This window comes from Curvibacter sp. GW821-FHT01G03, from assembly GCF_059422285.1.
Genome location: NZ_JBWKWP010000019.1, coordinates 56795 through 114465 on the forward strand (window position 1 = coordinate 56795; position 57671 = coordinate 114465).

49 protein-coding genes, 1 tRNA gene and 1 pseudogene (2 of these 51 running past the window's edge) are annotated in these 57671 nt (G+C 64.2%); 23 read left to right on the plus strand and 28 right to left on the minus strand.

Annotated elements, in window-relative coordinates:
* Nucleotides 1-2006 carry the 3' portion of a putative bifunctional diguanylate cyclase/phosphodiesterase gene (locus AC07VS_RS23570; RefSeq protein ID WP_492345418.1) on the plus strand. Its footprint begins 178 nt before the window's first position, so the window shows 2006 of its 2184 coding nt (coding positions 179-2184); the start codon falls outside the window, past its left edge; the stop codon is at nt 2004-2006.
* A 410-nt stretch (nt 2007-2416) separates the two neighbouring features.
* A complete protein-coding gene (gene katG, locus AC07VS_RS23575; RefSeq protein ID WP_494752175.1) occupies nt 2417-4591 on the plus strand; it encodes a catalase/peroxidase HPI in 2175 nt (724 codons plus the stop codon).
* 98 nt (nt 4592-4689) lie between these two features.
* On the opposite strand, the gene ilvD is transcribed toward katG, so the two are convergent.
* A complete protein-coding gene (ilvD, locus tag AC07VS_RS23580) occupies nt 4690-6549 on the minus strand; it encodes a dihydroxy-acid dehydratase (protein WP_492345420.1) in 1860 nt (619 codons plus the stop codon).
* Nucleotides 6550-6995: 446 nt separating this feature from the next.
* Between ilvD and AC07VS_RS23585 the strand changes: the two genes are divergently transcribed.
* Complete coding sequence (locus AC07VS_RS23585; RefSeq protein WP_494752176.1) at nt 6996-8582, plus strand: EAL domain-containing protein; 1587 nt, start codon at nt 6996-6998, stop codon at nt 8580-8582.
* A gap of 116 nt (nt 8583-8698) precedes the next feature.
* Here AC07VS_RS23585 and AC07VS_RS23590 read toward each other — a convergent pair.
* From AC07VS_RS23590 to AC07VS_RS23625, 8 genes are all read right to left on the minus strand, one after another.
* Nucleotides 8699-8788 (minus strand) — tRNA-Ser (locus tag AC07VS_RS23590).
* 246 nt (nt 8789-9034) lie between these two features.
* On the minus strand, nt 9035-11566 hold the full coding sequence (locus AC07VS_RS23595) for an IPT/TIG domain-containing protein (protein WP_494752177.1): 2532 nt from the start codon (nt 11564-11566) through the stop codon (nt 9035-9037).
* Nucleotides 11567-12082: 516 nt separating this feature from the next.
* The gene (locus tag AC07VS_RS23600; protein ID WP_494752178.1) at nt 12083-12895 is read right to left on the minus strand and encodes a sterol desaturase family protein; all 813 of its coding nucleotides are present in this window, start codon (nt 12893-12895) and stop codon (nt 12083-12085) included.
* 49 nt (nt 12896-12944) lie between these two features.
* Entirely contained in the window at nt 12945-13448 is a 504-nt protein-coding gene (locus AC07VS_RS23605; protein WP_494752179.1) for a hypothetical protein, read from the minus strand.
* Between the two features lie 211 nt (nt 13449-13659).
* Nucleotides 13660-13962, minus strand: coding sequence for a cupin domain-containing protein (locus AC07VS_RS23610; RefSeq protein ID WP_494752180.1), 303 nt, complete (start codon nt 13960-13962; stop codon nt 13660-13662).
* Nucleotides 13963-14356: 394 nt separating this feature from the next.
* On the minus strand, nt 14357-14545 hold the full coding sequence (locus AC07VS_RS23615) for a hypothetical protein (RefSeq protein WP_494752181.1): 189 nt from the start codon (nt 14543-14545) through the stop codon (nt 14357-14359).
* The gene (locus AC07VS_RS23620) at nt 14538-14819 is read right to left on the minus strand and encodes a hypothetical protein (RefSeq protein WP_494752182.1); all 282 of its coding nucleotides are present in this window, start codon (nt 14817-14819) and stop codon (nt 14538-14540) included. The genes AC07VS_RS23615 and AC07VS_RS23620 overlap by 8 nt, the downstream gene beginning before the upstream one ends.
* Nucleotides 14820-14827: 8 nt before the next feature.
* Nucleotides 14828-15163, minus strand: a complete 336-nt coding sequence (locus AC07VS_RS23625) for a hypothetical protein (RefSeq protein WP_494752183.1) — start codon at nt 15161-15163, stop codon at nt 14828-14830.
* A gap of 204 nt (nt 15164-15367) precedes the next feature.
* Here AC07VS_RS23625 and AC07VS_RS23630 point away from each other — a divergent pair.
* Nucleotides 15368-15568, plus strand: a pseudogene (locus AC07VS_RS23630) (MFS transporter); the annotation flags it as partial.
* 35 nt (nt 15569-15603) lie between these two features.
* Here the strand turns inward: AC07VS_RS23630 and AC07VS_RS23635 are convergent.
* Nucleotides 15604-15873, minus strand: coding sequence for a DUF2164 domain-containing protein (locus AC07VS_RS23635; RefSeq protein WP_494752184.1), 270 nt, complete (start codon nt 15871-15873; stop codon nt 15604-15606).
* Nucleotides 15874-16100: 227 nt separating this feature from the next.
* Between AC07VS_RS23635 and AC07VS_RS23640 the strand changes: the two genes are divergently transcribed.
* Both AC07VS_RS23640 and AC07VS_RS23645 read left to right on the plus strand, forming a co-directional pair.
* The gene (locus AC07VS_RS23640; RefSeq protein ID WP_494752185.1) at nt 16101-16676 is read left to right on the plus strand and encodes a hypothetical protein; all 576 of its coding nucleotides are present in this window, start codon (nt 16101-16103) and stop codon (nt 16674-16676) included.
* 9 nt (nt 16677-16685) lie between these two features.
* Nucleotides 16686-16895, plus strand: coding sequence for a hypothetical protein (locus tag AC07VS_RS23645; protein WP_494752186.1), 210 nt, complete (start codon nt 16686-16688; stop codon nt 16893-16895).
* A 58-nt stretch (nt 16896-16953) separates the two neighbouring features.
* On the opposite strand, the gene AC07VS_RS23650 is transcribed toward AC07VS_RS23645, so the two are convergent.
* On the minus strand, nt 16954-17850 hold the full coding sequence (locus AC07VS_RS23650; protein ID WP_494752187.1) for a LysR family transcriptional regulator: 897 nt from the start codon (nt 17848-17850) through the stop codon (nt 16954-16956).
* 114 nt (nt 17851-17964) lie between these two features.
* Between AC07VS_RS23650 and AC07VS_RS23655 the strand changes: the two genes are divergently transcribed.
* A complete protein-coding gene (locus AC07VS_RS23655; protein ID WP_494752188.1) occupies nt 17965-19164 on the plus strand; it encodes a serine hydrolase domain-containing protein in 1200 nt (399 codons plus the stop codon).
* A 44-nt stretch (nt 19165-19208) separates the two neighbouring features.
* On the opposite strand, the gene AC07VS_RS23660 is transcribed toward AC07VS_RS23655, so the two are convergent.
* Both AC07VS_RS23660 and AC07VS_RS23665 read right to left on the minus strand, forming a co-directional pair.
* A complete protein-coding gene (locus AC07VS_RS23660; protein ID WP_492345428.1) occupies nt 19209-19511 on the minus strand; it encodes a cupin domain-containing protein in 303 nt (100 codons plus the stop codon).
* Nucleotides 19512-19634: 123 nt separating this feature from the next.
* Nucleotides 19635-20390, minus strand: coding sequence for a carbonic anhydrase (locus tag AC07VS_RS23665; protein WP_492345429.1), 756 nt, complete (start codon nt 20388-20390; stop codon nt 19635-19637).
* 234 nt (nt 20391-20624) lie between these two features.
* On the opposite strand from AC07VS_RS23665, the gene AC07VS_RS23670 reads away from it, so the two are divergent.
* The 3 genes from AC07VS_RS23670 to AC07VS_RS23680 all read left to right on the plus strand — a co-directional run bounded on the left by AC07VS_RS23670 (nt 20625) and on the right by AC07VS_RS23680 (nt 23068).
* Entirely contained in the window at nt 20625-21179 is a 555-nt protein-coding gene (locus AC07VS_RS23670) for a BON domain-containing protein (protein WP_494752189.1), read from the plus strand.
* Between the two features lie 243 nt (nt 21180-21422).
* Nucleotides 21423-22544 (plus strand): MGDG synthase family glycosyltransferase, encoded by a 1122-nt coding sequence (locus AC07VS_RS23675; RefSeq protein WP_494752190.1) that lies wholly within the window; start codon nt 21423-21425, stop codon nt 22542-22544.
* Nucleotides 22541-23068, plus strand: a complete 528-nt coding sequence (locus AC07VS_RS23680) for a hypothetical protein (protein WP_494752191.1) — start codon at nt 22541-22543, stop codon at nt 23066-23068. The genes AC07VS_RS23675 and AC07VS_RS23680 overlap by 4 nt, the downstream gene beginning before the upstream one ends.
* Before the next feature lie 137 nt (nt 23069-23205).
* On the opposite strand, the gene AC07VS_RS23685 is transcribed toward AC07VS_RS23680, so the two are convergent.
* Both AC07VS_RS23685 and AC07VS_RS23690 read right to left on the minus strand, forming a co-directional pair.
* On the minus strand, nt 23206-24117 hold the full coding sequence (locus AC07VS_RS23685; protein WP_019576615.1) for an SPFH domain-containing protein: 912 nt from the start codon (nt 24115-24117) through the stop codon (nt 23206-23208).
* Between the two features lie 52 nt (nt 24118-24169).
* On the minus strand, nt 24170-24595 hold the full coding sequence (locus AC07VS_RS23690) for an NfeD family protein (protein WP_494656056.1): 426 nt from the start codon (nt 24593-24595) through the stop codon (nt 24170-24172).
* Nucleotides 24596-24756: 161 nt separating this feature from the next.
* Between AC07VS_RS23690 and AC07VS_RS23695 the strand changes: the two genes are divergently transcribed.
* Nucleotides 24757-27027 (plus strand): Orn/Lys/Arg family decarboxylase, encoded by a 2271-nt coding sequence (locus AC07VS_RS23695; RefSeq protein WP_492345434.1) that lies wholly within the window; start codon nt 24757-24759, stop codon nt 27025-27027.
* 96 nt (nt 27028-27123) lie between these two features.
* Here the strand turns inward: AC07VS_RS23695 and AC07VS_RS23700 are convergent, their stop codons facing one another.
* Nucleotides 27124-28056 (minus strand): DNA ligase, encoded by a 933-nt coding sequence (locus AC07VS_RS23700; protein ID WP_494752192.1) that lies wholly within the window; start codon nt 28054-28056, stop codon nt 27124-27126.
* A gap of 124 nt (nt 28057-28180) precedes the next feature.
* Entirely contained in the window at nt 28181-28984 is an 804-nt protein-coding gene (gene fabI / locus AC07VS_RS23705; protein WP_494752193.1) for an enoyl-ACP reductase FabI, read from the minus strand.
* Between the two features lie 149 nt (nt 28985-29133).
* On the opposite strand from fabI, the gene AC07VS_RS23710 reads away from it, so the two are divergent.
* Entirely contained in the window at nt 29134-29460 is a 327-nt protein-coding gene (locus AC07VS_RS23710) for a DUF6916 family protein (protein ID WP_494656058.1), read from the plus strand.
* The gene (locus AC07VS_RS23715) at nt 29457-29981 is read left to right on the plus strand and encodes a GNAT family N-acetyltransferase (protein WP_494656059.1); all 525 of its coding nucleotides are present in this window, start codon (nt 29457-29459) and stop codon (nt 29979-29981) included. The genes AC07VS_RS23710 and AC07VS_RS23715 overlap by 4 nt, the downstream gene beginning before the upstream one ends.
* Here the strand turns inward: AC07VS_RS23715 and AC07VS_RS23720 are convergent.
* Nucleotides 29968-30375, minus strand: coding sequence for a DUF6916 family protein (locus AC07VS_RS23720; RefSeq protein ID WP_494656060.1), 408 nt, complete (start codon nt 30373-30375; stop codon nt 29968-29970). The two genes, AC07VS_RS23715 and AC07VS_RS23720, sit on opposite strands and share 14 nt — an antisense overlap.
* Before the next feature lie 155 nt (nt 30376-30530).
* Here AC07VS_RS23720 and AC07VS_RS23725 point away from each other — a divergent pair, with 155 nt between their 5' ends.
* The 9 genes from AC07VS_RS23725 to AC07VS_RS23765 all read left to right on the plus strand — a co-directional run bounded on the left by AC07VS_RS23725 (nt 30531) and on the right by AC07VS_RS23765 (nt 43720).
* Complete coding sequence (locus AC07VS_RS23725) at nt 30531-31049, plus strand: phage tail protein (protein ID WP_494656061.1); 519 nt, start codon at nt 30531-30533, stop codon at nt 31047-31049.
* Between the two features lie 25 nt (nt 31050-31074).
* Nucleotides 31075-31569: a phage tail protein gene (locus tag AC07VS_RS23730; protein WP_494656062.1), complete on the plus strand. Its 495-nt coding sequence runs from the start codon at nt 31075-31077 to the stop codon at nt 31567-31569.
* 12 nt (nt 31570-31581) lie between these two features.
* A complete protein-coding gene (locus AC07VS_RS23735) occupies nt 31582-32094 on the plus strand; it encodes a phage tail protein (protein WP_494752194.1) in 513 nt (170 codons plus the stop codon).
* Nucleotides 32095-32119: 25 nt separating this feature from the next.
* Nucleotides 32120-37501, plus strand: coding sequence for a beta strand repeat-containing protein (locus AC07VS_RS23740; protein WP_494752195.1), 5382 nt, complete (start codon nt 32120-32122; stop codon nt 37499-37501).
* A gap of 87 nt (nt 37502-37588) precedes the next feature.
* The gene (locus tag AC07VS_RS23745) at nt 37589-39415 is read left to right on the plus strand and encodes an extracellular solute-binding protein (protein ID WP_494752196.1); all 1827 of its coding nucleotides are present in this window, start codon (nt 37589-37591) and stop codon (nt 39413-39415) included.
* 48 nt (nt 39416-39463) lie between these two features.
* Nucleotides 39464-40489, plus strand: a complete 1026-nt coding sequence (locus AC07VS_RS23750; RefSeq protein WP_494752197.1) for a microcin C ABC transporter permease YejB — start codon at nt 39464-39466, stop codon at nt 40487-40489.
* A gap of 34 nt (nt 40490-40523) precedes the next feature.
* Nucleotides 40524-41561: an ABC transporter permease gene (locus AC07VS_RS23755; protein ID WP_494752198.1), complete on the plus strand. Its 1038-nt coding sequence runs from the start codon at nt 40524-40526 to the stop codon at nt 41559-41561.
* A complete protein-coding gene (locus tag AC07VS_RS23760) occupies nt 41558-43204 on the plus strand; it encodes an ABC transporter ATP-binding protein (protein ID WP_494752199.1) in 1647 nt (548 codons plus the stop codon). Before AC07VS_RS23755 ends, AC07VS_RS23760 begins: the two co-directional genes overlap by 4 nt.
* 123 nt (nt 43205-43327) lie before the next feature.
* Nucleotides 43328-43720, plus strand: a complete 393-nt coding sequence (locus AC07VS_RS23765; RefSeq protein ID WP_492345441.1) for a VOC family protein — start codon at nt 43328-43330, stop codon at nt 43718-43720.
* Nucleotides 43721-43744: 24 nt separating this feature from the next.
* Here AC07VS_RS23765 and AC07VS_RS23770 read toward each other — a convergent pair whose 3' ends face one another.
* Together AC07VS_RS23770 and AC07VS_RS23775 are read right to left on the minus strand one after the other, a co-directional pair.
* A complete protein-coding gene (locus AC07VS_RS23770; RefSeq protein ID WP_492345442.1) occupies nt 43745-44233 on the minus strand; it encodes a hypothetical protein in 489 nt (162 codons plus the stop codon).
* 50 nt (nt 44234-44283) lie between these two features.
* Nucleotides 44284-46326, minus strand: a complete 2043-nt coding sequence (locus AC07VS_RS23775) for an ABC-F family ATP-binding cassette domain-containing protein (RefSeq protein ID WP_494752200.1) — start codon at nt 46324-46326, stop codon at nt 44284-44286.
* Between the two features lie 220 nt (nt 46327-46546).
* Between AC07VS_RS23775 and AC07VS_RS23780 the strand changes: the two genes are divergently transcribed.
* Nucleotides 46547-47152, plus strand: coding sequence for a peptidoglycan recognition protein family protein (locus AC07VS_RS23780; protein WP_494752201.1), 606 nt, complete (start codon nt 46547-46549; stop codon nt 47150-47152).
* A 494-nt stretch (nt 47153-47646) separates the two neighbouring features.
* Here the strand turns inward: AC07VS_RS23780 and prmB are convergent, their stop codons facing one another.
* The 8 genes from prmB to AC07VS_RS23820 all read right to left on the minus strand — a co-directional run.
* On the minus strand, nt 47647-48555 hold the full coding sequence (gene prmB / locus AC07VS_RS23785) for a 50S ribosomal protein L3 N(5)-glutamine methyltransferase (protein WP_492345445.1): 909 nt from the start codon (nt 48553-48555) through the stop codon (nt 47647-47649).
* Nucleotides 48552-49724: a succinyl-diaminopimelate desuccinylase gene (gene dapE / locus AC07VS_RS23790; RefSeq protein WP_494656072.1), complete on the minus strand. Its 1173-nt coding sequence runs from the start codon at nt 49722-49724 to the stop codon at nt 48552-48554. The genes prmB and dapE overlap by 4 nt, the downstream gene beginning before the upstream one ends.
* Entirely contained in the window at nt 49724-50881 is a 1158-nt protein-coding gene (locus AC07VS_RS23795) for a PilT/PilU family type 4a pilus ATPase (protein ID WP_494752210.1), read from the minus strand. Before AC07VS_RS23795 ends, dapE begins: the two co-directional genes overlap by 1 nt.
* 62 nt (nt 50882-50943) lie before the next feature.
* Nucleotides 50944-52149 (minus strand): succinyldiaminopimelate transaminase, encoded by a 1206-nt coding sequence (gene dapC / locus AC07VS_RS23800; RefSeq protein WP_494752202.1) that lies wholly within the window; start codon nt 52147-52149, stop codon nt 50944-50946.
* 94 nt (nt 52150-52243) lie between these two features.
* Nucleotides 52244-54445 (minus strand): diguanylate cyclase domain-containing protein, encoded by a 2202-nt coding sequence (locus tag AC07VS_RS23805; protein ID WP_494752203.1) that lies wholly within the window; start codon nt 54443-54445, stop codon nt 52244-52246.
* Nucleotides 54446-54549: 104 nt separating this feature from the next.
* Nucleotides 54550-55434, minus strand: coding sequence for a 3-hydroxyisobutyrate dehydrogenase (mmsB, locus tag AC07VS_RS23810; RefSeq protein WP_492345449.1), 885 nt, complete (start codon nt 55432-55434; stop codon nt 54550-54552).
* A gap of 52 nt (nt 55435-55486) precedes the next feature.
* Nucleotides 55487-56647, minus strand: a complete 1161-nt coding sequence (locus AC07VS_RS23815; protein WP_492345450.1) for an acyl-CoA dehydrogenase family protein — start codon at nt 56645-56647, stop codon at nt 55487-55489.
* 101 nt (nt 56648-56748) lie between these two features.
* On the minus strand, nt 56749-57671 hold the 3' portion of the coding sequence (locus AC07VS_RS23820; RefSeq protein ID WP_494752204.1) for a CoA-acylating methylmalonate-semialdehyde dehydrogenase. 577 nt of this gene lie beyond the right edge of the window; only the last 923 of its 1500 coding nucleotides appear in the window; its start codon lies off the right edge, out of view; it ends in the stop codon at nt 56749-56751.

Below are 57671 nucleotides of genomic sequence, written 5' to 3' on the forward strand. Positions count from 1 at the left end.
CCATGCCGCACAACCTGGCGCTGCGCCTGCGCCACGTGATCGACACCTACCGCAGCCTGGAGCAGACCATGGCGCTGCTGTTGGGCGAGCGCCAGCGCCAGTGGAGCCGCAACGCCGAGCATGCCAAGACCACCTTGCTGGAGTTCAATCAGACGGTGACCGATCTGGCCTCGACGCTGATCGAGAAAGACCTTTTCGAGCGCCAGAGCCGGGTGCTGGAGCGCATCATCCTCTCGCACGAGCATGTGGCCCAGTGGAAGGCGTTTGTGCAGGAGATCCTGGCCGATTTCCATGCCATCTTCCCGTTCAACTTCTTCTACATCGCATTTGCCGAGGAGCACGGCCTGTCGCTGTTCCTGTACTACCTGGGTGACTACCCGGAAGACATGAAGAAGAGCGCGCGCGAGATGCTGTCGCGCCAGATGTTGACCGGGCTGAACCTGCCGGCCGACACCCTGCTGGAGATCGACGAGTTCGAGATTCCCGTGCCCGAGCAAAATGCGGCAGCGGATGACATCCGCATGATCACCGTGACCGTGCCCGAGCACACCCCGCGGCTGGCCGGCCTGCTGGGCGTGGCCTACGTGGGCAGCAACGAGCTGACGTCGCAGGAAGAGAGCGTGGTGCGCTCCATCCTGTCGGTGATGGTGATGGTGGTGGGCTCCAGCAAACTGTTGTCGCGCACTCTGTCCGAGCTGGAGTATTACGCCATGCACGACCCGCTGACGGGCTTGTACAACCGGCGCCAGTTCAGCAACGTGCTGGAGTACGAATTTGGCCGTTCGGAGCGTCACGGGCACGAGTTTTCGCTGCTCATGCTGGACCTGGACGATTTCAAGGACATCAACGACTCCTATGGTCATCAGGTGGGTGACGAGGCCTTGCGCGGTGTGGCCGAAATCCTGCGCACCCAGATCCGCAAGGGGGATGTGGCAGCGCGCATCGGTGGCGACGAGTTCACCGTGCTGTTGATGGAGACGGGCCGCAGCGGGGCCAGCACCGTGGCCAACCTGCTGGGGCAGGCTTTGCGCGAACGCAGCTTCACCGCGCCCGATGGCAAGCACTTTCACCTGACCGTGTCGATTGGCATCGCGGTGTACCCAGGCGACGCCGGCAATGAGGCCGATATCCTGGCCGGTGCCGATCAGGCCATGTACCGGGCCAAGGAGATGGGCAAGGACGGCGCCTGCACGCTGGAATCGCTCAAGGGCAAGGCCCACGCGGGCCGGCAGACCCGTGACTACGCCGAGCGCCTGCGCGTGGCGTTGCATCAGGAGCGCATCGTGCCGTACTTCCACAGCATCGTGGACTGCCACAGCGGCGAGCTCTTTGCCTGCGAGACCCTGGCCCGGATGGTCGAGCCCAATGGCGACATCGTGGTGGCCGGGCAGTTCATCGAGACCATCGAGAAATACGGCATGGGCCGCGAGCTGGACCGCATCGTGATCCGAAAAGCCCTGGAGGCCCAACGCCAGCGCATGCTCAGCGGCGCGCCCGACATCAAGGTGTTCCTGAACCTGTCGGCACAGGAAATCCAGGGGCGCGGCGTGCTGGCCTATGCGGAAGACCTGTGCAATGCGCTGGGCATCCCGCCCCAGTGCATCGTGTTTGAGATCCTGGAGCGCGATGCGATTGGTGACATGACCAATATGCGCACCTTTCTCACCCAGTTGCGCAGCCGGGGCTTTGCCTTTGCGCTGGACGATTTTGGCAGCGGCTACAACTCGTTCCATTACCTGCGCGAGTTGAAGTTCGAGTACGTGAAGATCGATGGCGCCTTTGTGCGCAACATCCTCAACTCGAAGATCGACTATGCCCTGGTCCATAACCTGTCGCGTCTGTGCCAGGACATCGGCATCCTGACCGTGGCCGAGTTTGTCGAGAGCGACGACATCCTGCAGGCGCTGCGTGAGATGGGCATCAATTACGCCCAGGGCTACCGCATCAGCCTGCCCACCCGGGACATGCCGCTGACGGCCTCTCCGCGTCTCAGCAGCGAGGCCTGAGGCACCCTGGCCCGGGTCGAAGGCCGGCGAGCGAGCGCGGCTGGCGCGCGTTCGCCTGCCAAGGGCGAGGTGAGGGCAAGGGCTCCTTTCGTCGGATGGTGCGACCGTGTGCTTCGCAAAGCGCACACACCTGCGCCATCGCGAGGCACGATAGACACCGAGCGGTCGGTGCCAATGACTGAATGGCGCACAAAACTATCAAAAATCAAAGTCGTTCGTATTTTTCTATTGTGATGATAATGATTTTAGAGTGATATTTTTGTGGTTTTAAGCGGCTTGGGCTTCAGAATGGAGACCGCTGGATAGTGATCAACAAGACGCAGCTTGGCCCCGCCTCCATTGGCATGCCAGGGCCATCGCATCGAGTCAGGTCGATCCGGACCGTCATCTTTTCTACAAAGGAACTCGCAATGGAAAACAGCAACGCCAATGCCGTCGGCAAATGCCCGGTCATGCACGGTGGAATGACCTCGGTCAGCAAGACCAATGTCGATTGGTGGCCCAAGGCCCTGAATCTGGACATCCTGCACCAGCACGACAGCAAGACCCAGCCCTTGGGCGACGGCTTCAGCTACCGTGAGGCAGTGAGCAAGCTGGATGTCGAAGCCCTCAAGCGCGACCTGAAGGCCTTGATGACCGACAGCCAGCCCTGGTGGCCGGCCGACTGGGGCCACTATGGCGGCCTGATGATCCGCATGGCCTGGCACTCGGCCGGCACCTACCGCATTGCCGACGGCCGTGGCGGTGCAGGCACGGGCAACCAGCGCTTCGCTCCCTTGAACTCCTGGCCTGACAACGGCAACCTCGACAAGGCCCGCCGCTTGTTGTGGCCGATCAAACGCAAGTATGGCAATCAGCTGAGCTGGGCCGACCTGATGATCCTGGCTGGCAACATGGCCTACGAATCGATGGGCCTCAAGACCTTTGGCTTTGCCTTCGGCCGTGAAGACATCTGGGCACCCGAGAAGGACATCTACTGGGGTTCCGAAAAGGAATGGCTGGCCCCGAGCGGCGGCCCCAACAGCCGTTATTCCGGCGAGCGCGATCTGGAGAACCCCCTGGCTGCGGTCATGATGGGCCTGATCTATGTGAACCCGGAAGGCGTGGACGGCAAGCCCGACCCACTCAAAACCGCCCACGACGTGCGTGTGACCTTTGCCCGCATGGCCATGGACGATGAAGAGACCGTGGCCTTGACCGCCGGCGGCCACACCGTGGGCAAGGCCCACGGCAACGGCGACGCTGCCAAGCTGGGCCCGGCCCCCGAAGGTGCTGATCTGAACGAGCAAGGTCTGGGCTGGATCAACCACAGCGGTCGAGGCATTGGCCGCGACGCTGTGACCAGCGGCATTGAAGGCGCCTGGACACCGCACCCGACTCAATGGGACAACGGCTATTTTGAAACCCTCTTGAACTACGACTGGGAACTCAAGAAGAGCCCGGCCGGGGCCTGGCAGTGGGAGCCCATCAACCTCAAGGACGAGCACCGCCCGACCGATGTGGAAGGCGCCAGTGGCCACACCCGCCTGATCATGACCGACGCCGACATGGCCATGAAGATGGACCCGGCCTACCGCGCGATCTCGGAGCGTTTCTACAAGGATCCGGCGTACTTCTCGGAAGTGTTCGCCCGGGCCTGGTTCAAGCTGACCCACCGCGATCTGGGCCCCAAGGCCCGCTACATCGGCCCCGATGTGCCGCAGGAAGACCTGATCTGGCAAGACCCGGTGCCGGCCGGTCGCAGTGACTACGACGTGGCCGCCGTCAAGGCCGCCATTGCGGCGACAGGTCTGAGCACGGCTGACTTGGTCAGCACGGCCTGGGACAGCGCCCGTACTTTCCGTGGCTCGGACAAGCGCGGCGGTGCCAATGGGGCCCGCATCCGCCTGGCCCCGCAAAAGGACTGGGAAGGCAATGAGCCAACCCGCCTGGCCCGTGTGCTGTCGCTGCTGGAGCCCATCGCCGCGAAATTCGGCGTCAGCGTGGCCGACGTGATCGTGCTGGCCGGCAATGTGGGGGTGGAAGCGGCTGCCAAGGCAGCCGGGTTTGACCTCACCGTGCCGTTTACACCCGGTCGCGGCGATGCCACGGCAGAGCAGACCGACGCGGCGTCTTTCGACGTGCTGGAGCCGGTGGCCGATGGCTTCCGCAACTGGCTCAAGAAGGACTACGTGGTCAGCGCTGAAGAGCTGCTGCTGGACCGTGCCCAACTGATGCGCCTGACGGCTCCGGAAATGACGGCTCTGATCGGCGGGCTGCGTGTGCTGGGCACCAATCACGGCGGCAGCGCACATGGCGTGTTCACCGACCGCGTGGGCACCCTGAGCACCGACTTCTTCGTCAACCTGACCGACATGGCCTACACCTGGAAGCCGGCCGGCAGCAACCTGTACGAGATCCGTGATCGCCAGTCGGGTGCCGTGCGCTGGACGGCCACCCGGGTGGACCTGGTGTTCGGCTCGAACTCAGTGCTGCGCGCCTACGCCGAGGTCTATGCCCAGGACGATGGCCGTGACAAGTTTGTGAAGGACTTCGTGGCCGCCTGGACCAAGGTCATGAACGCGGACCGTTTCGACCTGGCCTGAGCCCCCCATCGGCCCCGAACGGGGCCACCATGAGAAAAGCCCCTTTCGGGGCTTTTCTCGTTCAGAGCTCAGAGCTCAGAGCTTGGGGGCGCTGGCGTTCAGTCGCCGAGCAGCGAGAGGTCGCGCACGGCACCCTTGTCAGCCGAGGTGGCCAGCAGGGCATAGGCCTTGAGGGCCGCCGACACCTTGCGGGGGCGCGGCTTGACGGGCTTCCAGCCCTTGGCATCTTGCTCGGCGCGGCGCACGGCCAGTTCTTCGTCGCTCACCAGCACATCGATCGTGCGGTTGGGAATGTCGATCCGGATGCGGTCGCCATGGCGAACCAGGCCAATGGTGCCGCCCGCAGCGGCTTCGGGTGAGCAGTGGCCGATCGACAGGCCGGACGTGCCCCCCGAGAAGCGGCCGTCAGTCAGCAGGGCACAGGCTTTGCCCAGGCCCTTGGACTTGATATAGCTGGTGGGGTAGAGCATCTCTTGCATGCCCGGGCCCCCCTTGGGGCCTTCGTAGCGCACGATCACCACGTCGCCGGCCTTGACTTCGTCGTTGAGGATGTGCTCAACCGCTTCGTCCTGGCTTTCGACCACATGAGCCGGGCCCTCGAACACCAGCAGGCTGTCATCCACGCCCGCGGTCTTGACCACGCAGCCGTCCAAGGCGATGTTGCCGCGCAGCACGGCCAGGCCGCCTTCCTTGGAGAAGGCGTTTTCGTACGAGCGGATGCAGCCCTCGGCACGGTCAGTGTCCAGGCTGGGCCAACGGGTGGCCTGGCTGAAAGCCACCTGGGTGGGGATGCCGGCCGGGCCAGCCATGTAGAACGTGCGCACGGCCTCGTCGGTGGCGGTGACGATGTCCCAATGGGCCAGGGCGTCGCCCAAGGTCTTGCTGTGCACGGTGGGCACGTCGGTGTGCAGCTTGCCGGCGCGCGCCAGTTCACCGAGGATGGCCATGATGCCGCCGGCACGGTGCACGTCTTCGATGTGGTACTTGTTGGTGTTGGGCGCCACCTTGCACAACTGAGGCACCACGCGCGACAGGCGATCGATGTCGGTCATGGTGAAGTCGATGCCGGCCTCTTGCGCAATGGCCAGCAGGTGCAGGATGGTGTTGGTGGAGCCGCCCATGGCGATGTCCAGGGTCATGGCGTTCTCAAATGCCTTGAAACCCACCGAGCGCGGCAGCACGGTCTCGTCATCGCCTTCGTAATAGCGCTTGGCCAGGTCCACGATCAGGTGGCCCGCACGCTTGAAGAGCTGCTCGCGGTCGGCATGGGTGGCCACCACGGTGCCGTTGCCCGGCAGGCTCAGGCCCAGGGCTTCGGTCAGGCAGTTCATCGAGTTGGCGGTGAACATGCCCGAGCACGAACCGCAGGTGGGGCAGGCTGAACGCTCGACCTCGGCCACGTCGGCATCGCTGACCTTGCTGTCGGCGGCCATCACCATGGCGTCAATCAGGTCGAGCTTCTTGAATTCGATGGTCTGGGTCACCGGGTTGGCCAGGCGCACCTTGCCGGCTTCCATCGGGCCACCCGACACGAAGACGACCGGGATGTTCAGGCGCATGGCGGCCATGAGCATGCCGGGCGTGATCTTGTCGCAGTTGGAGATGCACACCAGCGCATCGGCTGTGTGGGCGTTGACCATGTACTCGACCGAGTCGGCAATGATGTCGCGGCTGGGCAGCGAATACAACATGCCGTCATGGCCCATGGCAATGCCGTCATCCACCGCAATGGTGTTGAACTCCTTGGCGACGCCGCCAGCGGCCTCGATTTCACGCGCCACCAGTTGGCCCATGTCCTTGAGGTGAACGTGACCCGGGACGAACTGGGTGAACGAGTTGGCAATCGCAATGATGGGCTTGCTGAAGTCGTCGTCCTTCATGCCGGTGGCGCGCCACAGAGAGCGAGCGCCCGCCATGTTGCGGCCGGAAGTGGAGGTCTTGGAGCGGTAAGCTGGCATGAGGAGGTCCTTGGGGTCGTTCCAGATCGTTGGGGTCGAACAGCGTGCCGCACAGGCGGTGAGCGCCGAAGCCCCTGATTATCGTCTGGCGGAGCAAGCCTTGTTGTCGTGCGGGTCTGAGGCGTGGGGCAGGGGCCGCCCCGGTGGGTTCCGGTCCAGGCAATGGGCGCGGCATCAGCCGTGCCGGTGGGCCAGCCCACTGCACCGGCCCGCTTGATGGGCCGGTGATTCGACGATCTGTATCAATCTGGCAACAAAATGGCGTTCGTCGGTGTCAAATTTTTGACTTGAGTCATTTGGGGGGCTGCGCGAGCTTCTAATTGCCGACTCTGGCGACAAATGTGCTGCGTTGGAGTGGGGCGGGGTTGATGATTGTCAATGAATATATGTACGGAGTGGCGGGGTTTGTGGTGCCCCGAGCGGCAAGTTTCCCTTCGCCACTGTCCATGCTGTTATTTGTGGCCTTCGCGATTCTGGTGGTGCAGGTCAGCAATCGGCTGGTGGAGCACGCGGCATGGTCGGTCGACCCCGGCAATCGGCGCCTGAGTGCCTCGCACGCGGCGCTGATCATCGGCTGTATCGTCTGGGCGCTGGACATCGGTGGTTTCTTCATGTACCAGCACCTGGGCGGCAGGGCGCCGAACCTGAATGAGGGACTGCTGGCCTTGCTGGTGATGATGGTCAGTGCCCGCATCACGCTGCCTGAGCTCAGCACCAGCGTCAGCCGCAAGCGCACCGTGGTCGCGGGCGTGGTGATGGCCCTGGGCATGCTGACGGGGCACTTCGTGCTGGCCATGGGCTACGGCGCCAGCCTGGCGCACATCGATGCAGGGTCTCTGCTGGCGTCCTTCGCGGTCGCCATTTGCCTGACGACTGTCCTGTCCATCCGTCACCGTGCGGCGAAGCGGCGTTTGTTGATCCAGAGCCACGCCATGCGGCGCTGGCCCGACGTGGTGCTGGGTGGCCTGACCATCCTGGCTCTGCATTGCCTGCTGATCAACGCCTTTCCTCCGTCGCCATTGACGGACCCGGTGGGCAGGTCGGCTGGCGCTATCGCGGTGGTGGCGGTGTTTGCCCTGGTCGTGGCGCTGGAGCACATGGGCAACCTGCGTTTGGATCAGCGGCTGCAATTGCGCTTGCGGCAAGGCCTGTCGATGATGCGAGTGGCAACACCGGTGACCAACCCGCAGCACGACGTTCAGATGGCGCTGATCGCAGACCACTTGGCAGAGTTGCTCACCAAGCAGCGCCTGAACTTGCATTTTCAACCCATCGTGCAGTTGAAGGCGGGCCAGCCGCCGGCCTTCGAGGCCCTGCTGCGTCTGCAGCATCCGGTGCTGGGCCGACTCAACCCCGAGGTGTTTTTGCTGGTGTGCGAGTTGCAGGGCAAGACCACGCTGGTGGATCGCCTGATCCTGGAGCAGGCCATCGGTCAGATGGCGCGCTGGGGGGATGACGGCCAGCTGGGTCTGCGGGTTTCGGTGAACCTGTCGCCGACCACACTGATGGAGCCAGGGTTTGAGCATTGGCTGGTACAGGTCTTGGCGGCTCACGGTGTCGAGACCGGACAATTGACCCTGGAGTTGACCGAGCACGCCATCATTGCCAGCGGCGCTCCCATGCTGGAGGCCATGCGTGCCATGGCGCGGGTGGGCATTGCCGTGGTCATGGATGATTTTGGTGCCGGGTATTCATCGCTGGCCATGTTGGCCGAGCTGCCCATCCGGGGCATCAAGTGCGACCGCCTCTTTGTGCGAAACCTGTTGCTCGATCCGCGGCGTCAGCGCTTGCTGAGCCATGTGTTGGCCATCGCGCAGGATTTCGACCTGGAGGTGACCGCCGAGGGCATCGAAACCCAGGAGGAACTGGCCGTGGTGCGTGGCATCGGACTGCACAAGCTGCAGGGCTACCTGTTTGCCAAAGCCATGCCCGCCGAGGAAATTTCAGACTGGTTGACCCGCCTGTCCCGTGGACTGCCTGAACTCCAGGTGGCTGAGAAGTCGGCCGTTGGGCAGCGAACTCTCCAGCCCTGACGAACGTCCCTTGCGTGGGCTCATGAATGGGCTGATCTGGGCCCCATCCATGTTCTGGTGAAAGGGTGTCGGGCAACAAAAAACCCCAAGTGACGCAAATCACTTGGGGCTGTATTTGGCGGAGAGGGCGGGATTCGAACCCGCGGTGGGGATTAACCCACACACGCTTTCCAGGCGTGCGACTTAAACCGCTCATCCACCTCTCCGGAAGCCCTCAACTATAGCAGGAAAAATGTAGGCGATTGGCTTCCTGGTGCGCAGGTGTGAATTATTTCGGGCTGCGAGCTTGGGGCTGCTTGTCCTGGTCAGAACACGGACGAGGCACTGTCCTGGGCCCTCAGCATCAGGTCGGTGGCTTCTAGCCGGTGAGTCGACGATGAGCAGGCCGACTCAACTGCCTGCCCGGTCACAGCGTGGGGGAGGTCTGCGTCCGTTATGGGTCCCCGCCCGCATCAGTCGCGCCGTTGGCGCCTGAGTTGTCTCACGCCGAACGTTGCCATCATCGCCAGGGTCAGCCAGGCCAGGGACAGTTCACTCAATGTTGGAACGCTTGCCGCATCGGTGCTTCCAGGAACTGGCACGATCGGGTCATTGATGATCCCGTCGGCGCCTGTGAATGTGTCGTCGCCGAGCCCGTTGTCGGTCACGTTGTACGTGACGGTGTTGCCGCTGATCGACAGGCCCGTCGGGGTGTACCAAACTGACGCGCCGTTCGAGCTGGGCGTGGGGCCGTACTTCTTGGCAGTCATGCCATTGAGGTTCGAGAAGCTCACTGCCAATGTCACGGTCTCGCTGGTGTTACAGCCGCTCAGCTTGACCCTCAGGCCACCCAAGGTGGGCTGTAGGCCACTGTAACTGGGGGGCGTGAATGCGGAGGTATTGGCCAGGTCGATTGAACACCCGGCACTGCCGTTTGTGATTTGGGCCGTGATGGTGCCGCCACCCGAAGCGGCATTGATCGTCCCCGTTTGGCGCACAGAATAGGTGAACAGGTCGGCCGCGGAAACGGTGCTGGTTCCGCCAGGGGTGATCACCGTGAGATCGACGGCCCCTGCCGTGCTGGCGGGAGAGACCGCAGTGATCTGAGTGGGCGAGTTGACCACGAAACTGGCGGCACTGAGGGATCCGAATTTCACGGCCGTCGCATTGCCAAATCCAGTTCCGGTCAGCGTGACCGTGGTTCCTCCGGTGACGGTGCCACCGGCTGGTGATATCGAGGTCACGACCGGCAATGCGAGGTAGGTGAAGAGTGAATTGGCCGGATTGCTTCCCCCTGCCGTGCTGGCGACGACGCTGGCAGGGCCGGTGGTTCCTGCCGGCAGCGTGCAACTGACCGAGGTTGTCGACACCACTGAAAGCGAGGTGCAGGTGTTGCCACCGACTGTCACGGCGGTGCTGCCCGGCACAAAGTTGGAGCCGGTCAGGGTCACTGTACTGCCTCCGGCCAGTGGTCCGGCGCTGGGGCTGATGGCTGTGACACTGGGGGCGGCAAGATAGCTGTAGAGGCTGTTGGCCGGGTTGAAGCCGCCAGATGTTGTCGCCACCACGCTGGCGGGACCTGAGGTACCTGCTGGGGCGGTGCAGGTCATCGAGGTGGATGAAGTCACGTTGGGCGAACCACAGGCGTTGGCACCAATCGTGACGTTGGTGGCGCCGATGGCGAAGTTGGTACCCGTGAGTGTGACAGTTCCGCCGCCGACCAGCGGGCCTGCGTTGGGGCTGACGCTGGCAACTGTGGGGGCTGCCACATAGGTGTATTGGTCTGAGGCATTGATTGAACTGGTGCCGCCAGAAGTTGTCACCGTGATGTCCACAGTACCGGCTGTCCCGGCGGGAGTTGTGACTGTGATCTGGGTGTCACTGTCCACGGTAAAGTTGCTGGCAGGGTTGGCGCCGAAAGTGACCTGGGAAGCCCCTGAGAAACCGGTGCCGGTCAATGTCACGGAGCCGCCTCCACTTGGCGGTCCTGAAGAAGGCGTCAGCGACGTGACCACTGGAATCAACACATTCGAGAAGCAGAGGGTCACATCGTTCAATGTCGGAGTGGCCGTGGTGTCACTGGATGACAGCAAGCCCTTGTACTGCACGTAGCGCAAGCCATTGAATTGACTCAAAGACGCACCACTGCTGGTGAAACTCGTGCTGGATGTGCCGTCAGGCCCGACGAAATTGAATGGCCCTGAGGGTGAATTGCTGGCCCCTATCTGAAACTGCACCTGGGTATTGGCGGGACTGACTGAAGTCCAGGACAGAGTGGTCCAGGTGGGCGAATAGCCGGCACCCGGGGCGCTGTCCCTGTTCGATGAAACAAGGTTGCCGCTGCTGGGATACCCGGTGTCGAGATAGATCTTGAATCCCGCATCGGTCGAAACGCCGCCGGTCAACGGGATGCTCCACACCGTGCCACTGGTAGCGCCAGCTACGCGGGTACCGCCGCTGTATACGTCACTACCGGCGGTTGGCGTGCCGCTGCGGGTGAGTGCATACGTGCCAGGTGAAGGATTCGCGGTGGGGCGAATCACCAGCGCATACTGGGTCCCTGAACTGACGGTATAGGGCGAGGCAAAGTTGACGACGTAGTCGGCGGAGGCACCGGATGAAAAGCCCGACACCGTGGTGCTGGCGAGGTCAGCTCCGGTAGGCAATCCGCCACTGGTGGCACGAAGGCTCAGTGTCAGATTGGGGGTGGTCCCGGTGCAGCCACTGCAAAAGAGATTGATGCTGACCCGAGACAGTTTGCCTGTGACCGATGGCGTGAAGGTTTGGCCGCCGTATGTTGTTGTCGTGATCCCGACACCGTTGGTGCCCAGGGTGGTGTTTTGCTGGTCGACTGCCAAGGCGTCCAGCAACAAGACGTCACCTGGGCTGGTGGTCAAGTCGACTTGGGTTACCGTGCCTGCTTGAAAATCAGCTTGCGAGGTGTCGATTAGGCAAGTGTTGGCCATGGCCGAGGTCAACGCAAAAAACACCATGGACAGAGCCATGAGCGGGCTGAGCCTGAGCCTCAGGGGGGAGACGGACGACATGAATGATCAATGTGCAGCTTTGTTTGTTGCAGATTATTACAAATGGCGGAGTTGCAACTGAGGCTGCGTGCAAGTTGTTGGTGTGCGGCACGTTTCAGCGTGGTGTGGCTTACCCGCTCCAGTTTGATGCCATAGTGGCTGGGGCCCATGGCCGGGTGATCGATTGCCGAAGGCGCGAATCGCTGGGTTGGCATCTGCGCTGAAGTGGCTGTCCAAGGCGGTTGAATCGGCCATGGTGCCAGGCCGTTCAGCCCTGTCCGGCACAGGTTGACAGGTTGGGGCGACAGGACCTGCACGCACAGTCGTTCAAGCACGTCGGGTGACGGACTTGGATTTTGCTTTACCAGTCGGTAGCCTTTCTGGTAAGGATTCGCAGCACAAGATGAGTTGTTTGCCATGCGAGAAAGCGGTACCCCATGCGTGACGCTCTGACCCGCGTTCTCATTTCCGGTGGCGATTCGCGGCGTGGAGACTTCAGGCGGGCCCGCGCTGAATGCGCGCTGCCTGCCAGGGCAGCCACAACATCCGATCCAGCCGCATACAGGTCGACTCGCGAAAATACTCAAGGCCGATCGGGAGGCTGCGGCTTTCCTCCAGTGAGAGGGGCTGGCGGGTTCCGAATACGGTGTCGAAGATTGACAGCAGGCTGCCATAGTTGCTGTCGGTCAGGCGCCGATCGGCGCAGTGGTGCAGTCGGTGATGGTCCGGTGTGACGACGAGCCAGCCGAGACTGCGGTTGACGATTGTGCCGAAGCTCAGGTTGCTGTGGGTGAGCTTCACCCCGACCAGGCTGAGCAGGTTGTAGGTCATGGCGACCCCGGGGTCAGGACCCAGCAGCAGCAATGGCAGGGCCAGCACGGTACTGGAAAGCAGTGCTTCCAAGGGGTGGGCACGATGGGCCGTGGTGACATCGAATTCGGTGTCGGCATGATGCACCAGGTGCAGTCGCCACATCCAGTTCCAGGTGTGGGAGGCCCGGTGCATCCAGTAGAGAAAGAACTCCATCACCAGCAGGGTGATGCCCAGGGCCAACCAAGGGGCTGGATGCCAGTGCTGCAGCAGGCCTTGCCAATGCAGCCCCAGCACCGTGCGGTAGCCCAGGTAGACCAGGGGCGTGGCCAGCAGCAAAAGCAGAAAACTCAGCCCGATCAGCGCCAGATTGTTGAACCAGCGCCACAACGGGCTGGCCAGGCCCATCCGCCAGGGACACAGGCTTTCAAGCAGCATCAACAGGGCCATCGACAACACCATGGCCAGTTCGGTCAGTAAGGGCTCGTTCCAGCTCATGGGCGCCTGGGGTCGCGGGTTGGGGTACCTGATCCCGGTGCGATGGTGCTCAACCTTGCCAGTTGAAGGTGATGGTGCAGGTGGCGTTGGGTTGGATCACGCCAGCGCAAGTGGAGCCGCCCCCCAGCGTATTCAACGGGTTGAAGGTGACCGTGCCATTCATGCTGTTGGGGCAGTTGTTGACGTAGTTGTGGGACAGGGTGTCGGTGATGGTGAAGGACTGCTGGGTGCAGTTGGTGATGGGGGTGGCAGGGGGGGTGGCTTCGACCCGTTGCATGAAGCGATCGGCGCAAAAACTGCCCAGCCCGATGGCTGCACTCAGCAAGGCCCCGGCCGCCGCGCGGCCTGGCCCCCGTGCACGCAGCCCCCGGGCCGCCATGACCAGCAGCAACAGGGCGGTCGCTCCCATCATCGCCTCGCCCAATGTCGGCACAGCCTGGGAGGCTCCGGTAAAGACCAGGGTGCCGCCGGCCTGCGCGAAGGCCAGGGCCGGCAGCAGGCCCACAGTCCAAACCAGTGGGCGAATCGGGGCGGAAGATAGCTGGATGTTCATTGTTGTCAGTCCTTTGGGCCAGGATTTTGGCACGGGCATGCTCGCCTGGATTCGGCAGAGTGCGCCCGGTACAGGATCGAGGCGCCAATCGTGGTGAATCGAATCAGTGAACTGGCATCTGCGACGCCCTTGTTGGGCATCAACGACCGGTTGGTCATGGAGTCAACAGACCACTTGATGCCACGGGGCCTGCACTTTCACATCGGGTGGCTCAGCCCGGCGGATCGACGATGAGCAAGGTACCCCAGCTACCGCTGGCCACCGCATGCGCAACGCCCGCGACCACGGTGTAGAGCTCACCGGCCTGGACGCTGACGGCCTGCCCTTCAATCGTCAGCTGAAGCTGCCCTTCCAGTACCACGAAGGCTTCGTCATAGGCGTGGGTTTCTTCTTCGACCGACCTGCCATCCATGCGCAGGACTTTGAGTTGGCTGTGGCCCAGCCTGGTGACAATGTGGGAGCGCCAGGCTTGAGGGAGCGTGGCCGCGTGCTGGCGCAGATCTGATGGATACATGGGTGGGGTCGGGGCCTGGTCTGGCCCGGCGCAAGGTGTGCCGGTGTCATGGCAAGAATAGGAGCCAAGGGGCTGGGCGTCTTGTACCGGATTGCGGCCCAGCCATGGCGCAAGGTGGCGTGACGACCCTGGCGTACCGCGGCTGCCGAGGGCAGCGGGGTGCCGCCAACCATGTGCGCTGTCGGTTGCGGGCGGTATGTCTTGTGCACAGGGCTTGCCGCGGCTTCACTGGGGCGGGATGTCGCACTGAGCCGAGCCGGCCTATGGGTAAATTGGCCAGGCTTCTCCGCCGTCTTTGCCCAGACTCTGCGACTGGCGGCCCCAGCAGGATGACTTGGCAGGGCTGTTGCCCGGCCTGGTGGGTGGGTCGGTACCCGGTCGAGGAGGCCAGATGTCAGGGCTGCCCCCTGTTCGGCAAAGAAAGTTCACTTTGGCGCCGCTGTTCCCAGGTCTTCAGCCAGGGGCCGATGTCGGCTGTCGGCATCGGCTTCGCAATGAAATTGCCCAGAGCCAGATCGTAGCCCGAATGCTGCAGAAAATCCCAATCGGATTGATCTTCAACGCCCTCTGCGATCTCAAGCACTTCGGGTCTCGGTATGGGCTTTTGCTTTACCAGTCGGCAGCCTTCCTGGTAAGGATTCGCAGCACAAGATGAGTTGCTTTGCGTACGAGAACGCAGCATATCGGACGCGGCTCTCTGAGAAGTGGATCAACCAGATGGCCATCATCACCACTGAAACAACGATCGTGCTGACCTCGCCTGCAGTAAGCAACAAATCCGGGGCTGCGGCGACCTCAAGACGGTGCATCCACGTCGACAGGCCAAGGCGCAGCACTGTCCATGCCAGAACGATCACGCATACGCCTACGCCATGCCGACCTGGCGCTGTTGGCGGAACACATTGACCCGAAAGCGAGCCACGCCGGGCAAGGACATGGCGAAGTTGGCTTCCAACTCCTGCTCAAAATCCTGCCGGTGTCCTGCGTCCATCAGCGCTGCGGCCAGTTGCAGGGTGTGCTCACCCTGCAATTTGATGGATTGCAAAGGCTGCAACTCGCCATTGACCTTCATGGACGGTGGAAAGTCGGCCGAGATGAAGAGGTCGGTGCCGCCGGCCTGAACCATGGTACGCAGCAAGGTGTGCAGGTAGGTCAGCGAAGGGTGACCTGGTGTGCTTGGGCTGTCGGCAACAGTGCTCATGATGTTGGGTTCTCCCTGAACGTTGGTGGTGGCTGCTCTGAGGGCATTGGCCACCTTCGACGGGAAGCCATAAACGCACCGGCGCACGCGGACAGGGGCCGTCGGTGGCAAATCATAGGCCGGGCCGCCCAGTCAGGCCAACAGGGGGTTCTTCCCGAGTGCTTGCTCTGTCTGTTGGCGTTGGATTCGGTATTGAAAGCCACGGTGGCCTTGCCGGAAGTGATGCCGGCCCTTGTGCGCACGGTGGGGTTTTTGTTGGCGTACAGCTTGGCCACGGCTATCTATGGTGGCTTCACGCCCCTGATCTCGACCTGGTTGATCGAGACCACCGGTGACAAGGCTTCGCCGGGCTACTGGATCTCTTTTGCCGGGGCCTGTAGCTTGGTCGCCATGGGCTTGCTGTAAAAAGGGTGGTGAAAGCCAAGGCCGCTGCGGCCTGATCATTTTTTTCGTTGACGATCGAACTTCTGCCAATACGCAAAGGGCTCTTCATGCACCTCCAGGTCGATCTCACTGACCCGGTGCTGCAGACGCTCTTGCACATCGCTCACGGCCTGGTTGTAGATCAAGGGGCCGATCTCTTCGAGAAAAAATCCCAGTAGAGCGCCCGCAGCGATGTTACCGATGCGCTCTTCGTGGTGAACCTGAAAGTAACGCTCGATGGAGGTGACGGCCTGTTGGCGTGCTTCGCGCTGGAGTTCTAGGGGCATGTGGGTTTGCCTGGTGGCGTTTGAATACGGATGGACGCCTACTTTACGTGAGGGGGGGGCCTGATGGGGCCGCTTGCCCAGGCCGAAAATTGGGCGCGGAATCCCAGCAGTCCTCTCGGATTTTCCGTTTGAGGCAGGCTGTCCGGTGCGCTGGCTAACCCGTTGTCGCATGGGGTTGGCCTGTGCCGGATGGTTTCTGTTTTCTTTGTGATGGAGGGCCCTGCCGAATGAGCCTGCAACTGCCTACGCTGGCGAAATGGGTTTTGGTCACAGCGGCTGCGTTGAGCACCGGGCTGTGTCAAGCGGCCCCGGAGGAGATTCAGGTCTACCTCGATGAATTTGCCGAGCCGGGTCAGTTCGGCTTGGATCTGCACACCAACTTCGTGCCCTCGGCCCAGCCCGGCTCGTCCACCTTTCGCCAGTGGCGACTCACGCCTGAACTCAGCTATGGCATCAACGCCCACTGGGAGGCGGGTCTGTATGTTCTGAGTTCAGGGGCCCCGGCCGTCTCGCAGGGGCACCCCGTCACCGATGGGGCCAAGGTCAGAATCAAGTGGCGGCCCAGTGCGCCTTCGGCGGATTCGCCTTGGTATTTCGCCGTCAACTGGGAGGTGGGGCATCTGGCCCAGCGTTTTGATGCCGATGAAAGTTCAACCCAACTGAAGTTCATTGAAACCTACCGCCAGGGGCGCTGGCTGGCGGGGGGCAATTTCAACCTCAATGGTTCTTTCAGAAGTCACCCGCAGCAGTCCTCGTCGACCGAGTTGGACTACAAGCTCAGCTATCAGTTCACGGACGAGTAGCACGGCGACTTGCGCCTGGGAGTCGAGCGATACGACACCCTGGGCCTGCTGCATCGGAATGCGGCAGTGGCGTCGCCCCACACCACCAGCAATTTTGTGGTGGCCGACTTCAACCTGGGTGGGTGGGATGTCGACCTGGGGTTAGGGCGTTCCTATGGCTCTGCGTTGGCCAACAGCGACAGAACGGTCATCAAGTTGATTCTCGGCGTACCCATTTGATGTCCGGGTGGGTGCTTGGGGTTGAGTCGGGCCGCCGTGCCTGCGAATTCGCTGAACCTCAGGCCAGTCGTTGTCGCAGCAGGTCGCACAAAGGGGCCATCACCGGCAATTGGACCCGGCTGGTGGTCCGTACCAGGGCATAGCGACCGTCCGGCGTCGGCAGACCGGTGGCGGGCAGAGCGATCAGGCGACCATCGTCCAGTTCGGCCCGCACCACGGCATGCGCCACCAGCAGCACCATGTTGGAGGCCAGGGTTGCGCTCTTGAGGGCCTGGTAGTTGTCGCCCTGCAGGCTCAGCAAGTCACCCGAGTGCAGCGGCTTGCCGAGGATCTGGCCGATCTCCCGGTCAAAGGCTTCACTCAAGGGGGAGCAGGCCACGGCGTAGGGGCGCAAATCTGCCAGGCCAGGCTGGGGCAGGGCGCTCAGAGGATGGGCGGCCCGGCAAACGAAACCACCAGTCAGGGGTCGCAAAAGCTCGATGCTGAGGCCCTCTGTGTCGTGAATGGCGCTGGCGTCCACCACCGCCAGGTCCAGGACATGGCGGCGCAGATCGTTGAGCAAGGCGTCTGTCCTGCCGATGACCATGCGGGCGTGCACCTGCGGCGCCTGGTCGGCCAGCCAGCCCAGGCAGGGGGCCATGCCCAGTTCGGCCGGGGTCGGGCTGAACCCGATCGCGCAGTCGCCGGCCTGCCCTGCGTTCATCAGGGCCAATTCGCGTTTGAGTTCACGCTCCTCATCCAGCAGGCGCTGGGCCCTTTGCTGCAGGGCCAGGCCGAAGCGGCTGGGCTGCAGCCGACGTTTGCCACCATCGAACAGGGGCACGCCCAATTCCTGGGCCAGTGCTGCCAGGCTCCGGCTCAGGGCCGACTGGGTGAGGTGGCAATGCTCGGCGGCCCGCTGCATCGAGCCATGCTCGCACACTGCCAGAAAGTGCTGCAACTTGCGGCTTTCCACGCTTGAAGGTCGTCGTATGAGGAAATTGCAAAAATTGGATGATTATTTTGCGCTTGAATCACTGAACTCGGCACAGGATGATCAGGTCTTTGTCACTTGCTGCCCGAGACATCCATGCCCACTTCTTCTGATCAATGCGGCTCTCCGCGCCCCGGCGAGCCTCTGCCGATAGGCCGCTTCGAAGACATGATGACCTGGCCCGCAGAGGTCCAGCTCAACAGTTACCGGCAGATGGAGCAGGTCTACCCAACCCGTCGGGTCTGTCGCGGTCCCGGGGTGCGGCCTCTGCCGTCGGGGCCGGGGCTTTCGCTCCAGTACCGCGTTGGCGAACAGGCACTGGGCATCGACGATTTCATGCAACGCAATCGCACCACGGGGCTGTTGCTGCTCCAGGACGGCCAGGTTCGGCTGGAGCGCTATGCGAGGGGGCACCATGCCCAAGCCCGATGGCCCTCTTTTTCCGTGGCCAAATCGATTTCTTCAGTGTTGCTGGGGATCGCGCTGCAGGAGGGCTTGATCCAAAGCCTGGACCAGCACGTGACGGACTATGTGCGTTCTCTCAAGGGCTCGGCCTACGAGCAGGTCAGCATCCGCCAGGTGCTGCAGATGAGCTCCGGCGTGGGCTGGAATGAGGACTACCTCGACCCCCAGTCCGAGCGTCGGCGCATGCTGGCCGTCCAGGCCGCTGATCAGAAGGGGGGGGTGCTGGCGTTCATGGCCCACCTGCCGCAGGTGGCGGAACCGGGCACGCGCTTCAACTACAGCACAGGTGAAACCTATCTGGTGGGCGAGATTCTTTCTGCCGCCATTGCTCGCCCGCTCAGCGACTACCTGTCTGACAAGCTTTGGGCCCCGCTGGGGATGGCGTGCGATGCGCTGTGGCAACTCGATGCCGAAGAGGGGCTGGAATTTGCTGGCAGCGGCTTGAACGCCACATTGCGCGATTTCGGGCGCTTTGGGCAGTTCATCCTGAACCAGGGTGTGGTCGATGGCCGTCGCATCTTGCCGCTGGATTGGGTGGCCGATTCGACTGACGTGGTCCGTCACCGCCACCTTCAACCCGGGCAGATACCCCGCTATGCCCCCCGGGGCTACGGCTATCAATGGTGGACCTTTGCCGATCCACCGCCCGCGCCGGGGCAGCGCAGTGCCGCCCTGTTCGCGGCACTGGGCATTTTCGGCCAACAGATCTACATCCATCCGGCTTCACGCATGGTGCTGGTGCTGCACAGCGCCTGGGCCGAGCCGATCGACCCGGCCTGTGTGGCAGAGACCTCGGCCTTGGTTCAGGCCTTGTTGCACGCCTTGTCCTGAATCTGGGGGGCCCGCTTTCGCTTGGCCGCTCAGGCCTTTGTGGCTTAGCCTGGCGGATCGACGATGAGCAAGGAACCCCAGCTACCGCTGGCCACCGCATGCGCAACGCCCGCGGTCACGGTGTAGAGCTCACCGGCCTGGACGCGGACGGCCTGCCCTTCAATCGTCAGCAGAAGCTGGCCTTCCAGCACCAAGAAGGCCTCGTCATAGGGGTGGGTTTCTTCTTCGACGGTCCGGCCATCCATGCGCAGGATCTTGATCTGGCTGTGGCCCAGGCGCGCAATGATGTGGGAGCACCAGGCTGGTTCAAGCTGGGCAGCTAGTGGGTACAGGTCCAAAGAAGGCATGGGTGCAATGAGGCTCCGGTCTGGCCCCGCGCACCGTGCGCCAGGCCGATGGCAAGCATAGGGGCCCAAGGCCTGGCGGTCTTGTACCGGATTGCGCACCCGTTCGGGGCCAGGGCCTTGAGCTCAGAGGCTCTCGTGCACCACCCGTCCCTGCAAGGGTTGCACGGGCCGAGCGTTGGCCGGGAACAGGCGGCGGAAGGCCTTGATCTGCGCCGGTGCCAGCGTAATGGGTTGCTTGAGCACCATCCAGTTGACCCCTTCCGAGCAAGGTGGCGTGGTCAGCGAGCCCTCAAAGGCGTAGTAACCCTGCTTGGCAGGCAGCAGGTCAGCCAGTTTGATTTCCAGTCCCTCGACGGTGATCTTTTCCCCGGGGCGCGGCAGATGGGCAAACACGGGCTCGAAGGCTTTGTTGGGCACGCCAGGCTGTATCAGCACGCCGACCACGCCGAGTTCGCCGGCAGCGCTTTTGTGCACAAAATGGGCCACCATCGCGGTATGGCGTCCCTTCAGGGTCTCTTCGCTGGGGGTGTGGAAATGGAACTGCAACAATTCGTAGGTCTTGTCACCCACGCTCAGCTTGCTGCCGGTGGGCAGGTTCACCTGCACCGTGTGGCCGTTGTTCACCAGCGTCGGGGATGCGCTGCCGTACTGAAAATCGAGTGCGGGCAGTGTCTCCTTGACCGTGGTGCTGATGTCGATCGGACTTTGGCGCAAGCCCTTGGCGCAGCTTTCAAATGCGGGGTCCATCTCGGCCCAGTGCGCGGCCCCATGGTGGCCTGCGTAGCCCCAGTGGGGGGCTGTATCGGCGGCTTGGGCTGCGATGGCTGCCAGGGCGAGCATGCTCGCAGACAGTGTCTGAAGGGTGGGGCGGCGGATCATGTGAGGGCTCCTTCTCGGCTGGCGCAGGTCTCAGGGATGCGCGTACGAGTGGGTTAAATGTAAGTGGATGTTACTCTTGGTTGGTTCAAATTTGGACAATCAAAAGCGAGGCTGGTGTGATGTCGAACATCCGGGGTCGCCGACACGATTCAAAAGACCCGTTTTTTTCAGCGGGGCTGCACCCGCCCGCCCATCGCGGGGCGGGCCTCGGTCCAGAGCAGAGCAGGAGAAGACATGGGCGTTCGCTTTTTGCCAAGGCTTGTGCTGGCTTGCCGCAAGCCCATGCTGGGTGTGGCCTGCTTTCTCGGCGCGCATGGCCTGTGGCTGGCCGCGGTCTTGGGTGCAGGGTCTGCGGCGGCTCAGCCAACGCGGCACGCCGATGACCCGATGTTGCAGGTCAGCCAGGCCATCGCCGGATGCCCGATACCGGCCGTGCCTGTTGAAACACCGGCACAGGCCCGCGATTCGGCTCATTGGCGTGCCGAACGCGGCACCAGTTGCTACCGTTCTGGCCGCTGTCGACTGCCCAATGCCTACCTTTACGACGCCGAGATCATTCCCAGGGTGCGCCAGTTCATTCAGCAAGATGATCGGTTTTGGGGGACCAGCCTCTGGGTTCTGGGCCAGCGCCGCTGGGTGTTTGTGTTCGGTTGTGTGAGTTCAGAGGCGCAGGGCAGGGCGTTGGAGCAGGCCATCCAGGGCATTGACGATGTGGAGGCCGTTGTCGGCCAATGGCGGGTTGGGGCAGGCGCGCGAGTACCCTATCCGGTGGCTGGGCCGTCACCCTGATGCGCCTTGCCCTGCAGAGCACTGGGCGGTCGGCCCTCGCCTCGACCGAGTGCCGGATCGAGGCCCGCCGTGACGCCATCAAGGGCTGCCGCCTGGAGACCTGTGGTGCCCCTCAAGCGATTGCCTGGGGAAATGCTGTTGTCATGTGCGGGCCCTAGGCTCCAGGATCGACCGTTTCGTCGAAATGCCCTTGTGTCATTTTCGTGCCATTGCCATGTCCCCCTACCTGAACCCCGGCCTTCCATGCCAGCCAAGAAACTCCTGATCATGAGCGTGTCGGCCGGCATGGGCCATGTGCGGGCCGCGGAGGCCATCCGGGCCTGTGCGCTGCAGCATGCCGAGGTGGCCGAAGTGGTGCACCTGGACGCGATGGACTTTGTGACGGCGGGCTTTCGCAAGGTCTACACCGATTTCTATGTCAAGCTGGTCGACAAGGCGCCCACGCTGTGGGGCTACCTGTACAACCACACCCATGAGGCCAAGGCCGACAGCTCCCTGGAGCGCCTGCGCCGCGCCCTGGAGCGCATGAATGCGCGGGCCTTGCGCCGTCAGATCCGGGCCCTTCAGCCCGACGCCATCATTTGCACCCACTTTCTGCCGGCCGAGATGCTGGCGCGCCAGATCCACCTGGGTGAGCTTGCCTGCCCGGTGTGGGTGCAGGTGACCGATTTCGATTTGCACCGCCTGTGGGTGCATGAAGGCATGGCGGGTTACTTTGCCGCCAATGACGAAGTGGCTTTTCGCATGCAGGCCCAGGGCATTTTGGCGCGCAACATCGAGGTGACGGGCATCCCCATCATGCCGGCCTTTGGGCAGCCGCTCAGTCGTGCCGTGTGTGCGGCAGAGTTTGGACTGGACCCCAGCCAGCCCACCTTGCTGCTGATGGGCGGTGGGGCCGGCGTGGGCAGCCTGGAGACCATTGCCCAGCGACTGATGCGCCTGGAGCAGCGCTTTCAGCTGGTGGTGCTGGCCGGCCGCAATCTGCAGGCCCTGGCCAGCCTGCAGGGCCTGGCCCAGCAACACCCGGGTCGGCTTTTTCCGCAAGGTTTCACCGGCGTGGTCGAGCGCTTGATGGCCTGCGCGGATCTGGTGATCACCAAACCCGGTGGCTTGACCACCTCTGAGTGCATGGCCATGGGGCTGCCGATGATCGTCAATTCGCCGATTCCGGGCCAGGAGGAGCGCAATGCCGACTACCTGCTGGAGCAGGGCGTGGCGCTCAAGGCCTTCGATGGGGTGACGCTGGAATACCGTGTGCGGCGCCTGCTCGATCAACCGTCGCTGCTGGCCGCCATGCGCGAGCGCAGTCGCGCGTTGGGCCGCCCCGACGCGGCGCAGCGGGTGCTGGCCAGGGTGCTGTCGTGAGCGCGCAGCCCCGCCTGCAGGGGCAGGCCACCGAGCGGCCCTGGCTCACCATCGCCTGGGTGGCCGTGCTGGCCTTCTTTTTTGCCCAGGTCGAGATCCAGATCGAAGGCGGGGCAGGCTGGGCGGCGGCCTTGCCCACTTGGCGCATCGAGCAGCATTGGCTGCTCGACATCTTCTGGGGCGGTCGGGCCATGACGGGCTACCACGCCTGGATCTTCTCCTTCATGGTGCTGATGTTCCATTTTCCGCTGGCCTTTGTGCAGACCTGGTCATGGCGTCTTCAGGCCCGGGCGCTGGCCTGCATCATGCAGTTCTGGGTGATGGAAGATTTTCTGTGGTTTGTGTTCAACCCCGATTTCGGGCTGACCCGCTTCGATCCGCAGAACGTGCCCTGGCAAAAGCACTGGTGGTGGTGGGCCCCGACCGACTACTGGACCTTCTCGGCCGTGGCCATTGTGTTGTTCTGGATCTCGTTCAAGGCCATCGGTGCCCCAAAAGCACTGCCTGTCACACCACTGCCTTGAAAACAGGCAGTGCAAGGCAAGTCACGTCAAATCAATGACTTGCGTGTGCTTTCAAGCCCAAGGGCACGGCTTGTCCACAGCTTTGTCCAGTGCTCGCGGGGAAAACCCTGCCTTTGTCATCGATGGTCTGGGCCGTCTCAGCCCTTGTTCTGCTTGACCAGGGCCATGGCTGAACCGATCAGGCTGGCCAGTTCACCCATGTGGCTGGGCACGATCAGCGTGGTGGTGGCGTCGGTGGCCACTCGGCTGTAGGCGTCCACGGCCCGTTCGGCCACCTTCAGCTGCACGGCCTGTTCACCGCCGGGCTGGCGGATGGCGGTGGCAATGCGTTCGATGGCCTGCGCGGTGGCGTCGGCCACCGCCGTGATCGAGGCGGCCTCGCCCTGGGCCTTGTTGATGGCGGCCTGTTTTTCGCCCTCCGAGCGCGCAATGAAGGCCTCGCGTTCGCCGGTGGCGATGTTGATCTGCTCTTGCCGGCGGCCTTCCGAGGCGGCGATCAGGGCCCGCTTTTCGCGTTCGGCCGTGATCTGGGCCTGCATGGCGTGCAGGATCTCCTTGGGCGGAGTCAGGTCCTTGATCTCGTAGCGCAGCACCTTCACCCCCCAGTTCAGGGCGGCCTCATCAATGGCGGCTACCACCTGGGCATTGATGATGTTGCGCTCCTCAAAGGTCTTGTCCAGTTCCAGCTTGCCGATCACGCTGCGCAGTGAGGTCTGGGCCAGTTGCGTGACCGCCATGATGTAGTTTGATGAGCCGTAGCTGGCCCGCATCGGGTCGGTGACCTGAAAGTACAGGATGCCGTCCACCTGCAGCTGGGTGTTGTCGCGGGTGATGCAGATCTGGCTGGGCACATCGAGCGGAATCTCTTTGAGGCTGTGGCGGTAGGCCACGTTGTCCACGAAGGGGATCAGCAGCTTGGGGCCGGGCGTGAGGGTGCTGTGGTAGCGCCCCAGGCGCTCAACCACCCAGGCGTGCTGCTGGGGCACGATCTTGATGGAGCGGGCGATGAAGATGGCCACGATGACCGCGATGACGAGGGCGAATTCCATGGGGTTCCCTGGGCTGGTGGAGGAGGGCTGAAGTGGAACGGGAGGGAGCGTTTCAGATGGGGGCAACGATCAGTCGGCTGCCCAGCACTTCGACGATGCGCTGCGGCCCGGGGCGGGCGCTTTGGCCAGCCTGCAATTGCACGGCCCATTGTGCGCCGCGGTATTGGGTGGTGGCGCTGCCGTCGGCCTGCCAGTGCGCCACCTGCACGGTCTGGCCCAGGTCCAGGTTCACGTCGGGGTTCTGGCTGGCGGGGCGGTCCTTGGGGTGCTGGCGGCGCCACAGGTGCCAGGCGAGCATCAACGCGCCCGCCACGGCCGAAGCCAGCAGCAACTGGCTGGTGGTGCCGGCACCCAGCCAGGCGGCCAAGGCGCCGGTGGCCAGTCCGGCGGCCAGCAGCAGCAGGTAGAGCGTGCCCGTCAACAGCTCGGCAACGACGGCCGCTCCGGCCAGAATCCACCACAGGGTGATCGGGGTCATGATTTCTTCTCCCAGGCCAGCCATGATGATGTCTTGCTGACACCACATTCTGGGTGAAAAACAGGGGGTGTCAAAAGGGCGCCCCCAATATTCCTTACACTTCGCGCCTGTTTCCGTGATCCACGCCCTTTTTAGCCCCACTCCCGCTTCCGGAGGTCTGCATGAAATTTCGCTTCCCCATTGTCATCATCGATGAGGACTTCCGCTCTGAAAACACCTCGGGCCTGGGCATCCGTGCGCTGGCACAGGCGATCGAGTCTGAAGGGTTCGAGGTGCTGGGGGTGACCAGCTATGGGGACCTGAGCCAGTTCGCCCAGCAGCAAAGCCGGGCCAGCGCGTTCATCCTGTCGATCGACGATGAAGAGTTCACGCCGGGCCCCGACCTGGACCCGGCCGTGGTCAATTTGCGCAGCTTCATCGATGAGGTGCGGCGCAAGAACCTGGATGTGCCGATCTACATCTATGGTGAAACCAAGACCTCACGCCACCTGCCCAACGACATCCTGCGTGAGTTGCATGGCTTCATCCACATGTTCGAGGACACCCCCGAATTCGTGGCGCGCCACATCATCCGCGAGGCCAAGAGCTACCTGGAAGGTGTGCAGCCGCCGTTTTTCAAGGCCCTGCTCGACTATGCCGAAGATGGCTCCTACTCCTGGCACTGCCCGGGGCATTCGGGTGGCGTGGCCTTCCTGAAAAGCCCGGTGGGCCAGATGTTCCACCAGTTCTTTGGCGAGAACATGCTGCGCGCCGACGTGTGCAATGCGGTGGAAGAATTGGGCCAGTTGCTGGACCACAACGGCGCCATCGGCGAGAGCGAGCGCAATGCGGCCCGCATCTTCAATGCCGACCACTGCTTCTTTGTCACCAACGGCACCAGCACCAGCAACAAGATGGTGTGGCACCACACCGTGGCGCCCGGCGACGTGGTGGTGGTGGACCGCAACTGCCACAAATCCATCCTGCACTCGATCATCATGACCGGGGCCATCCCCGTGTTCCTGAAGCCGACGCGCAACCACTTCGGCATCATTGGCCCGATCCCGCAAAGCGAGTTCACCCACGAGTCCATCCAGGCCAAGATCAAGGCCAACCCCTTGCTCAAGGGGGTGGATGCCAAAAAGGTCAAGCCGCGCATCCTGACCATCACCCAGTCGACCTACGACGGCGTGCTGTACAACACCGAGACCATCAAGGGCATGCTCGACGGCTATGTCGAGAACCTGCACTTTGACGAGGCCTGGCTGCCGCACGCGGCCTTCCATCCCTTCTACGGCCCCTACCACGCCATGGGCAAGAAGCGCGCGCGCCCGAAGGAGAGCGTGGTGTACGCCACCCAGTCCATCCACAAGCTGCTGGCCGGCATCAGCCAGGCCAGCCATGTGCTGGTGCAGGATTCGCAGAACACCAAGCTGGACCGCCACCTGTTCAACGAGGCCTACCTGATGCACACCAGCACCAGCCCTCAGTACAGCATCATCGCCAGCTGCGATGTGGCCGCCGCCATGATGGAGCCGCCCGGCGGCACCGCGCTGGTGGAAGAAAGCATTGCCGAGGCACTCGATTTCCGCCGCGCCATGCGCAAGGTGGACGATGAGTACGGCAAGGACTGGTGGTTCAAGGTCTGGGGCCCCGACAAGCTGGTGGACGACGGCATCGGCCGCGCCACCGACTGGATCATCAAGGCCGACGCCAAGTCCACCAAGTGGCACGGCTTCGGCAAGCTGGCCGACGGCTTCAACATGCTCGACCCCATCAAGTCGACCATCGTCACCCCCGGCCTGGATCTGAACGGCAAGTTCGCCAAGACCGGCATCCCGGCCAGCATCGTCACCAAGTTCCTGGCCGAGCACGGGGTGATCGTCGAGAAGACGGGCCTGTACAGCTTCTTCATCATGTTCACCATCGGCATCACCAAGGGCCGCTGGAATTCGCTGCTGACCGCGCTGCAGCAGTTCAAGGACGACTACGAGAAGAACCAGCCGATGTGGCGCATCCTGCCCGAGTTCTGCCAAAAGAACCGCCGCTACGAGCGCATGGGTCTGCGTGACCTGTGCCAGCACGTGCACGAGCTGTACGCCAAGTACGACATCGCGCGCCTGACCACCGAGATGTACCTCAGCGACCTGACCCCGGCCATGAAGCCGTCGGACGCCTATGCCTACATCGCCCAGCGCAAGACCGAGCGCGTGGAGATCGACCACCTCGAAGGCCGCATCACCACCAGCCTGGTCACACCTTACCCGCCGGGCATCCCCTTGTTGATCCCGGGCGAAGTGTTCAACAAGAAGATCGTCGACTACCTCAAGTTCTCGCGCGAGTTCAACGCTCAGTGCCCGGGCTTCGAGACCGACATCCACGGCCTGGTCGAGGAAGAAGACGCAGACGGTCACATGCGTTACTTTGCCGATTGCGTCAAACAAGGCGCTTGAGACCGGTCCGCTGAGCCGCAGGCCTGCGGCACATGAACAAAGGCCCCGTCCTCCAAACAGGAGGCGGGGCCTTTTTGCGAGCCGGAGCCCCGCGCGTCAAAGGTCGATGTCGGGGATCACTCGCAAAAAGCTGGCAAAGCGTGGCATGCCGCCGGGGTGCAGGCCTTGGTAGCGGAAGCTGACCCAGCTGCCCACGGGCGGTGGCGCGCGGCGAAGGGCCTCGGACAGGCCGCTGCCCAACCGCAGGCGATGCCCGTCGGTGGTCTGCACCAGCAAGGCCCCGGCCAGGCCCTGCCACTGGCCCTTGCCGGGCAGGATCTGCACCACGCGGGCCTCGGCGTCCAGAAAGGGCTTGAACTTCAGCAGGTCGTTGGAGCGCCCTGATCGGTAGAGGTTGCTGGCGCGGTGCAGCATCAGCCCCTCGCCACCGGCGGTCACCACCTCGTCCAGCCAGGATTGCAGGTCGGCCGTCGATGTCACGGGGTGCTGGGGCAGGGCCTGCAGGCCCGTGGGGGCCGGTGCGTGCGATGCGCTCAGCGCCGCCTGCAGCAAGGCCAGGCGACCCTCCGGGCCGCCAAAGGGCCGCACCGGGTCGGGGGTGTCAAACACCATCAGGCGCAGGCCGGTCCAGGCTTCGCTGCCGGCACCCTCACGTACCGCGGCCACGGCGCGCAGAAACTGGCCCCGGCCGGCCCACAGCTCGCCATCCAGAGGCAGTGCGGGCCAGCCTGCGGTGAAGTCGGCCGGTGGCGTGATCCGGTGGCCGCTGCGGGTCCAGAGTTGTTGGCCGTCCCAGCGCGCCCTCACACCGTCGAGTTTTTCGCTGACCAGAAAACCGTCCACCGGCTGGCCAGCCTGGTAGCGGCCCGCCTTCATGAGGGGCCCGGGGGCGGGTTGAGGGCTCAGGGCCCGGGCATGTGGCGCCATCGAACCCAGGGCTGCGAGCGCCAGCAAAGTTTGGCGCCGTGCTGGATGGCGCGAAGCCGTGGAGGCGCCTTGGGGGCGCGAGATGGGAGTGGCAGAGGGCATGGCAGCGTCCGGTGCGAAGGGATCAAGGTCGATCGGCACCGCACCGGTGCCGTCAGGCACGGGCGCGGTGGGCTTCTGCCCGGGCGCGGCAGGGCGGCGCTGGGGCCGCCTGAGATTGTGGTGCTCAGCCGGCCACGGCGGGTTCGGCAATGCCGCCGACCACCTGGCTGAAACCACCGTCCACATAGGTGATTTCGGCGCTCACGCCGGCAGCCAGATCACTCAGCAAGAAGGCGGCCACGTTGCCCACGTCGTCGATGGTGACGTTGCGGCGGATCGGCGAGTTTTCGGCCACCACCGACAGGATCTTGCCAAAGCCCTTGATGCCGCTGGCGGCCAGGGTCTTGATCGGTCCGGCCGAGATGCCGTTGGCACGCAGGCCCCGGTTCAGGCTGCCCAGCGACTCGGCCAGGTAGCGCACCGACGCTTCAAGACTGGCCTTGGCCAGGCCCATGGTGTTGTAGTTGGGCACCGTGCGCAGGGCACCCAGGTAGCTCAGGGTCAGCACCGACGACTTGTCGTTCAGGTAGGGCAGGGCCGCCTTGGCCATGGCCGGGAAGCTGTAGGCGCTGATGTCGTGCGCGATGCGGAAGGCTTCGCGGCTCAGACCATCGAGAAAGTCGCCCGCAATCGCCTCGCGCGGGGCGAAGCCGATGGCGTGCACAAAACCGTCAAACTTCGGCCAGTGGGTGGACAGGTCGGCAAACAGCTTCTCGATCTGGGCGTCGTCGGCCACATCGCAGTCAAACACCAGGTTTGAGCCGAAATCGGCGGCAAATTCGGTGATGCGGTCCTTGAAGCGCTCGCCCACATAGCTGAACGCCAGCTCGGCGCCCTGTGCATGGCAGGCCTTGGCAATGCCGTAGGCAATCGAGCGGTTGGACAGAACGCCGGTGATCAGCAGTTTCTTGCCGGTGAGAAATCCCATTCTTGTTCTCCTGGTCAGGGCCCCAAAGGCCTGGTTGTGCGGACCTGTGGCCCGCCATCGCGTCGAGGGGCGTCATCATAGACGATGCGTCCGGATACAAAAGCTATACTGGCCCGCGACCCAACCTCTGCGTCTTATCGATGCCTCTCATGCTGGACGATGCCGTTTTTTCACGCGTGCTCACCGAATCGGTGGCGCGACAGATGTTGGGCTCGGTGCTGCGTGCCCGTCCGGCTTTCGAGCCTGGGCCCGAGTCTGAGCTTGAAGTGACCGAAATACGCGCCGCCTCCACACAGGGCCGGCTGAAGCAATTCAGCGTTTTCTTTCTGCGTCGCCACGAGGTGCCTCTGCCGCAGCGCACCTATGTTCTGCAGCACCCGCAGTTGGGCGACCACGCCTTGCTGCTGACCGCCATCGGCCGGACGCCTCTGGGTGTCCAATACGAGGCCTGCATCAGCCACGATGTCGACGCATGAGCTGGATTGAGCGCTGGCCCGATGGGCGCGACGGTGGCTGGGCCTGGCGCCCCGAACAGGACACTGATGAGGCCTTCCTGCGGCAACTGTACCGCTCCGTGAGAGAGCCTGAGCTTGCCCTGACGTCCTGGCCCGAGGCCATGCGCGAGGCGTTCTGCCACTCCCAATTCGATTTGCAGCGGCGCCACTACCGTGCGCATTACCCTGAAGGCCATTGGGGTGTGATTGTCTGGCAGGGGCGGGATGTGGGCAGGCTGTACCTGGACCTGGCCCCTGCTCGCTGGGGTCTGATGGACATCGCCCTGTTGCCCGAATGGCGTGGCCAGGGCCTGGGCACGCGGATCCTGGATTGGTGGCTGGATCAAGCCGATCAGGCCGGGATGGGCTGCGGCTTGTATGTCGAGCAGCAAAACCCGGCCCGTCGTCTGTACGAGCGGCGAGGCTTTGTCACCGTCGATGAGCAGGGTGTGTACACCCGAATGAGCCGCCCGGCCGCCCGCGCCGCGCTCAACCCCGGTTGAAGACCGCTTCAACCACCCGCCCTTGAGCATCGTTGGGGCTCACGAACATCAGGCCGGTCGGGCCTGCGGCGGTACTGAATCGCCAGGTGCCCTGTGACAGGGTGGCGCCGGCCTGGGGTGCAAACAGCAGGCTGAAACTCAGATCCGCGTGGTGGGTACCCGGCAGGGCCTCCACCTTCTCAAGGCGGGCCTGCACGCCGGGGCCACCGGACTCTGACTCGAAGACAAACACCTTGCCCCTGCAGGACTCGAAGTCGCTGCGTCGCAGGGTGCCGTTGCTGCGGGGCCAGACTGGGGCTGCTGCCAGGCCGCCCGAGGCCAGCGCCATCACCGGCGCACCGGTCGCAGTTTGCAGAAACGTACGGCGGGAGCTGGGGGAAGACGAGGTGTTCATGGGCATCTCAACAGGCAATTGCGTCCGAATGTAACCATCTGGACGTTATATTGTGTTTTGTGTAAATATTTTGTTTCTGGAGTCTAAGCTCCACGCGCTGGCTTTCTGCATCTGGCGCGTCACAAAATGTCAATTCAAACGGGAGGCTGTTGCCCATGAGCAATCCATATGTCGGTGAGATACGCATGTTCGCTGGCAGTTTTGCCCCTGTGGGTTGGGCTTTTTGTGACGGGGCCATCGTTCCAATTTCCGAGAACGAGACCTTGTTCAATCTGATCGGCACCACTTACGGCGGTGACGGCCAGCAGACATTTGGACTGCCCGATCTGCGCGGGCGGGTACCCATCCACCAAGGAACACTCCAAGGCCAGAGTTTCGTCATTGGGCAAGTGGCCGGCACCGAGACCGAGACGCTGAGCATTCAGCAGATCCCTTCTCACAGCCATCCGGTGGCAGTGTCTGGAACTCCGGGCTATTCGGCTTCGCCGGCCAATGCCGTTTTGGCGCGCGACCGCGACCTTCAGGCATTCAACAACGGCACCCCCTCAGGATCTGCCCTGCGTGTGGACAGCGTTGGTGCAGATGGTGGCGGTCAACCGCACGACAACCTGCCGCCCTATTTGTGCATCAATTTCATCATCTCCCTGTTTGGGATCTTTCCCAGTCAGATCTGATCAGTCGTTTTCTCGGGGTCTTGCAATGTCCGATCCGTTCATGTGCGAAGTCAAGCTGGTTGCCTTCAACTTTCCTCCCAAAGGCTGGGCCTTGTGCAATGGCCAGTTGTTGCCGATCAACCAGAACCAGGCCGCTTTTTCATTGCTGGGAACGACTTATGGCGGCGATGGACGAGTGAACTTTGGCCTGCCCGATCTCCAGGGGCGCAGTCCCGTACACATGGGCAACGGCTACACCCTGGGGCAGCGTGGTGGTGAGATGTTGCATACCGTCACCTCGGGCGAGATGCCCACGCACACGCATGCGTTGATGGCCTCCACCTCGACAGGTCGTCAGGCCTCGCCGGTGGGCAATGCCCTGGCGGCCGCCCGCGGCCGCTATGCAGACAGCGGGGACACCGTGCTCAATTCGGCCACGCTTGCCAACGTGGGCGGCAGCCAACCCCACAACAACATGGCACCGTATCTGGTGCTGGCGGCGGTGATCGCGCTGCAAGGTATTTTTCCTTCCCAAAACTGAGGCACTCACCCCATGTCCAACCCATTCGTGGCTGAGATCCGCATCGTCGGGTTCAATTTCGCCCCAACAGGCTGGGCCTTTTGCAACGGGCAGATCCTGCCACTGTCTCAGAACACCGCGCTTTTCTCTCTGCTGGGCACCGCCTATGGTGGCAACGGGATGAGCAACTTCGCGCTGCCCGATCTGCAAGCCCGCATGCCGATGCACCCGGGGCAGGGCCCGGGCCTGTCTCAGCACGATCTCGGCGAGGCCGGTGGCTCGGAGTCTGTGACCTTGTTGGATTCCCAGATGCCCGTCCATCGCCACACGGTGCAAAGCGCCGCTGGCAGCGTCACCGACAAGCCGACCGGTGCGGCATTGGGCAGCGCCTCGAACCTGCCCTATGTGAACGCCGCGCCCGATGCCACGATGGCTGCGTCTGCCCTGTCGCCGGTTGGTGGCAACAGTCCACACAACAACATGCCGCCCTATCTGACGATGAATTTCATCATCGCGCTCCAAGGCGTTTTCCCCCAGCGCCCCTGAGTCCACCCAGCGAAAACCTGTCACCATGAAAATTCTCGTTACCGCGGCATCGGCGGCCATCGTGCTTTTTTCGCAAGCCGGGGCGCATGCTGCGGCCGAGGCTCCGCTGGTCCAGCGCAGCGTGAGCGCCGCGCGCGAGGGGCGTTTCATTGACGCCGGATCGGGGCAGGGCTTTGTGGCGGTGGCGCCTGGGCGTCGGCTCGATTTTGGTGCGGCAGGGGTATCGCTGCAGCTTCCGGGCGAGACCGGCAAGTCGGCCACCGCGGCCGGCCTGCGCGGCGCCAGCACCGGCCTCAGCTACCGTTTTGAAGCCGGAGCAGGTGTGGCCCCTGAGGGCAGCGGGATGTCACCCACGCTCTACCACTGGCTGGTCGGGCCACGCAGCGAATGGCAGACGGGTTTGCGCAGCTACGACTCGGTGGCTTACCGGCAGGTCTGGCCGGGTGTGGACGCGATTTTTGCTGGCGACCGGGCCGGCTTCAAATACCGCTTTGAGCTGGCCAGTGGTGCGGATCCGGCCAGCGTCCGCATGTTGGTGGAGGGCGTGGACGCGGCCGAGTTGCGTGCTGACGGCAGCCTGTGGTGGCGCCAGGGAGGGCAAAGCCTGGTCGATGCCGCGCCGGTGTCGTACCAGTCATCGGGTGGGCAGCAGCGCACTGTGGCCACGCGCTACCGGCTGGAGGATCTGGGCGATGGGCGCTGGCGCGTGAGTTTTGTGCTCGGGGCCTATGACAGTGCCTTGCCGCTGGTGATCGACCCGGCCTGGGTCGGCTATTCGGGCCTGATCGGCGGCAGCGCGCAAGACCAGGTGCATGCGGTCACGATGGACACGGATGGCAACACCTATGCCTGCGGTGTCACGCGTTCGGGCGGACTGCCCAAGGCCACCAATACGTACGGCGGCAATGACGACGCATTTCTGGTCAAGTTCGACAATGCCGGCACGGCCCAATCGGTGACTTACTTTGGTGGCTCGGGCGATGAGGTCTGCACGGGTCTGGCGGTGGACGATGCCAAACGCATCTACCTGACCGGGGGCACCGATTCGAGCAATTTCCCGATCCAGGGCAGCGATTCGAACAATCGTTTCCGCCGCGCCCTGGCCGGTGGGCGTGATGCCTTCGTGATGCGGTTGCCGGCTGGTGCCAGCAGCATCGATTACAGCGGTTTCATCGGTGGCAGCGAAAACGATCAGGCCAACGGGATTGCCGTCGATGCCAGTTACCGCGCCTATGTGACGGGATACAGCCAGTGCACGGCCACGCCCGGTGCAGGCTGTGTCACCGCTGGAACGGCCTTTCCCAGCCTGCTGGGCCCGGTGCTGAGTCAATATGGTGGCGCCAGCGGTGCCCAGGGCTATGACGCCTTCGTCGCCGCCGTGGCGGCGGACGGCAGCGGCCTGGTGTATGCCGGTTTTCTCGGCGGTGACGGCGATACCGACATGGGCAATGCCATCGTGGCTATGTCGAATGGCACGGTCTTTGTGGCCGGGCAGACCAACTCGCAGAGCGCCAGCCTGCCGACCTTGTCGGCCCTGCAAAGCAGCACCAACAGTCGAAGCCTCGACAGCAGCGACGGCTTTGTGGCCCGGCTGGCATCGACCGGGGCGCCGGTCTTCTTCTCGCTGCTGACTGGCCAGCCTTCGCAGACCGGCGAATCCGGTGCCGACCGTGCCCTTGCCGTGGCTCTGGACGGGCAGGGCGGGGTGGTGGTGGGGGGCGAAACCGATTCGAGCGGCTTTCCGCAGCGCACGGGCGGTTCGAGCAGCAGCGTTGGGCCATTGGTGTCCTCACGCGGAGGCATGGATGGATTTGTCCTGCGCCTGGACGGCAGTGGCACGGCGATCACCAGTGTCTCCTATGTGGGGGCCAGCGGCTATGACGCGGTGCAGGCCGTGGCCTCGGACGGGAGCGCGTTTTACTTCACGGGCCCCAGCAGCGCGGGCAGCAATTTCAACTTTGTCGATGACAAAGGCCTGAGCCAGGTCGCGCTGGGGGCCCAGGACGTGATGTTGGGCAAGGTGCTTTACAGCGCACCGTCGGCCTGGAAGTACGCCGGCCTGCTGGGCGGCACCGGCATCGACGAGGCGCGTTCGCTGGTGGCGGCCACCTCGATCGACGGGCCGGTGCTGCGCCTGGGGGGCACGACCTCCGGCAGCAGCCTGCCCGGCGGTGCGGCCACGGCCTCCAGCAGCGACCTTTCGGCGCTGGCCAGTTACAGCGGTGCCTCGGGCATGGTGCTGCGCATCGATCCCTTCGGCCCGCCGGCCAGTCTGATCAAGAGCGGTGACAACCAGGCGACGGCGATCCAGAGTGCCTTTGCCACGGCCCTGAAGGTCCAGGTGCTCGATGCCAGCAGCCAGCCGTTGCGCAACGTGGTGGTCACCTTCACGGTGCCGGCCACCGGGGCCTCAGCCGGGCTCACGCCCTCCAGTGCCGTCAGCACCGATGGCAATGGCTACGCCACGGTCAATGCGACCGCCAATGGCACGGTGGGCAGCTACAACGTGCAGGCGGCCGCTGGCGGCTTGTCGACCAGCTTCAGCCTGAGCAACCTCAAGGGCGCGCAGGCCGCGCTGGTGCCCAGTCTGACCCCGTCCACGCTGGCCTATGGCGGCACTGGCACGTTGGGCAGCACAGGGGGATCCGGCAGCGGGGCCGTGACCTTTGTGGTCACCACCGGCACCACTTATTGCTCGATCAGCGGCAGCACCCTGACGGCCACCGAGGTCGGTGGCTGCACCGTGACCGCCACCAAGGCGGGCGACTCCAACTACAACGCGGCCAGTGCCACGCTGGACCTGAGCATCGGCACGGCCGACCAGAGTGGTTTTTCAGTCAGTGCCTCGCCCGCAAGCATAGCCTTCAATTCAAGCGCCTCGCTGAGCAGCAGCGGGGGGACGGGCACGGGCGCCGTGAGCTTCGCGATCACCAGTGGCGACAGCTTCTGCTCACTTGCGGGCAGCACCCTGACCGGGATCGCCGTCGGCACGTGCACCGTGACCGCCACCAAGGCCGGCGACAGCCATTACAAGGTTGCCCAGTCGACGGTTGACGTCAGCGTCACCCAGGCGTCGCAGTCGGGCTTCAGCGTGAGTGCCAGCCCGGCGGCGCTCAGTTATGGCGGCAGCGCCACGTTGTCCAGCAGTGGGGGGGCAGGCAGCGGCGCCGTGAGCTATGCGATCACCGCCGGTGGCGCCTATTGCAGCCTCAACGGGGCCGAACTGACGGCCATCGGTGTCGGGACCTGCACTGTCACTGCCACCAAGGCCAGTGATGCCAGCTATCTGCCGGCCTCCGCCACGGTTGACGTGGTGGTCTCGAAGGCCGCACAGAGTGCCCTGAGTGTCAGCGCCAGCCCCGCGGCGCTGGGCTTTGGCGGCAGCAGCACGCTGTCTACCAGCGGGGGGGCCGGCAGTGGCTCCGTCACTTATGCGGTGACAAGCGGTGGCACTTTCTGCTCGGTCTCGGGCAGCACCTTGAATGCCATCGGCGTGGGCACTTGCACGGTCACCGCCACCAAGGCCGCCGATGCGAGCTACGAAGCCGCCAGCGCTGCCGTCGATGTGGTGGTCAGCGCAGGCCCCCAGAGTGCGTTGAGCCTGAGCATCAACCCCAGCAGCCTTGTGCTTCAGGGCACGGCCACGCTGAGCACTAGCGGCGGCTCGGGCAGCGGTGCCGTGAGCTTCGTGGTCAGCAGCGGCAGCAGTTACTGTTCGGTCAGTGGCAGTACCGTGACCGGCACTGGCGTGGGCACCTGCACGGTGACGGCCACCAAGGCCGGGGACGCGCAGTACCAGGCCCGCCAGGCCACCCTGGACATCACGGTGGGCAAGATGGCGCAGGCCGCCCTGACCTTGACGGCCACGCCGAGCAGCCTGGTCTACGGGGGCACGGCCAGCCTGGCCATCACGGGGGGCAGCGGCAGCGGTGCGGTCTCCTACGCCGTCACGGCCGGCGCCAGTGTTTGCTCGATCAGTGGCAATACGCTCAGCGCGACCGGCGTGGGAACCTGCACGGTGACCGCCACCAAGGCCGGGGATGCCACCTACAACCAGGCCGACGTGACGCTGGACGTGGGGGTGGCCGCGGCAGCCCAGGCCAGCCTGGTCGTCAGTGCCACGCCAGCGTCGCTGGCTTACGGGGCCACGGCCAGCCTGAGCAGCAGCGGTGGTTCGGGCAATGGCGCCGTCAGCTACGCCATCACGGCCGGCAACAGCTATTGCAGTGTCAACCAGACGACCTTGAGCGCCATCGGGGTTGGCACCTGCACGGTGACGGCCACCAAGGCGGCATCGGGTCCATATCTGGCGACAACCGCCACCGTCGACGTGGTGGTTGGGCGTGCCGCCCAGGCCAGCCTGTCGGTACAACTTGCACCGGCCACCCTGGTGCTCAACGGCTCGGTGACGCTCAGTGCGGCAGGCGGATCGGGGACCGGTGCTGCCAGTTTCACACTCGACGCCGGCCAGGCCTTCTGCACGCTGTCCGGCAGCACGCTGAGCGCCCAGGCCGTCGGCGATTGCACCGTCGGCGTCAGCAAGGCCGGTGATGCCCAGTATCTGCCGGCCACCGCCAGCCTGGTCATCGGTGTGGGCAAGGCCAGCCAGAGCATCAGCTTTGCAGCACTGACCGACCGCGTGCTGGGGACGCCTGATTTCACGCTGGGTGCCAGTGCGAGTTCGGGCCTGGCGGTGAGCTACGTCAGCCTCACCCCGGGTCTGTGCCAGGTCAATGGCAGCAGCGTGCATCTTTCCGCCACAGGCTTGTGCACCCTCAGTGCGCGTCAAGCGGGTGACGCGAGTCACCTTGCCGCTGCGCCGGTGGATCAGAGCTTCACCATCACGCTGCCGGCGGGCACCAGCACCAGCCTGGGCGGCCTGCCTGGGGGCGGGAGTGTGTCCTTGAGCGGTGGCTGGGTGTTCGCACCGTCGGGCAGTGGCAACGGGGCGACGGCCGGTTTTATTCCTCTGACTGGACATCCGAAGTCACCCAGCGCGGCACCGCCGCCTGGCCTCACGTTTCCGTACGGACTGTTTGATTTTGTCGTGATGAACGGAGCCCCCGGGGCCACTGTGGTCCTGACCTTCGACCTGCCGGCCGCTGCACCAGCGAACGCACAGTACTGGAAGTTCGGCCCGACGGCGTCCAACACGTCGCCGCACTGGTATCAGTTCAACGGCGTGCAGTTCAGCGGCAGGACCGTCACCCTGACGATTGTGGACGGCGGAGTCGGCGATGATGACCTGACGGCCAATGGCTCGATCAGCGATGGCGGTGGCATCGTGGTGCCCGATCCCTCGGCCTTGGCCAATTCGGTCCCGGCCCTGAACCCAGCGGCTCTAGCCGCGCTGGCCCTGATGCTGCTGATGGTCTTCGCCTGGGGCCGACGCCGCCCGCGCGGCTGAGCCCGTGACCCCGGTGCTGCCGGGGCGCGGTGGTCGGATGCCTGCTGTCGGGCCGGAGCCTGCAGGCTGCCGCTACACTCAGTCGCAATGACGTCTTTGCGAAATATCCATGCCTGCCTGTTGGGGGCGCTGCTGGCGGTCGGACCCGTGCTCGGCACCGCGGCCCCGGCCTACGCCCTGTGGGGGCAGCCCAAGTACCCGGCGGGTTTCGCGCATTTCGACTACGTCAACCCGCAGGCGCCCAAGGGCGGCGAATTGCGCCTGGTCAGCAACAGCCGCGCCTCGACCTTCGACAAGTACAACCCCTTCACGCTCAAGGGATCGGCCCCGGCCTACCTCAGCGGGCTGATGTTCGACACCTTGCTCACCGGTGCGATGGACGAGGTGGGCTCGGGCTATGGCTTGCTGGCCGAGGATGTGACGGTGGCGCCCGATGGGCTGAGCGCCACTTTCCGGCTGCGGCCCGAGGCCCGCTTTCACAACGGCGACCCGGTGCTGGCCCGTGATGTGAAGTACAGCTACGACATGCTGATGGGACCGGACACCTCGCCTGCCTACAAGACCACACTCGAAGATGTGGCGGGCCTGGAGGTGCTGGACGAGCGCACCGTGCGCTACCGCTTCAAAAAGCCCAACCGAGAGCTGCCCCTGACCGTGGGTGGTCTGCCCGTGTTCAGCCACCAATGGGGGGCTGGCAAGCGCTTCAGTGAGGTGGTGACCGAGGTGCCCATCGGCAGCGGCCCCTACCGCGTCGGGCCGGTGCGCTTCGGCAAAGACATCACCTATGTGCGCGACCCCCAATACTGGGCGCGCGATCTCAACGTCAAGCGTGGCAGCGACAACTTTGACCGCATCACGGTCAAGATCTACAAGGACAACACGGCCAAGCTGGAGGCCTTGAAGGCGGGCGAGTTCGACCTGATGCGTTTCTATTCGGCGGGCGACTGGGCGCGCCGCGTCAATGGCAAGCGATTCGATTCCGGCGAGCTGGTCAAGCGTGAGTTCAAGCACCAGTTGCCCTCGGGTTTTCAGAGCTTTTTCCTCAACACCCGGCGCAAGCCGCTGGACGACCTCCGGGTGCGTCAGGCCCTGGGGCTGGCGCTCGATTTCGAATGGATGAACCGGCAACTGTTCTATGGCAGCTACCAGCGCGTGACGGGTTTGTTCGGCAACACGGCCTGCGCCGCTTCCGGCAGCCCCGGCCCCGATGAGCTGGCCCTGCTGGAGCCCTGGCGTGGCCAGGTGCCCGAGGCCGTGTTCGGCCCCATGGCCCAGCCGCCGCGCACCGATGGCGATCAGTCGCTGCGGGGCAACCTGCGCCGGGCCCAGGCGCTGCTGGCCGAGGCCGGTTGGCACTACCGCGATGGCGCCTTGCGCAATGCGCAGGGCGAGCCCCTGGTGCTGGAGTACCTGGACAGCAGCGAAGGCAAGATGGCCACCTTTGCCTCGTGGGGGCGCAATCTCGAGAAGCTGGGCATCAAGCTCAATTTCCGCTCGGTCGACTTTGCGCTGTACCTGCAGCGCATCCAGAAGTTCGATTTCGACCTGATCACCCTGGCCGTGCCCGGCACCCACACGCCGGGCCAGGAGTACGCCGACCTGTTTGGCAGCAAGGCCGCCGACACCGAGGATTCGGGCAACATGGCGGGCGTCAAGAGCCCGGCAGTGGATGCCCTCATCGCCCGCATGACGGCGGCCAAGACCGAGGCCGCGTTGCATTCGGCCTGCCGTGCGCTGGATCGGGTCATCATGCACGGCCACTACCTGATTCCGCAGTACACCGCCGTCACCCACCGGCTGGTGTTTGATGCCTGGCGCCTGCAGGGGCCCGCCACCATGCCCCCCTACGCCCCGGGCGAAGAGTGGGTGATCGACACCTGGTGGGCCCGGCCCGCGCCGGCCCGACAGCCCTGATCCCGCCCTGACCTCAAGCCCTGACCCCAGTCACCCACCGGCCCACCCATGCTTGCCTACATCGTCAAACGCCTGCTGCTGATGGTGCCCACCTTGTTCGGGGTGCTGCTGCTGACCTTCGCCGTGATCCAGTTCGTGCCCGGTGGGCCGGTGGAGCAGTACCTGGCCGAAGCCAAGGCCGGTGCCCAGCGCGGGGCCGAGGGCGGCGGCAGCTACCGCGGAAGCCAGGGTGTGGACCCGAAACGGCTGGAGCAGATCAAGGCCTTGTATGGCTTTGACAAACCGCCAGCCGAGCGTTTCGTGCAGATGCTGGGCCAGTTTGCGCGCTTTGACCTGGGCAAGAGCTTTTTTCAGAACAAGGACGTTTGGCAGCTGATCCTCGACAAGTTGCCCGTGTCGGCCAGCCTGGGCCTGTGGACCTTTTTCATCAGCTACGGTGTGGCCGTGCCGCTGGGGGTGGCGAAGGCGGTGCGGTCAGGCTCGCGCTTCGATCTGGTCTCCACCTTGCTGATTTTGGTGGGCTATGCGATTCCGGGCTTTGTGCTCGGGGTGGCGCTGCTGGTGATCTTTGGCGGGCAGTTGCAGTGGTTCCCGCTGCGTGGGCTGACCTCCAGCAACTGGTCTGACCTGGCCTGGCCGGCGCGCATCACCGATTACCTGTGGCACATCGCGCTGCCGGTCACGGCCATGGTGCTGGGCAGCTTTGCCGTCACCGCCATGCTGACCAAGAACGCCTTTCTCGAAGAAATCCGCAAGCAGTACGTGATCACCGCCCGTGCCAAGGGCCTGAGCGAACGTCAGGTGCTGTGGAAGCATGTGTTCCGCAATGCGCTGATCCCCATCATCACCGGTTTTCCGGCGGCCTTTGTGGGTGCCTTCTTCACCGGCTCGCTGTTGATCGAGACCCTGTTCTCACTCGACGGGCTGGGGCTGCTGAGCTACGAGAGTGTGATCCGGCGCGACTACCCGGTGGTGCTGGGCACGCTGTACCTGTTCACGCTGATCGGCCTGGTGACCAAGCTGATCTCCGACCTGTCTTATGTTTGGGTGGACCCCCGTGTCAAATTCGACTGAAGCCCCCCTTTCGTTGCCTGAATCCTTGCCCCCCATGCCGGCCAGCCTCAGCCCCTCCCGCCGTGCCTGGCTGCGCTTCAAGCGCAACCGGCTGGGCTACTGGAGTCTGGTGTTGTTCGTGGCCCTGGTGTTGATGAGCCTGGGCGCCGAGCTGATGTCGAATGACCGCCCGCTGCTGGTGCGCTATGCCGGCCAAACCTACTTCCCGATGTGGAACGACTACCCCGAAAAGGTGTTTGGCGGTGATTTTGAAACCCCCACCGACTACCTCGACCCTTTCATCCGTCAGCAATTGGCGCAGCCCGGCAATTGGGCGGTGTTTGCGCCCAACCCCTATGGCCCCAAAACCCTGAATTACTTCGCCAAAGAGCCCAACCCCTCCGGCCCCAGCCGAGACAACTGGCTGGGCACTGACGACCGGGGGCGTGACCTGCTGGCCCAACTGATCTATGGCTTTCGTGTCAGCGTGCTGTTTGCCCTGGCACTCACCGTGTCGGGGGTGTTGCTGGGGGTGTTGACGGGCGCCGTGCAAGGGTATTTCGGTGGGCGCACCGACCTGGCCTTTCAGCGCTTCATCGAAATCTGGGGCTCCATGCCTGAGCTGTACCTGCTGATCATCTTCAGCGCGGTGTTTGCGCCCAGTGTGGCCCTGCTGCTGGTGCTGCTCAGCCTGTTCGGCTGGATGGGCCTGTCCGACTATGTGCGCGCCGAGTTTTTGCGCAACCGGCAGCTCGACTACGTGAAGGCTGCCCGTGCCCTGGGGGTGTCCAACACCCAGATCATCTGGCGCCACATCCTGCCCAACAGCCTGACCCCGGTGGTCACCTTTTTGCCCTTTCGCATGAGCGCAGCCATCCTGGCGCTCACCTCGCTTGATTTTCTGGGCCTGGGGGTGCCACCGGGCACGCCCTCGCTGGGTGAATTGCTGAGCCAGGGCAAAGGCAACATCGATGCGTGGTGGATCTCGCTGTCCACGTTTGGCGTGCTGGTGATCACCCTGCTGCTGCTCACTTTCATGGGCGATGCGCTGCGCGATGCTCTCGACCCCCGTCAGGCGGAGGCCCAGGCATGAACACCCCCACCACCGATGCACCGCTGTTGCAGGTGCAGGATCTGCGCATCGCGTTTGACGACAAGGAAGTGGTGCATGGCATCAGCTTCAACTTGGCTGCGGGCGAAAAACTGGCCCTGGTGGGCGAATCGGGCTCGGGCAAGTCGGTCACGGCGCTGAGCTTGCTGCGCCTGGCGGCGCATGCCCGCTGTCGGGGTTGTGTGCTGCTGCGCGACACCGCGACCGGCGCCCCCATGCGCGACCTGCTGAGCCTGCCTGAGCGTGAGTTGCAAGGCCTGCGGGGGGACGACATCGCCATGATCTTCCAAGAGCCCATGACCGCCCTCAACCCGCTGTTCACGGTGGGCGAGCAGATTGTGGAGGTGCTGCAACTCAAGAAGGGGCTGAACCGCCAGCAGGCCTGGCCCCTGGCGGTCAAAGCCCTGGCCGACACCGGCATTCCCGAGCCGGAACGGCGCGCCCGCAGCTACCCCCATCAGTTGTCGGGCGGCCAGCGCCAGCGCGCCATGATTGCCATGGCCTTGGCCACCGAGCCGCGCCTGCTGCTGGCCGATGAGCCCACCACGGCCCTGGATGTGACCTTGCGTGCACAGATCCTGGATCTGCTGTCCGATCTGCAACGGCGCACCGGCATGGCCGTGCTGTTGATCACCCATGATCTGCAGATGGTGCGCCGTTTTGCCGACCGCGTGGCGGTGATGGAAAACGGCGTGCTGGTGGAGCAGGGCGCCGTCGCTGAGGTGTTTGCCAGGCCCCGCCATGCCTACACCCGCAAGTTGCTCGACAGCCTGCCGCGGCGCGACGTGATCGAGGCCGATCCCGCCGACCCTGTTCCGGCCGCGGTGCTGCAGGCTGAGGGCCTGCGCGTGGTCTACCCCGTGGCCTTGCCAGGTTGGCGGGGCTGGTGGGGGCGCGGCGAGTTTGTGGCGGTGCAAGGTGCCAGTTTCAGCCTGCCCCAGGGGCGCACCCTGGGGGTGGTGGGCGAGTCGGGTTCGGGCAAGTCCACCCTGGCACAGGCGGTGTTGGGCTTGCTGCCCAGCCAGGGCACGCTGCGCTTTGGTGCGCAGGGCTGGCAAGGCCTGGGCACCCGCAACACGCCGGCCCACCGGGCCTTGCGGCGCCAGGTGCAGGTGGTGTTTCAAGACCCGTTTTCGTCCTTGTCGCCCCGGCTCACGGTGGAGGAGATCGTGGGCGAGGGGCTGCTGGTGCACGAACCCGGGCTGAGTGGGGCCCAGCGGCGCGCCCGAGTCGCCCAGGCCCTGGCCGAGGTGGGGCTGGGCGAGGCGCAGTTTCCGGGCCTGCTGGCCCGCTACCCGCATGAATTCTCGGGCGGCCAGCGTCAACGCCTGGCCATTGCCCGGGCCCTGATCGTGGGCCCGAGCCTGTTGGTGCTGGACGAACCTACCAGCGCGCTCGATGTCAGCATCCAGAAGCAGGTGCTGCAGTTGCTGCAGCAGCTTCAGCGCGAACGCGGCCTGAGTTTCCTGCTGATCACCCACGACATCGCCGTGATCCGCGCCATGGCGCACGAGGTGCTGGTGATGAAAGATGGCCAGGTGGTCGAATCCGGCACGGTGGCCCAGGTGCTGGAGCAGCCGCAAAGCGACTACACCCGCACCCTGGTGCAGGCCGCGCTGGATTGAGGGCCGCTTGGATCCTGCCCAGGCGCTGTCGCACTGCCACGCAGGTGACTCAGACCGCGCCGGCTGGGGCGCCACCTTGCGCTAGCATGCCTCACCCCCCATGAAAACCCAAAGGAGACTCCCATGTTCAACCACGTGATGCTGGGCACCAGCGACATCGAGCGGTCCAAACGTTTTTACGACGCCGTGCTGGGCGTTCTGGGCGCAGGCGAGCCCGCGCGCAACGTGAACGCCACCGGTCAGGTGCGGCTGTTCTATCGGCACGACGGCAACACCTTCGGCCTCAGCGAGCCCATCGATGGCCAGGCCGCCACCGTGGCCAACGGCTTCACCCTGGGCTTCAAATGCAATTCACCCGAGCAGCTGAAGCAGTTCCACGACACCGCGGTGGCCCATGGCGGCATCTCCATCGAAGACCCACCGGGTCTGCGCGAAGGCAAGATGGGCTCGATGTACCTGGCCTATGTGCGCGACCCGGATGGTCACAAGCTCTGCGCCCTGTACCGTCCCAAGTAAGTTGCTGGCCGCGGGTCGGGCGCGTCAGTCAGGTGCTGGCGGCAGCGCCTGGCGCACCAGCACACATTCGCGGATGTGCTGTTCGCCCAGGGCACGCACCGCTGCATAGCCCATGGCAGCCGACAGCGCTTGGCCGGCAAGCGGCACGTAGCGGGCGGCCTGGCCGGCGGTCAGGCGCAGGCCAGCCTTGGCCGCCAAGGTCAGCAGCAACTCGGCGCTGAGAAAACGCCCGATCAGCAGCGAGCCCACCACTGCGACGGCTTTCTGCACCTGTTCGCGCCGATCTGGTGACAAGCGGTCCAGTTGCACCCCGGACAGGCCAAATTCATGGCTGATCTGGGGGATCAGGCGCGACAGCAGGGCCGCGTCCACAGCGAAATCCAGGCCCGGTACGGGCAGGGCGGCGGCAGCCGCCGCCCACAATGCGCGCTTTTTCAGCAGGCGCCGGCTGTTCAGCACGGCGCGTTGCAGGTCGGCTTGGCCGTGGGTCAGGGCCAGGGTCTTGTCGGGCATGGGGGCTCCAGTCAGTCCTATGGCGCCATTGTGCTGGCCAAGGTCCTTCTTCAAGCGGCCTGCGTGATGGCTTCGATCTCTTCGTTGAGTTCCAGCCAGCGCTCTTCAAGCTTTTCCAGTTCGTCGCTGATGGCCTTGAGCTTCTTGCCGCATTCTGCAATCTCGGCCGACGGCAACGGCGTGCTCAGGCGTTCTTCCAAGGCCGTCTTGTCCTTGCCGAGCTGGGCCATGCGCTGGTCCACTTGCTCCAGCTCTTTCTTGAGGGGGCGGGTCTTTTCGGCCAGGGCCTGGCGGGCCTGGGCATCGAGCTTGCGTTGATCACGTGAGGCAATGGCCGGGGCCGCGGCCTGGCTGGCGGCGGCTTCGGCAGCACGGGCGGCCTCGGCAGCGGCGGCCTGGCTGGCCTGGGCCTCGGCCTCGGCCTCCAGATTGCGCTGGGTTTCCTTGGCGACTTCACGCAGGCGTTTGGATTCGTCCAGCAGGTAACGCTGGTAGTCGTCCAGGTCACCATCGAAGGGGCCGACCACGCCACGGCCCACCAGCCAGAACTCGTCGCACACCGAGCGCAGCAGCGCCCGGTCGTGGCTGACCAGCATCACGGTGCCTTCAAACTCGTTCAGCGCCACCGACAGGGCCTCGCGGGTGGCCAGGTCCAGGTGGTTGGTCGGTTCGTCCAGCAGCAGCAGGTTGGGTCGCTGCCACACGATCATGGCCAGCACCAGGCGCGCTTTTTCACCGCCGCTCATGGTGCCCACGGCCTGCTTGACCATGTCGCCGCTGAAGTTGAACGTGCCCAGGTAGTTGCGCAGGTCTTGCTCGCGGGAGGATTCGCGGGCATTCGGCCCCAGCTCCTTGGCCAGGCGGATCATGTGCTCCAGCGGGTTCTCGCCGCTGCGCAGCACATCCAGTTCCTGCTGGGCAAAGTAGCCGATGGACAGGCCCTTGCCTTCGGTCACGGTGCCGCCCAGGGGCTTCATCTCGCGGGCAATGGTCTTGACCAGGGTCGATTTGCCCTGGCCATTGGCACCCAGGATGCCGATGCGCTGGCCGGCCAGTACCGAGCGGTTGACCCCGCTGAGGATGTACTTGTCGCCCTCGTCGGTCTGGTAGCCGAACGCCGCATCGCTGATGGCCAGCATGGGGTTGGGCAGGTTGGTCGGTTCCTTGAACTCGAAGGTGAACTCGGCATTGGCCAGGATGGGCGCAATCTTCTCCATGCGCTCCAGGGCCTTGACCCGGCTTTGCGCCTGCTTGGCCTTGCTGGCCTTGGCCTTGAAGCGGTCAATGAACTTCTGCAGGTGGGCAATCTTGTCCTGCTGCTTGGAGAAGGCCGCCGCCTGCAACTCCATCTGCTGAGCCTGCAGGGTCTCAAACGCGCTGTAGTTGCCGCCGTAGCGCACCAGTTGGGCGTTGTCGATGTGCAGGGTGACGTTGGTCACGGCATCCAGAAACTCGCGGTCGTGGCTGATCACGATCATGGTGCCGGCGTAGCGCTTGAGCCAGGCTTCGAGCCAGACCAGGGCGTCCAGGTCCAAGTGGTTGGTGGGTTCATCGAGCAGCAGCAGGTCGGAGGGGCACATCAGAGCCCGGGCCAACTGAAGGCGCATGCGCCAGCCGCCCGAGAAACTGTTCACAGGGCGGTCCAGCTCGTGGCTCTGGAAACCCAGGCCCAGGATCAGCGACTGGGCGCGCGGCACCGCATCGTGGTCACCCGCATCGGCCAGGTCGGTGTAGAGCTGGGCCATGGCCATGCCGTGGTCGTGATCGTCGTACGACGCGTCAGAGGCCTCCAGTGCGTGCAATTGGGCACGCAACTCGGCGAGTTGGGTGTCGCCATTCAACACGAAATGGGTGGCACTTTCATCGGTCTCGGGCATGTTCTGGGCCACCTGGGCCATGCGCCACTGGGCCGGAATGTAGAAATCGCCGCCGTCTTCATGCAGGCTGCCATTCAGCAGGGCAAACAGGGTGGACTTGCCGGCCCCGTTGCGACCGACCAGGCCTACCTTCTCCCCCGGGTTGAGGGTGACGGAAACCTTGTCGAGCAGCACTTTGGCGCTGCGTCGCAAGACGATGTTCTTGAGCGTGATCATGGCAAGGCCCGGCCGGTGCCGGTGTTGGAAGGCAAAGCCTGCGATTTTCGCACGGCGGCAAGACCTGGGCATGACGGCGGACACAAGGGGCGCTGCCTGAGCCATCGGGTGGGGCCTACCACTCGGCGAATTCGTGTTCAGGCACCGCGGTGTGCAATGCACAGTTCATCTCTTGGGTTGCTGCAATCGCAGCGCAGCCTGCTAACGCCAATGAGGTTATATGCTACCCATCGATCTTCGTGGCCATGTTGCCAGTCCAAAGATAAAACTGGCTATAGAAAAATCCATCGAGCGGGGTGACATGAAAGAGGTTCGTGGAATCATCGTCCATCAAACAGGCGGCGCAACAGCTCAGTCCGCCATCAATAGCTACAGGCGGCCATCTGCCAAAGGCGCACATTTTCTAATAGATAAGAATGGTTCAATTTATCAAACAGCTTCGTTGTACAAACAAACATGGCATGTCGGCAAATTAAAGACCCGCTGCCTATTGGAAAAGCGCTGTTCGGCTGTTGAGTTGAGATCGTTACAGAAGTTCAACCCAACTCAGGAAGACAAAAGAGAAATGCTGAAAAAAGTCCCTGAACGATTTCCATCCAATCTGGACAGCGTTGGTATTGAGTTGGTCGGGGAAGCCTTTCCGAGAGGCATGAGTGTTCCAGAGGATAAAAAGATCTATGAGACCATCACAAGTGCGCAAGCCGAATCTCTGAAATGGCTTATTAATGAGTTGACGCTAACCTTCCGAGTGCCTATGGCCGAAATCTTCAGACATCCTGATGTTTCCAGAAAAAATCCGACGGAAGCGGGGTCGGCAAGGTGGTGAAATTCCTAGGCACTTTTCTTCTGTCAAACTTCTGCGCCACGGCGGTGTTGGCATCAGATGCCTGTACACAAGGATCTGAGCATGAGCCGTCGTTGTGCCCACTGAAGATCCCAGGAATAAATCGGATATTGATAGAGGAAAATGGAGCCAAGTCACCCGCAGAGTCAAATCCTGCCATCACCTGTTCCGGATTCAGATTGACGGAGCACCAAGTTCGTCGTTATTTTTTGAATGCCAAGTCAGTCAGTGAAAATGACGACCATTACACGCTGGACTGGTCACCCTGCTATGCCAGTGGAACCCTATTTTTCAGCGATGGGCGCCACGGCATCTGGAGCATTGACCAATTCCGCCGGGGGAGCTTGGTCATGAGCAACGGCGAAAAATCCATGCAATTCTGTCCGAAATGCAAATTCAAGCCCTTCATGTGGTGAGGGGCCTTGAAGGCTGTGGGGCGGCCTGAGGCCAAGGCTCTCGCCAGGCCTGTCGCCGGTTCAGGCGTCCGGGCTCAAGGCCTCACGCGTCACCAGCAGCACCTGGTCGCCGCCGGCACTGGTTTCCAGCCAGAACACCGGCAGATCGGGAAAAGCGGCTTCGAAGTAGGCCCGCTCGTTGCCGATCTCCAGCACCAGCACGCCTTGCTCGCTGAGTCGGTCCGGCGCATCGCGCAACAACTGCCGGATGAAATCCATGCCGTCAGTGCCGCCAGCCAGGGCCATTTCGGGCTCGGCCAGGTACTCCGCGGGCAGTTGGGTCATGCTCTGGGCGTTGACGTAGGGCGGGTTGCACAGGATCAGGTCGTAGGGGCCGGGCAGGGCGCTCAGGCCGTCGCTGGTCTTGAGCGTGATGCGGTCTTGCAGGCCATGCCGGTCCACGTTGATGCGGGCCACGGCCAGTGCGTCGGCAGAGAGGTCGGCGCCTTCCACCACGATTTCGGGCCAGGCCATGGCGGCCAGCACGGCCAGGCTGCCGTTGCCGGTGCACAGGTCGAGCACGCGGTGGGTGTTGGCGTCCAGCCAGGGGTCGATGCTGCCGTCGGCAATCAGCTCGGCAATGAAGCTGCGCGGCACGATGGCGCGCTCGTCCACATAAAAAGGCACGCCTTGCAGCCAGGCCTCGCGCGTCAGGTAGGCCGCGGGCTGGCGGCTGCTGATGCGGCGCTCGATCAGGGCCTGCACGCGTGCGGCATCGTCGGGGCCAACGGCTTGGTCGGCCACCGAAGGTTCACCCTCGGGCTCACCCCCCAAGGGGCTGTCCAGCGGCAGGCCCAGTTGCCACAACACCAGCCAGGCGGCCTCGTCAAAGGCATTGGTGGTGCCGTGACCAAAGGCCACGCCAGCGGTCTCCAGTTGTTGCCGGGCTTGCTCGATCAGACCCAACACGGTTTGCGGGGCGCCGCTCACGCTGCGACTCCGGTGCCCAGGCTGGCGTTCAAGTTCTCAAGGGTGCGGCGGTAGATGTTTTTCACAGGTTCAATGTCGGCCACGGCAATGTGCTCGTCGATCTTGTGGATGGTGGCGTTGGGCGGGCCAAACTCGATCACCTGGGGGCAGATCTGGGCAATGAAGCGACCGTCGCTGGTGCCACCGGTGGTGGAGAGTTCGGTCTCGATGCCCACTTCGTCGCGGATGGCGCCCTGGATGGCTGTGACCAGGCTGCCCGGGGTGGTCAGGAAGGGGTGGCCACCGATGGTCCACTGGATGTCGTATTCCAGCTCATGGCGCTCCAGCACGCTGGTCAGGCGCTGCTGCAGCGCTTCGGCGGTCGATTCGGACGAAAAGCGGAAGTTGAAGTCGATCACCACCTGACCGGGGATCACATTGGTGGCACCGGTGCCGCCGTGGATGTTGCTGATCTGCCAGCTGGTGGGGGGGAAGTAGGCGTTGCCACGGTCCCACTCGATGGCGGCCAACTCGGTCAGGGCCGGCAGGGCTTGATGGATGGGGTTGCGGGCCAGTTGCGGGTAGGCGATGTGGCCCTGCACGCCCTTGACCGTCAACTTGCCGCTCATGGTGCCGCGGCGGCCGTTCTTGATCATGTCGCCGGTGCGCTGCACCGAAGTAGGTTCACCCACGATGCAGAAGTCGAGCTTCTCGCCACGTTCCTTGAGGGTGCGGCAGACCACCACGGTGCCGTCCACTGAAGGGCCTTCTTCATCGCTGGTGATCAACAGGGCCAGGGACAGGGCTGGTTGCGGCTGCGCGGCCAGAAACTCCTCGGTGGCGACCACAAAGGCCGCGATCGAGGTTTTCATGTCGCTGGCGCCACGCCCGTACAGGCGCCCGTCGCGGTGGGTGGGGGTGAAGGGGTCGCTCTTCCACTGCTCCAGCGGGCCGGTGGGCACGACATCGGTGTGGCCGGCAAAGACCAGGGTAGGGGCATCGGGGGTGGCGCCCGGCCGCTTGGCCCACAGGTTGGTGACTCGGAAATGCGCGGGCCCGCTGACCAGGGTTTCGCAGACAAAGCCCAGGGCCTCAAGGCGTTCGCGCAGCAGCGCCTGGCAGCCCGCGTCGTCGGGCGTGACGGAGGGGCGCGAGATCAGTTGTTCGGTGAGGTGCAGGGTACGGGACATCAGTGCTTCACGTCGAGGACGATTTCGGTGAATGAGGGTTCGTCCTCGGGCTCGGCCCGGGACTTGGCGGCCTCGGCAGCGGCCTTGCCGGACTGGTCGAAGTCGTTTTGCAGACGCCACATCAGGTTGGTGGGCGAGTCGGCATGGGCCATGCCTTCCTTGCGGTCGATGATGCCGGCCTGGATCAGGCGGGCAATGTCTTCTTCGAAGGTCTGCGAACCTTCGGCCATGGACTTTTCCATGGCTTCCTGGATGCCGTTGAAGTCGCCTTTTTCGATCAGGTCGGCAATCAGCTTGGTGTTGCGCAACACCTCGCAGGCGGGGATGCGGCCGCCCTGGTTGCTGCGCAGCAAGCGCTGCGACATGACGGCCTTGAGCGCCGAGCTGAGGTCGACCAGCAGGGTCTGGCGCACTTCGACCGGGTAGAAGCTCAGGATCCGGTTCAGGGCCTGGTAGCTGTTGTTGGCGTGCATGGTGGCCAGCACCAGGTGGCCCGACTGCGCATAGGCCAGGGAGGCCGACATGGTCTCGCGATCGCGGATTTCGCCGATCAGGATCACGTCGGGGGCCTGGCGCAGCGCGTTCTTCAGGGCGATCTGCAGCGACTGGGTGTCGGTACCCACCTCGCGCTGGTTGATGATCGATTTCTTGTTTTTGAACAGAAACTCGATCGGTTCTTCGATGGTCAGGATGTGGCCGGTGCTGTGCTCGTTGCGGTTGTCCAGCATCGAGGCCAGCGTGGTGCTCTTGCCCGAGCCCGTGGCCCCGACCACCAGCAGCAGGCCCCGCTTCTCCATGATCAGTTCGGTCAGGATGTCGGGCAGGTTGAGCGTGGCCAGCTTGGGGATCTCGTGGCTGATGTAGCGGATCACGGCAGCCACGCTGCCGCGCTGGCGCATGGCGCTGATGCGGAAGCGCCCGATGCCCTTGAGCGCGTAGCCCACGTTCAGCTCGCCGGTTTCATGCAGCTCTTCCATGTTGCTGGCCGGCAGGATCTCGGCCAGCAGGCTGCGTGGGGCATCAAAGGGCAACAACTGGTTGTTGATGGGCACGCAGGTGCCGTTGATGCGGATCAGGGCCGGGGCGTTGGCCGACAGGTAGACGTCGGACGCACCCTTTTCACCCATCAACCGCAGGATGCGTTCCATCATGCTCATGTTGGCGCTCATGGACTGGCTTTCGAAGTGCAGGGTGGCGTGGGGACCCGGGGCAACCGGCTTCAGCGGCTGCGTGACTGGACGAAGTTGACGATGCGCAGCGCCGCTTCGACGCATTCGGCCGCATCGGCCACCAGGGCCATGCGGATGCGCTGGGCTCCGGGGTTGACCCCGCCCACCTCGCGCGCCAGGTAGCTGCCAGGCAGCACCGTCACGTTGTATTGCGCCAGCAACTCGCGGGCAAAACCGGTGTCGCTGAGGCCCAGGGCCTCGGGCACCCGGGCCCAGAGGTAGAAGCTGGCGTCGGGCAGGGCCACATCCAGCACGCCGGCCAGAATGGGGGTGACCTGGGCGAACTTCTTGCGGTACAGCACGCGGTTTTCGACCACGTGGGTCTCATCGTTCCAGGCCGCGATGCTGGCCGCCTGAACCACCGGGCTCATGGCGCTGCCATGGTAGGTGCGGTACAGCAGAAACTGCTTGAGGATGGCCGCATCGCCCGCCACAAAGCCGCTGCGCAGGCCCGGCACGTTGCTGCGCTTGGACAGGCTGGTGAAGGACACCAGATTGCGGAAATCGTCGCGCCCCAGCTTCTTGGCGGCTTCCAGGCCGCCCAGTGGGGGCTCATCGCGGAAATAGATTTCGCTGTAGCACTCGTCCGAAGCAATGATGAAGCCATGGCGGTCGCTGAGTTCGAACAGCTTTTGCCACTCGCTCAGGGGCATCACGGCCCCGGTGGGGTTGCCGGGCGAGCAGACAAACAGCAACTGGGTACGGGCCCAGGTGTCGGCGGGCACGCTGTCCCAGTCGACCGCAAAGTTGCGCGCCGGATCGCTGGGCGCAAAGTACGGGTCGGCGCCGGCCAGCAGGGCCGCACCTTCATAGATTTGATAGAAGGGGTTGGGGCAGACCACGGCCGGTGTGGGCCAGCGCGGGTCGATCACGGTCTGGGCAAAAGCAAACAGGGCTTCGCGCGAACCGTTCACCGGCAGGATCTGGCTGGCAGGGTTCAGGTCGAGGTCGTAGCGGCGTTTGACCCAGGCGGCCATGGCTTCGCGCAATCGGGGTTCACCGGCCGTGGCCGGGTAGCCCGCCAGGCCGTCCAGGCTGTTGACCAGGGCCGTCTTGATGAACTCGGGCGTCGGGTGCTTGGGCTCGCCAATGCCCAGGCTGATCGGGCTGTGGTAGGGGCTGGGCGTGACGCCGGCAAAAAGTTGCCTCAGCCGTTCAAACGGGTAAGGCTGCAGTTTGGAGAGCAGTGGGTTCATGGAACCACATTATCCCGGAGTGCCGCAGACCTTCGTTGAAACCGGGCTTGAAATCGCCCTGCAGCGCTGGCGCAGGTGCCTTTTTGCTCGGGTGTCAGTTGACCATGACGGTATTGCCCAGGCTCTTATACGGGCCGGCGTCGCGCGGATGCGGCAGCTCGCTTTCGGTCACCAGCGGTTTGGCGAGGTCACGGGCCATCGCCACGATGGCCTGCAGCAGCGCCTGGTGGGAGCCTGGGTGTTGGGCTGCGCTCAGCAGGCCGGGGGCCAGCAGCCACTCGTCCACGGGCCACTGGGGCAGTTCAAGCACCCCCGGGTAGCCCAGCCCGACGTCTTGCAGGCACAGGCGGAACCCGACCGCCCGCAAGCTCTGCAGTCGGCGCCATGCGCTGGTCGGGTCGCTGGCGGCCCAGGCCAGGTCATGGGTGCTCAGGGCCAGGCCCAGCACCTGCCCCGGCAGGGGGTGCCGCTGCAGGCAGTCTTGCAGCCAGCGCACCGCATGGTCCTGGCACAGCAAGGGGGTCAACAGGGCCAGTGTCAGCGGCAAAGGGGCCGAGGTTGGCGGTGCCGGGCCCTTTTCAAGGTGTTGCCATCGGCTGACCCGCGCGATCAGTTCTTCGTCCAGTTCAAAGCTCAGATCGGCGCGGCGGGCCACTTCCTGCAGCGGCGCTCTCGGGCCGGCGGTTTCAATCCATCGCAGGGCCGCCCGATGGCCCCCTGGCTGGCCGTCGGAGCGTTGGCGATGGCGCAGGTCCAGGCTCAGCCAACGGGTCAGCGCCGAGAGGCCGAGGTCACTGCGGGCCAACAGCCTTTGCCGGGCCTGCTGGCCCAGCCCGGGGGCGTACCAGCAGGGGCGACCCGGTGCTTCGTGGCGGGCCTGGCGCACGGCCAGGCTGACGCGGCGCAAGCCCTGGGTGAGGGGGTCGTCTTCGTCGCCGCTCAGCGGGGCGGCCGCCAGCAGCACCCTGACCTCGCTCAGGGGCCGGGTGGGGTGGCCGGCGTACCCCATCAGGGCCTGGTACACGCGCCAGGCGCAGGCCTCGACTTCAGACGCCGTCAAGTGGGCCGGTAGCAGGGCCACGAATTCGCTGCCACCCAAGCGGAACAGGTCGGTGCCGGCTTCGGGCAGGTGCTGACTCAAGGCCTGCCCCAATTGCTGCAGGCAGGCGTCGCCCGCCTGCGGACCCCGCAGTTCATTGAGCTGGCCCAGGCCATCGAGCTTCACCATCAGCAGGTTCCAGGCCTGGCCTTGCGCCGCCTGGCCCGCCATCAGGCGATCGTGCAGTGCCGCGCGGTTGGGAAGGCGGGTGAGCGTGTCCAGGTACACCAGGCGCTCGATCTGGTCGGCCGCCCAGCGGCTGGCGGTGATGTCCTTCTTGAGTTCAAACCAATGTGTGATGTCGCCATTGGCGCGTCGGATGGGGCCGATCTCGACGTCTTCCAACACCCGGCGACCATCGGGCAGCAGCACGGATTGCTCACCTCGCCAGGTTTGGCCCCGGGCCATGGCTTCGTGCAGGCTGTGGCGTTGCTGGGTGCTCAGGCCCGGGGTGGACAGCAGGTCGGCAGGCAGGTTGTGGAAGGCGGCCGCATTCAGGCCGGCCCGGCCAATGAAGGCGGGATTGACGTATTCGATGCGCCGCTGGGTGTCCGTGATCACGATGCCGATGGGGCACTGCTCGATCAGGCTGACCAGTTTGTGGATTTCTTCATCCTGCGCCTGCCAGGCACTCAGGGTGGCCTGGGCCCGCAGCAACTGGCGCTGGTAGCTCAGGCGCGACAGCAGCGCAATGCTCAGGGCCACGGCCATGTTGGTGAGCACCACCAGGTGCGGGGCGTATTCGCGCTGAAAGCGGGCCGGCGGCAGCCAGCCCCGGGCTTCAAACCAGTGCAGGGCCAGCATGTAGCCCGTGTTGAGGGCCGCCACGGCCAAGGCGCTGCGGGGCCCCAGCAACCAAGCGGCGCTGGCGACCTGGATCGGCAGCGAGAGGATCAGTGGTCCGTTCAGGCCGCCGTTGTGGAAGACCACCTCCAGTGAAATCAGCCATTGCCCCCAGATCAGCACATGGGCTGCTGCCTGCACATGGCCGAGATTGACCAGCAGCAGGCAGCTTGGCAGCACCAGCAGGATGGCCAGGCGGATGCGGACGATCTCTTCGAAGAAGCGGGTGTCGTAGACATAGCTCATGGCCAGACACGACGAGACCATCAGCAAGCCGGTGATCCAGATCATCAGAACCGTGTCCTGACGGGCGAAATCAGCCTCGGGCTGGAGATGGGGGGGCAGATCGGACATGGGGCGGCGCAATGAAAGAGGGCCCACTTTAGAAGTGGACCCTCCCGTGAGGCCGCACCATTGCCAGGTGCTGAACAGTTAAATGGATTCAGCCCGATGGGGCTTCAACCCTTCTGAAACAGACGGATCACGCTGGAGAAGTCCAGTGCCCCCTGGCCGCCCAGGCTGTGGGCGGCGTAAAGGCTGCGCGCCAGGCCGCCCAACGGCGTGCTGGCCTTGACTGCGGTGGCGTTTTCCTGGGCCAGGCCCAGGTCCTTGAGCATCAGATCGGTCCCAAAGCCGCCCGCGTAGCCCTTGGAGGCCGGGGCCGTCTCCATCACGCCGGGCATGGGGTTGTATTTTTCGAGGGCCCAGTTGCCGCCCGAGCTGCGGCGCATGATCTCGGACAGCACCTTGGGGTCCAGCCCGTTGGCCACGCCCAGGGCCAGGGCCTCGCTGGTGCCGATCATCAGGATGCCCAGCAGCATGTTGTTGCAAATCTTGGCGGTCTGGCCGGCGCCTGCGCTGCCGGCATGGAAGATGTTGGCGCCCATTTTTTCGAGCAGGGGCCGGGCCAGTGCCAGGCCCGCGTCATCCCCCCCCACCATGAAGGTCAGGGTGCCCGCGATGGCGCCACCCGTGCCGCCCGACACCGGGGCGTCGATGCAGGGCAGGCCGAGGGCTGTGGCCGCCTGGGCCACTTTTTGCGCGCTGGCGGCGGCAATGGTCGAGCAGTCGATCACCAGCGTGCCCGGGTTCAATTGCTTCAGCAGGCCGGTGTCGCCCAGGTACAGCGACTCGACGTGCTGGCTGGCGGGCAGCATGCTGATCACCGCCTGGGCACCGCGCACGGCCTCGGCGGCGCTGGTGGCAATCGTCAAACCCTCTGCCGCAAACTTGTCGCAGGCGGGTTTGGACAGGTCAAAAGCCTGCACGGCGTGGCCGGCCTTGAGCAGGTTCAGGGCCATCGGGCCGCCCATGTTGCCCAGGCCAATGAAAGCGATCTTCATGTGTGTGTCTCCGTCGTCGTTGTGTGGTCGCGGTACCGTGGTTCGGTGGGGGTCAGCGGATGGCGTCCGGGGCATCGCCGTCAAGCATGCGGCGCGAGATGATCACGCGCATGATCTCGTTGGTGCCTTCCAGGATCTGGTGCACCCGGGCGTCGCGCAGCAGGCGCTCCAGCGGGTACTCGCGGATGTAGCCGTAGCCGCCATGCAGTTGCAGGGCCTCGTTGCAGACCGTGAAGCCCACATCGGTGGCAAAGCGCTTGGCCATGGCGCAGTAGGTGGTGGCATCGGGGGCCCCGGCATCGAGTTTGCTGGCGGCCAGCCGCACCATCTGGCGAGCGGCCACCAGTTCGGTGGCCATGTCGGCCAGCTTGAACTGCAAGGCCTGAAAGCTGGCAATGGGTTTGCCGAACTGCTGGCGCTCCTGCATGTAGCGCTGGGCCTGGGCCAGCGCCCCCTGGGCGGCACCGACCGAACAGGTGGCGATGTTGATGCGCCCGCCGTCCAGCCCCTTCATGGCGATCTTGAAGCCCTCGCCCTCAGCGCCCAGCAGGTTGTCAGTCGGGATGCGCACGTTGTCAAAGCTGATGGTGCGGGTGGGCTGGCTGTTCCAGCCCATCTTGTGCTCCTTCTTGCCGTAACTGATGCCCGGCGCATCGGCGGGCACCACCAAGGCCGACACACCTCCTGCGCCAGGGCCGCCGGTGCGGGCCATCAAGACCAGCACATCGGTGCTGCCCGCCCCCGAAATGAAGGCCTTGCCGCCGTTGATCACATACTCGAAGCCCACCCGCTCGGCCCGTGTCTTGAGCGAAGCCGCGTCGGAGCCGGCGCCGGGCTCGGTCAGGCAGTACGAGGCCAGCTTCTGGCCGCTGCACAGCAGGGGCCCCCAGTGATCGCGCACCGCCGGGGTGGCCCAGGTGCCCAGCATCCAGGTGGCCATGTTGTGGATGCTGATGAAGGCCGTGGTGGAGGGGTCGACCGCGGCCATCTCCTCGAACACCAGCGTGGCATCGAGGCGGGGCAGGGCCAGGCCGCCGGCGGCCTCGGGGGCGTACAGGCCGCAAAAGCCCAGCTCGCCCGCCTTGGCGATGGCCTCTTTCGGAAAAATGCCAGCCTCGTCCCAATGCGCCGCATGCGGCGCGAACTCGGCTTCGGCAAAGTCGCGGGCGGTTTGTGCAAAGGCCCGCTGTTCTTCGCTCAGTTCAAAATCCATGGAAGACTTTCAGAACCCAAAGTGCTGTTTTACCCCGAGAGGGACAGGAAAACGGCGGGCGGCCCGGCGTTTTCCTGCTAGGAAGTTCCAACAGGGTGGTCTCACTTCAAGCTGATGGTCGTGTTGACGCCCTGGCTCACCGTGCTGTCGTCGAACCAACGTGCGGTGATGGTCTTGGTCTGGGTGTAGAACAACACCACCTGCTTGCCATAGGGGCCCAGGTCGCCCAGCTTGGAAGCGCGCGAACCGGTGAACGAGAACATGGGCACCGGCACCGGGATCGGCACGTTGATGCCCACCTGGCCGACGTCGATGTCCTCCTGGAACTTGCGCGCCGCGGCACCGCTTTGCGTGAAGATGGCCGTGCCGTTGCCGTTCGGGTTGCTGTTGATCAGCTCGATGGCTTCATCCAGGGTTTCGGCCCCGGCCAGGCAGAGCACCGGGCCGAAGATTTCCTGGTCGTAGATGGCCATGCCGGGTTTCACACCGTCAAAAATGGTCGGGCCTACGAAGTTGCCTTGTTCATAGCCGGGCACCTGGGGCTTGCGGCCGTCCAGCACCAGGGTGGCGCCGTCGGCCACGCCGCGCTCGATCAGGCTCTCGACCCGGTCGCGGGCTGCGCAAGACACCAGCGGGCCCACATCGGTGCCTTTTTCGGTGCCGGCGTTGACCTTCAGCGTCTTGGCTTTGTCGGCCAGGTCGTTCACCCACTGCCGTGCTTCACCCACCAGCACCACCACCGACAGCGCCATGCAGCGTTGACCGGCGGCGCCGAAGGTGGCACCGGCAATGGCGTTCAGGGTCTGCTCCTTGTTGGCATCAGGCAGCACGATGGCGTGGTTCTTGGCGCCCATCATGCATTGCACCCGCTTGCCGGCCAGGCTGGCCCGGTTGTACACATGGGTGCCGACCTTGGTCGAGCCCACGAAGCTGATGGCCTTGATGTCAGGGTGATCGCAGATGGCGTTGACCACCTCTTCGCCGCCATGCACCACGTTCAGCACGCCAGCCGGAATGCCGGCCT

Coding starts and splice junctions, on each gene's coding strand:
- katG (WP_494752175.1), top strand. CDS start 2,417: ATGGAAAACAGCAACGCCAATGCCGTCGGCAAATGCCCGGTCATGCAC.
- ilvD (WP_492345420.1), bottom strand. CDS start 6,549: ATGCCAGCTTACCGCTCCAAGACCTCCACTTCCGGCCGCAACATGGCG.
- AC07VS_RS23585 (WP_494752176.1), top strand. CDS start 6,996: ATGCTGTTATTTGTGGCCTTCGCGATTCTGGTGGTGCAGGTCAGCAAT.
- AC07VS_RS23595 (WP_494752177.1), bottom strand. CDS start 11,566: ATGGCTCTGTCCATGGTGTTTTTTGCGTTGACCTCGGCCATGGCCAAC.
- AC07VS_RS23600 (WP_494752178.1), bottom strand. CDS start 12,895: ATGAGCTGGAACGAGCCCTTACTGACCGAACTGGCCATGGTGTTGTCG.
- AC07VS_RS23605 (WP_494752179.1), bottom strand. CDS start 13,448: ATGAACATCCAGCTATCTTCCGCCCCGATTCGCCCACTGGTTTGGACT.
- AC07VS_RS23610 (WP_494752180.1), bottom strand. CDS start 13,962: ATGTATCCATCAGATCTGCGCCAGCACGCGGCCACGCTCCCTCAAGCC.
- AC07VS_RS23625 (WP_494752183.1), bottom strand. CDS start 15,163: ATGAGCACTGTTGCCGACAGCCCAAGCACACCAGGTCACCCTTCGCTG.
- AC07VS_RS23635 (WP_494752184.1), bottom strand. CDS start 15,873: ATGCCCCTAGAACTCCAGCGCGAAGCACGCCAACAGGCCGTCACCTCC.
- AC07VS_RS23640 (WP_494752185.1), top strand. CDS start 16,101: ATGAGCCTGCAACTGCCTACGCTGGCGAAATGGGTTTTGGTCACAGCG.
- AC07VS_RS23655 (WP_494752188.1), top strand. CDS start 17,965: ATGCCCACTTCTTCTGATCAATGCGGCTCTCCGCGCCCCGGCGAGCCT.
- AC07VS_RS23660 (WP_492345428.1), bottom strand. CDS start 19,511: ATGCCTTCTTTGGACCTGTACCCACTAGCTGCCCAGCTTGAACCAGCC.
- AC07VS_RS23665 (WP_492345429.1), bottom strand. CDS start 20,390: ATGATCCGCCGCCCCACCCTTCAGACACTGTCTGCGAGCATGCTCGCC.
- AC07VS_RS23670 (WP_494752189.1), top strand. CDS start 20,625: ATGGGCGTTCGCTTTTTGCCAAGGCTTGTGCTGGCTTGCCGCAAGCCC.
- AC07VS_RS23675 (WP_494752190.1), top strand. CDS start 21,423: ATGCCAGCCAAGAAACTCCTGATCATGAGCGTGTCGGCCGGCATGGGC.
- AC07VS_RS23685 (WP_019576615.1), bottom strand. CDS start 24,117: ATGGAATTCGCCCTCGTCATCGCGGTCATCGTGGCCATCTTCATCGCC.
- AC07VS_RS23690 (WP_494656056.1), bottom strand. CDS start 24,595: ATGACCCCGATCACCCTGTGGTGGATTCTGGCCGGAGCGGCCGTCGTT.
- AC07VS_RS23695 (WP_492345434.1), top strand. CDS start 24,757: ATGAAATTTCGCTTCCCCATTGTCATCATCGATGAGGACTTCCGCTCT.
- AC07VS_RS23700 (WP_494752192.1), bottom strand. CDS start 28,056: ATGCCCTCTGCCACTCCCATCTCGCGCCCCCAAGGCGCCTCCACGGCT.
- fabI (WP_494752193.1), bottom strand. CDS start 28,984: ATGGGATTTCTCACCGGCAAGAAACTGCTGATCACCGGCGTTCTGTCC.
- AC07VS_RS23710 (WP_494656058.1), top strand. CDS start 29,134: ATGCTGGACGATGCCGTTTTTTCACGCGTGCTCACCGAATCGGTGGCG.
- AC07VS_RS23715 (WP_494656059.1), top strand. CDS start 29,457: ATGAGCTGGATTGAGCGCTGGCCCGATGGGCGCGACGGTGGCTGGGCC.
- AC07VS_RS23720 (WP_494656060.1), bottom strand. CDS start 30,375: ATGAACACCTCGTCTTCCCCCAGCTCCCGCCGTACGTTTCTGCAAACT.
- AC07VS_RS23725 (WP_494656061.1), top strand. CDS start 30,531: ATGAGCAATCCATATGTCGGTGAGATACGCATGTTCGCTGGCAGTTTT.
- AC07VS_RS23730 (WP_494656062.1), top strand. CDS start 31,075: ATGTCCGATCCGTTCATGTGCGAAGTCAAGCTGGTTGCCTTCAACTTT.
- AC07VS_RS23735 (WP_494752194.1), top strand. CDS start 31,582: ATGTCCAACCCATTCGTGGCTGAGATCCGCATCGTCGGGTTCAATTTC.
- AC07VS_RS23740 (WP_494752195.1), top strand. CDS start 32,120: ATGAAAATTCTCGTTACCGCGGCATCGGCGGCCATCGTGCTTTTTTCG.
- AC07VS_RS23745 (WP_494752196.1), top strand. CDS start 37,589: ATGACGTCTTTGCGAAATATCCATGCCTGCCTGTTGGGGGCGCTGCTG.
- AC07VS_RS23750 (WP_494752197.1), top strand. CDS start 39,464: ATGCTTGCCTACATCGTCAAACGCCTGCTGCTGATGGTGCCCACCTTG.
- AC07VS_RS23755 (WP_494752198.1), top strand. CDS start 40,524: ATGCCGGCCAGCCTCAGCCCCTCCCGCCGTGCCTGGCTGCGCTTCAAG.
- AC07VS_RS23760 (WP_494752199.1), top strand. CDS start 41,558: ATGAACACCCCCACCACCGATGCACCGCTGTTGCAGGTGCAGGATCTG.
- AC07VS_RS23765 (WP_492345441.1), top strand. CDS start 43,328: ATGTTCAACCACGTGATGCTGGGCACCAGCGACATCGAGCGGTCCAAA.
- AC07VS_RS23770 (WP_492345442.1), bottom strand. CDS start 44,233: ATGCCCGACAAGACCCTGGCCCTGACCCACGGCCAAGCCGACCTGCAA.
- AC07VS_RS23775 (WP_494752200.1), bottom strand. CDS start 46,326: ATGATCACGCTCAAGAACATCGTCTTGCGACGCAGCGCCAAAGTGCTG.
- AC07VS_RS23780 (WP_494752201.1), top strand. CDS start 46,547: ATGCTACCCATCGATCTTCGTGGCCATGTTGCCAGTCCAAAGATAAAA.
- dapE (WP_494656072.1), bottom strand. CDS start 49,724: ATGTCCCGTACCCTGCACCTCACCGAACAACTGATCTCGCGCCCCTCC.
- AC07VS_RS23795 (WP_494752210.1), bottom strand. CDS start 50,881: ATGAGCATGATGGAACGCATCCTGCGGTTGATGGGTGAAAAGGGTGCG.
- dapC (WP_494752202.1), bottom strand. CDS start 52,149: ATGAACCCACTGCTCTCCAAACTGCAGCCTTACCCGTTTGAACGGCTG.
- AC07VS_RS23805 (WP_494752203.1), bottom strand. CDS start 54,445: ATGTCCGATCTGCCCCCCCATCTCCAGCCCGAGGCTGATTTCGCCCGT.
- mmsB (WP_492345449.1), bottom strand. CDS start 55,434: ATGAAGATCGCTTTCATTGGCCTGGGCAACATGGGCGGCCCGATGGCC.
- AC07VS_RS23815 (WP_492345450.1), bottom strand. CDS start 56,647: ATGGATTTTGAACTGAGCGAAGAACAGCGGGCCTTTGCACAAACCGCC.